54 protein-coding genes (1 of these 54 running past the window's edge) are annotated in these 54,630 nt (G+C 71.0%); 30 read left to right on the top strand and 24 right to left on the bottom strand.

Annotated features, from left to right (window positions below):
* Positions 1 to 612 carry the 3' portion of a pyridoxamine 5'-phosphate oxidase gene (gene pdxH, locus ACFVV1_RS27360; RefSeq protein WP_389994260.1) on the top strand. Its footprint begins 15 nt before the window's first position, so 612 of the gene's 627 nt are visible here — the last part of the coding sequence; its start codon lies beyond the left edge, outside the window; the stop codon is at positions 610 to 612.
* 509 nt (positions 613 to 1,121) lie between these two features.
* Here the strand turns inward: pdxH and ACFVV1_RS27355 are convergent.
* Genes ACFVV1_RS27355 through ACFVV1_RS27340 form a run of 4 tightly spaced genes read right to left on the bottom strand, consistent with a single transcriptional unit; the run spans position 1,122 to position 4,739 of the window.
* Positions 1,122 to 2,357, bottom strand: a complete 1,236-nt coding sequence (locus ACFVV1_RS27355; RefSeq protein ID WP_389994200.1) for an ABC transporter permease — start codon at positions 2,355 to 2,357, stop codon at positions 1,122 to 1,124.
* Entirely contained in the window at positions 2,354 to 3,136 is a 783-nt protein-coding gene (locus tag ACFVV1_RS27350; RefSeq protein WP_389994198.1) for an ABC transporter ATP-binding protein, read from the bottom strand. The genes ACFVV1_RS27355 and ACFVV1_RS27350 overlap by 4 nt, the downstream gene beginning before the upstream one ends.
* Positions 3,133 to 4,173, bottom strand: coding sequence for a peptidoglycan-binding protein (locus ACFVV1_RS27345; protein WP_389994195.1), 1,041 nt, complete (start codon positions 4,171 to 4,173; stop codon positions 3,133 to 3,135). Before ACFVV1_RS27345 ends, ACFVV1_RS27350 begins: the two co-directional genes overlap by 4 nt.
* Positions 4,174 to 4,187: 14 nt before the next feature.
* Positions 4,188 to 4,739, bottom strand: coding sequence for a hypothetical protein (locus ACFVV1_RS27340; protein WP_389994192.1), 552 nt, complete (start codon positions 4,737 to 4,739; stop codon positions 4,188 to 4,190).
* A 127-nt stretch (positions 4,740 to 4,866) separates the two neighbouring features.
* Here ACFVV1_RS27340 and ACFVV1_RS27335 point away from each other — a divergent pair, with 127 nt between their 5' ends.
* Both ACFVV1_RS27335 and ACFVV1_RS27330 read left to right on the top strand, forming a co-directional pair.
* Positions 4,867 to 5,655, top strand: a complete 789-nt coding sequence (locus tag ACFVV1_RS27335; RefSeq protein WP_389994190.1) for a response regulator transcription factor — start codon at positions 4,867 to 4,869, stop codon at positions 5,653 to 5,655.
* Positions 5,652 to 6,836 carry a sensor histidine kinase gene (locus tag ACFVV1_RS27330; protein WP_389994187.1) on the top strand — a complete coding sequence of 395 codons (1,185 nt, stop codon included), beginning with the start codon at positions 5,652 to 5,654 and terminating at the stop codon, positions 6,834 to 6,836. Before ACFVV1_RS27335 ends, ACFVV1_RS27330 begins: the two co-directional genes overlap by 4 nt.
* A gap of 25 nt (positions 6,837 to 6,861) precedes the next feature.
* Here ACFVV1_RS27330 and ACFVV1_RS27325 read toward each other — a convergent pair whose 3' ends face one another.
* A complete protein-coding gene (locus ACFVV1_RS27325; RefSeq protein WP_389994184.1) occupies positions 6,862 to 7,617 on the bottom strand; it encodes an SIS domain-containing protein in 756 nt (251 codons plus the stop codon).
* A gap of 210 nt (positions 7,618 to 7,827) precedes the next feature.
* On the opposite strand from ACFVV1_RS27325, the gene ACFVV1_RS27320 reads away from it, so the two are divergent.
* Positions 7,828 to 8,520, top strand: coding sequence for a metal-dependent transcriptional regulator (locus ACFVV1_RS27320; protein WP_266747775.1), 693 nt, complete (start codon positions 7,828 to 7,830; stop codon positions 8,518 to 8,520).
* Positions 8,521 to 9,175: 655 nt separating this feature from the next.
* Positions 9,176 to 10,069, top strand: a complete 894-nt coding sequence (locus ACFVV1_RS27315) for an alpha/beta fold hydrolase (RefSeq protein WP_389994257.1) — start codon at positions 9,176 to 9,178, stop codon at positions 10,067 to 10,069.
* A 53-nt stretch (positions 10,070 to 10,122) separates the two neighbouring features.
* On the opposite strand, the gene ACFVV1_RS27310 is transcribed toward ACFVV1_RS27315, so the two are convergent.
* The 3 genes from ACFVV1_RS27310 to ACFVV1_RS27300 all read right to left on the bottom strand — a co-directional run bounded on the left by ACFVV1_RS27310 (position 10,123) and on the right by ACFVV1_RS27300 (position 13,375).
* Positions 10,123 to 11,775, bottom strand: coding sequence for a transporter (locus ACFVV1_RS27310; protein WP_389994181.1), 1,653 nt, complete (start codon positions 11,773 to 11,775; stop codon positions 10,123 to 10,125).
* On the bottom strand, positions 11,772 to 12,611 hold the full coding sequence (locus tag ACFVV1_RS27305; protein ID WP_389994178.1) for an ABC transporter ATP-binding protein: 840 nt from the start codon (positions 12,609 to 12,611) through the stop codon (positions 11,772 to 11,774). The genes ACFVV1_RS27310 and ACFVV1_RS27305 overlap by 4 nt, the downstream gene beginning before the upstream one ends.
* Positions 12,612 to 12,712: 101 nt before the next feature.
* Positions 12,713 to 13,375, bottom strand: a complete 663-nt coding sequence (locus ACFVV1_RS27300; RefSeq protein ID WP_389994175.1) for a bifunctional DNA primase/polymerase — start codon at positions 13,373 to 13,375, stop codon at positions 12,713 to 12,715.
* 359 nt (positions 13,376 to 13,734) lie between these two features.
* Between ACFVV1_RS27300 and ACFVV1_RS27295 the strand changes: the two genes are divergently transcribed.
* Positions 13,735 to 15,117 carry a transcriptional regulator gene (locus tag ACFVV1_RS27295; RefSeq protein ID WP_389994173.1) on the top strand — a complete coding sequence of 461 codons (1,383 nt, stop codon included), beginning with the start codon at positions 13,735 to 13,737 and terminating at the stop codon, positions 15,115 to 15,117.
* Positions 15,118 to 15,292: 175 nt separating this feature from the next.
* Positions 15,293 to 16,777: a hypothetical protein gene (locus ACFVV1_RS27290; protein ID WP_389994170.1), complete on the top strand. Its 1,485-nt coding sequence runs from the start codon at positions 15,293 to 15,295 to the stop codon at positions 16,775 to 16,777.
* Positions 16,778 to 16,834: 57 nt separating this feature from the next.
* On the opposite strand, the gene ACFVV1_RS27285 is transcribed toward ACFVV1_RS27290, so the two are convergent.
* Positions 16,835 to 18,124: an ABC transporter substrate-binding protein gene (locus tag ACFVV1_RS27285; protein WP_389994167.1), complete on the bottom strand. Its 1,290-nt coding sequence runs from the start codon at positions 18,122 to 18,124 to the stop codon at positions 16,835 to 16,837.
* A gap of 174 nt (positions 18,125 to 18,298) precedes the next feature.
* On the opposite strand from ACFVV1_RS27285, the gene ACFVV1_RS27280 reads away from it, so the two are divergent.
* From ACFVV1_RS27280 to ACFVV1_RS27265, 4 genes are all read left to right on the top strand, one after another.
* Positions 18,299 to 18,745, top strand: a complete 447-nt coding sequence (locus tag ACFVV1_RS27280) for a hypothetical protein (RefSeq protein ID WP_389994254.1) — start codon at positions 18,299 to 18,301, stop codon at positions 18,743 to 18,745.
* 28 nt (positions 18,746 to 18,773) lie between these two features.
* Positions 18,774 to 19,652 carry a formyltetrahydrofolate deformylase gene (gene purU / locus ACFVV1_RS27275; RefSeq protein ID WP_389994164.1) on the top strand — a complete coding sequence of 293 codons (879 nt, stop codon included), beginning with the start codon at positions 18,774 to 18,776 and terminating at the stop codon, positions 19,650 to 19,652.
* Between the two features lie 335 nt (positions 19,653 to 19,987).
* Positions 19,988 to 20,446, top strand: coding sequence for a RidA family protein (locus ACFVV1_RS27270; protein ID WP_389994162.1), 459 nt, complete (start codon positions 19,988 to 19,990; stop codon positions 20,444 to 20,446).
* A gap of 74 nt (positions 20,447 to 20,520) precedes the next feature.
* A complete protein-coding gene (locus ACFVV1_RS27265) occupies positions 20,521 to 21,885 on the top strand; it encodes an aminotransferase class V-fold PLP-dependent enzyme (RefSeq protein WP_389994160.1) in 1,365 nt (454 codons plus the stop codon).
* Positions 21,886 to 21,978: 93 nt separating this feature from the next.
* Here the strand turns inward: ACFVV1_RS27265 and ACFVV1_RS27260 are convergent, their stop codons facing one another.
* Genes ACFVV1_RS27260 through ACFVV1_RS27250 form a run of 3 tightly spaced genes read right to left on the bottom strand, consistent with a single transcriptional unit; the run spans position 21,979 to position 24,457 of the window.
* Complete coding sequence (locus ACFVV1_RS27260; RefSeq protein ID WP_389994157.1) at positions 21,979 to 22,239, bottom strand: hypothetical protein; 261 nt, start codon at positions 22,237 to 22,239, stop codon at positions 21,979 to 21,981.
* Positions 22,239 to 22,907 (bottom strand): RNA polymerase sigma factor, encoded by a 669-nt coding sequence (locus ACFVV1_RS27255; RefSeq protein ID WP_389994154.1) that lies wholly within the window; start codon positions 22,905 to 22,907, stop codon positions 22,239 to 22,241. Before ACFVV1_RS27255 ends, ACFVV1_RS27260 begins: the two co-directional genes overlap by 1 nt.
* Entirely contained in the window at positions 22,904 to 24,457 is a 1,554-nt protein-coding gene (locus tag ACFVV1_RS27250) for a sodium:solute symporter (protein ID WP_389994151.1), read from the bottom strand. The genes ACFVV1_RS27255 and ACFVV1_RS27250 overlap by 4 nt, the downstream gene beginning before the upstream one ends.
* A 367-nt stretch (positions 24,458 to 24,824) precedes the next feature.
* On the opposite strand from ACFVV1_RS27250, the gene ACFVV1_RS27245 reads away from it, so the two are divergent.
* The 3 genes from ACFVV1_RS27245 to ACFVV1_RS27235 all read left to right on the top strand — a co-directional run bounded on the left by ACFVV1_RS27245 (position 24,825) and on the right by ACFVV1_RS27235 (position 27,568).
* The gene (locus ACFVV1_RS27245) at positions 24,825 to 25,049 is read left to right on the top strand and encodes a DUF3311 domain-containing protein (RefSeq protein ID WP_389994149.1); all 225 of its coding nucleotides are present in this window, start codon (positions 24,825 to 24,827) and stop codon (positions 25,047 to 25,049) included.
* Between the two features lie 105 nt (positions 25,050 to 25,154).
* Positions 25,155 to 27,362: a carbon starvation CstA family protein gene (locus ACFVV1_RS27240; protein WP_389994146.1), complete on the top strand. Its 2,208-nt coding sequence runs from the start codon at positions 25,155 to 25,157 to the stop codon at positions 27,360 to 27,362.
* On the top strand, positions 27,359 to 27,568 hold the full coding sequence (locus tag ACFVV1_RS27235) for a YbdD/YjiX family protein (protein WP_389994143.1): 210 nt from the start codon (positions 27,359 to 27,361) through the stop codon (positions 27,566 to 27,568). Before ACFVV1_RS27240 ends, ACFVV1_RS27235 begins: the two co-directional genes overlap by 4 nt.
* A 314-nt stretch (positions 27,569 to 27,882) precedes the next feature.
* Here ACFVV1_RS27235 and ACFVV1_RS27230 read toward each other — a convergent pair whose 3' ends face one another.
* Positions 27,883 to 29,328, bottom strand: a complete 1,446-nt coding sequence (locus tag ACFVV1_RS27230) for a zf-HC2 domain-containing protein (RefSeq protein ID WP_389994141.1) — start codon at positions 29,326 to 29,328, stop codon at positions 27,883 to 27,885.
* The gene (locus ACFVV1_RS27225) at positions 29,316 to 29,936 is read right to left on the bottom strand and encodes an RNA polymerase sigma factor (protein WP_389994138.1); all 621 of its coding nucleotides are present in this window, start codon (positions 29,934 to 29,936) and stop codon (positions 29,316 to 29,318) included. Before ACFVV1_RS27225 ends, ACFVV1_RS27230 begins: the two co-directional genes overlap by 13 nt.
* Before the next feature lie 385 nt (positions 29,937 to 30,321).
* Between ACFVV1_RS27225 and ACFVV1_RS27220 the strand changes: the two genes are divergently transcribed.
* Positions 30,322 to 30,672, top strand: coding sequence for an STAS domain-containing protein (locus ACFVV1_RS27220; RefSeq protein ID WP_389994136.1), 351 nt, complete (start codon positions 30,322 to 30,324; stop codon positions 30,670 to 30,672).
* Between the two features lie 125 nt (positions 30,673 to 30,797).
* Positions 30,798 to 31,319, top strand: a complete 522-nt coding sequence (locus ACFVV1_RS27215; protein WP_389994134.1) for an EF-hand domain-containing protein — start codon at positions 30,798 to 30,800, stop codon at positions 31,317 to 31,319.
* Positions 31,320 to 31,544: 225 nt separating this feature from the next.
* Here the strand turns inward: ACFVV1_RS27215 and ACFVV1_RS27210 are convergent, their stop codons facing one another.
* Together ACFVV1_RS27210 and ACFVV1_RS27205 are read right to left on the bottom strand one after the other, a co-directional pair.
* On the bottom strand, positions 31,545 to 32,084 hold the full coding sequence (locus tag ACFVV1_RS27210) for a GNAT family N-acetyltransferase (protein WP_389994132.1): 540 nt from the start codon (positions 32,082 to 32,084) through the stop codon (positions 31,545 to 31,547).
* 117 nt (positions 32,085 to 32,201) lie between these two features.
* Positions 32,202 to 33,746: a class I adenylate-forming enzyme family protein gene (locus ACFVV1_RS27205; RefSeq protein WP_389994129.1), complete on the bottom strand. Its 1,545-nt coding sequence runs from the start codon at positions 33,744 to 33,746 to the stop codon at positions 32,202 to 32,204.
* Positions 33,747 to 33,895: 149 nt separating this feature from the next.
* Between ACFVV1_RS27205 and ACFVV1_RS27200 the strand changes: the two genes are divergently transcribed.
* The 4 genes from ACFVV1_RS27200 to ACFVV1_RS27185 all read left to right on the top strand — a co-directional run bounded on the left by ACFVV1_RS27200 (position 33,896) and on the right by ACFVV1_RS27185 (position 38,293).
* A complete protein-coding gene (locus ACFVV1_RS27200; protein ID WP_389994126.1) occupies positions 33,896 to 35,095 on the top strand; it encodes an amidohydrolase family protein in 1,200 nt (399 codons plus the stop codon).
* A 7-nt stretch (positions 35,096 to 35,102) separates the two neighbouring features.
* Positions 35,103 to 36,257 (top strand): acyl-CoA dehydrogenase, encoded by a 1,155-nt coding sequence (locus ACFVV1_RS27195; RefSeq protein WP_389994124.1) that lies wholly within the window; start codon positions 35,103 to 35,105, stop codon positions 36,255 to 36,257.
* A gap of 7 nt (positions 36,258 to 36,264) precedes the next feature.
* The gene (locus ACFVV1_RS27190; protein ID WP_389994121.1) at positions 36,265 to 37,275 is read left to right on the top strand and encodes an acyl-CoA dehydrogenase family protein; all 1,011 of its coding nucleotides are present in this window, start codon (positions 36,265 to 36,267) and stop codon (positions 37,273 to 37,275) included.
* A gap of 517 nt (positions 37,276 to 37,792) precedes the next feature.
* Positions 37,793 to 38,293 carry an ATP-binding protein gene (locus tag ACFVV1_RS27185; RefSeq protein WP_389994118.1) on the top strand — a complete coding sequence of 167 codons (501 nt, stop codon included), beginning with the start codon at positions 37,793 to 37,795 and terminating at the stop codon, positions 38,291 to 38,293.
* A 67-nt stretch (positions 38,294 to 38,360) separates the two neighbouring features.
* Here the strand turns inward: ACFVV1_RS27185 and ACFVV1_RS27180 are convergent, their stop codons facing one another.
* Positions 38,361 to 39,287, bottom strand: coding sequence for a cyclase family protein (locus tag ACFVV1_RS27180; protein WP_389994115.1), 927 nt, complete (start codon positions 39,285 to 39,287; stop codon positions 38,361 to 38,363).
* A gap of 83 nt (positions 39,288 to 39,370) precedes the next feature.
* Between ACFVV1_RS27180 and ACFVV1_RS27175 the strand changes: the two genes are divergently transcribed.
* Together ACFVV1_RS27175 and ACFVV1_RS27170 are read left to right on the top strand one after the other, a co-directional pair.
* A complete protein-coding gene (locus tag ACFVV1_RS27175; RefSeq protein WP_389994112.1) occupies positions 39,371 to 40,303 on the top strand; it encodes an SDR family oxidoreductase in 933 nt (310 codons plus the stop codon).
* 132 nt (positions 40,304 to 40,435) lie between these two features.
* Positions 40,436 to 41,485, top strand: coding sequence for a Zn-dependent alcohol dehydrogenase (locus ACFVV1_RS27170; RefSeq protein ID WP_389994109.1), 1,050 nt, complete (start codon positions 40,436 to 40,438; stop codon positions 41,483 to 41,485).
* Positions 41,486 to 41,497: 12 nt separating this feature from the next.
* On the opposite strand, the gene ACFVV1_RS27165 is transcribed toward ACFVV1_RS27170, so the two are convergent.
* The gene (locus tag ACFVV1_RS27165; RefSeq protein WP_389994106.1) at positions 41,498 to 42,481 is read right to left on the bottom strand and encodes a GlxA family transcriptional regulator; all 984 of its coding nucleotides are present in this window, start codon (positions 42,479 to 42,481) and stop codon (positions 41,498 to 41,500) included.
* A 142-nt stretch (positions 42,482 to 42,623) separates the two neighbouring features.
* Here ACFVV1_RS27165 and ACFVV1_RS27160 point away from each other — a divergent pair, with 142 nt between their 5' ends.
* Together ACFVV1_RS27160 and ACFVV1_RS27155 are read left to right on the top strand one after the other, a co-directional pair.
* A complete protein-coding gene (locus tag ACFVV1_RS27160) occupies positions 42,624 to 43,865 on the top strand; it encodes an MFS transporter (protein ID WP_389994102.1) in 1,242 nt (413 codons plus the stop codon).
* Entirely contained in the window at positions 43,862 to 44,308 is a 447-nt protein-coding gene (locus tag ACFVV1_RS27155; RefSeq protein ID WP_389994099.1) for a DUF2809 domain-containing protein, read from the top strand. Before ACFVV1_RS27160 ends, ACFVV1_RS27155 begins: the two co-directional genes overlap by 4 nt.
* Here the strand turns inward: ACFVV1_RS27155 and ACFVV1_RS27150 are convergent.
* Positions 44,265 to 44,594 carry a hypothetical protein gene (locus ACFVV1_RS27150; RefSeq protein WP_389994096.1) on the bottom strand — a complete coding sequence of 110 codons (330 nt, stop codon included), beginning with the start codon at positions 44,592 to 44,594 and terminating at the stop codon, positions 44,265 to 44,267. The two genes, ACFVV1_RS27155 and ACFVV1_RS27150, sit on opposite strands and share 44 nt — an antisense overlap.
* A 186-nt stretch (positions 44,595 to 44,780) precedes the next feature.
* On the opposite strand from ACFVV1_RS27150, the gene ACFVV1_RS27145 reads away from it, so the two are divergent.
* Complete coding sequence (locus ACFVV1_RS27145) at positions 44,781 to 46,112, top strand: MFS transporter (RefSeq protein WP_389994093.1); 1,332 nt, start codon at positions 44,781 to 44,783, stop codon at positions 46,110 to 46,112.
* Positions 46,113 to 46,151: 39 nt separating this feature from the next.
* Here the strand turns inward: ACFVV1_RS27145 and ACFVV1_RS27140 are convergent, their stop codons facing one another.
* Positions 46,152 to 46,880, bottom strand: a complete 729-nt coding sequence (locus ACFVV1_RS27140; RefSeq protein ID WP_389994091.1) for a DUF6585 family protein — start codon at positions 46,878 to 46,880, stop codon at positions 46,152 to 46,154.
* 44 nt (positions 46,881 to 46,924) lie between these two features.
* Positions 46,925 to 48,019, bottom strand: coding sequence for a M20 family metallopeptidase (locus ACFVV1_RS27135; RefSeq protein ID WP_389994251.1), 1,095 nt, complete (start codon positions 48,017 to 48,019; stop codon positions 46,925 to 46,927).
* A gap of 205 nt (positions 48,020 to 48,224) precedes the next feature.
* Between ACFVV1_RS27135 and ACFVV1_RS27130 the strand changes: the two genes are divergently transcribed.
* Positions 48,225 to 49,124, top strand: coding sequence for a LysR family transcriptional regulator (locus tag ACFVV1_RS27130; protein WP_389994088.1), 900 nt, complete (start codon positions 48,225 to 48,227; stop codon positions 49,122 to 49,124).
* Positions 49,125 to 49,199: 75 nt separating this feature from the next.
* Here the strand turns inward: ACFVV1_RS27130 and ACFVV1_RS27125 are convergent, their stop codons facing one another.
* The gene (locus tag ACFVV1_RS27125; protein WP_389994249.1) at positions 49,200 to 49,814 is read right to left on the bottom strand and encodes a flavin reductase family protein; all 615 of its coding nucleotides are present in this window, start codon (positions 49,812 to 49,814) and stop codon (positions 49,200 to 49,202) included.
* A 153-nt stretch (positions 49,815 to 49,967) separates the two neighbouring features.
* On the opposite strand from ACFVV1_RS27125, the gene ACFVV1_RS27120 reads away from it, so the two are divergent.
* Entirely contained in the window at positions 49,968 to 50,921 is a 954-nt protein-coding gene (locus ACFVV1_RS27120) for a hypothetical protein (protein WP_389994086.1), read from the top strand.
* Between the two features lie 53 nt (positions 50,922 to 50,974).
* Here the strand turns inward: ACFVV1_RS27120 and ACFVV1_RS27115 are convergent, their stop codons facing one another.
* Positions 50,975 to 51,184, bottom strand: a complete 210-nt coding sequence (locus ACFVV1_RS27115) for a DUF397 domain-containing protein (protein WP_389994083.1) — start codon at positions 51,182 to 51,184, stop codon at positions 50,975 to 50,977.
* On the bottom strand, positions 51,181 to 52,059 hold the full coding sequence (locus ACFVV1_RS27110) for a helix-turn-helix domain-containing protein (protein WP_389994080.1): 879 nt from the start codon (positions 52,057 to 52,059) through the stop codon (positions 51,181 to 51,183). The genes ACFVV1_RS27115 and ACFVV1_RS27110 overlap by 4 nt, the downstream gene beginning before the upstream one ends.
* 155 nt (positions 52,060 to 52,214) lie before the next feature.
* Between ACFVV1_RS27110 and ACFVV1_RS27105 the strand changes: the two genes are divergently transcribed.
* The 3 genes from ACFVV1_RS27105 to ACFVV1_RS27095 all read left to right on the top strand — a co-directional run.
* Entirely contained in the window at positions 52,215 to 52,655 is a 441-nt protein-coding gene (locus ACFVV1_RS27105) for an ATP-binding protein (protein ID WP_389994078.1), read from the top strand.
* A 275-nt stretch (positions 52,656 to 52,930) separates the two neighbouring features.
* Positions 52,931 to 53,836 (top strand): helix-turn-helix domain-containing protein, encoded by a 906-nt coding sequence (locus ACFVV1_RS27100; protein WP_389994075.1) that lies wholly within the window; start codon positions 52,931 to 52,933, stop codon positions 53,834 to 53,836.
* A 15-nt stretch (positions 53,837 to 53,851) separates the two neighbouring features.
* The coding region (locus tag ACFVV1_RS27095) for a hypothetical protein (RefSeq protein WP_389994072.1) at positions 53,852 to 54,630 on the top strand (779 nt) is incomplete at its 3' end.

The following is a 54,630-nucleotide window of genomic DNA, read 5'->3' as shown; positions in this document are numbered from 1 at the left end:
CGTTCCGAGGGCTTCACCGAGGACACGCTGGCCGCCGACCCGATCCAGCAGTTCGCCCACTGGTTCCGGCAGGTCGCCGCGGGCGGGGTGCTGTACGAGCCCAACGCCATGGTGGTCTCCACCGCCACCCCCGAGGGCCGCCCGTCCTCACGCACGGTGCTGCTGAAGAAGTACGACGAACGCGGCTTCGTCTTCTTCACCAACTACGAATCCCGTAAGGGCCGCGAACTTGCCGCCAACCCCTACGTCTCGCTGCTCTTCCCCTGGCACCCGATGGCCCGCCAGGTCGTCATCACCGGCAAGGCGTCCCGCGTCGGCCGCGAGGAAACGGTCGCCTACTTCCGCACCCGCCCGCACGGCTCCCAGCTCGGCGCCTGGGCGAGCGCCCAGTCGACGGTGATCGGCTCCCGCGACGAGCTGGTCCGGCGCTACGAGGAACTGGCCGCCCGCTACCCCGAGGGCGAACACATCCCCGCGCCCCCGCACTGGGGCGGCTTCCGTGTCGTCCCCGACACGATCGAGTTCTGGCAGGGCCACGAGAACCGGCTGCACGACCGCCTGAGGTACGTACGCGAGGGCGAGAGCTGGCGCGTCGAGCGCCTGTGCCCGTAGCGAACCGGTGCGGACACGCAGAAACCCGCAGGCTCTGGTCCCTCCTTGCGGAGGAGCCGGCCGGACTTACCGGCGAGCCTGCGGGTCGGTGACTGCTTGGGATTGGCCGATGACCGGCCTGCACTGCAAAGAGCGCGACAACGGGCGTCAGCCCGCAGTCACCTCACGAGTCCGAGAAGAAATCACTTCCGGAACACCTCCTTTCTTCGCTGGCAGCAGCCTAGGAACGGGCGCGGGATGCCACAACCCATTTATTCGGTGACTTTCCGAGCGGGTGACCGTACGCGTATCCGTCGGGGGCGCACGCTGGGCGTGGTGACGTTCTGCGCCCTGCCCGTCGCATGGCTTTCGAACGCCCCGACGCGGCGTACGCGGAGACGGTGGCGGCCGGGTCGCGGGGGCGGTCGACCTGGCGCAGGTGAGGAAGCGGCCGTGGGCGACGCGGTCCGGCCCGGGGTGCGCCGGGCCCCGTCGCGGAGCCCGCCACCACCCCCGGCCGGGGCCCGTCCTCACGCCGCGTGCAGCGCCAGCGTCGGTGAGAGTCGGGACGCCCGCACCGCCGGGTAGAGGCCCGCGATCGTGCCGATCACCAGCGTCGCGCCGAAGCCGCCGCCGACCGCCCACGGCGGCACCACCCAGGGCAGCCCGCCGGAGTACGCGTACACCCCGGTCGCCGCCGCGCCGAGCGCCACGCCCGCCAGGCCGCCGAGGCCGGAGAGCATCAGCGACTCCGTGACGAACTGGATGCGGATCTGGCCCCGGGTCGCGCCGAGCGAGCGGCGCAGCCCGATCTCGTACCGCCGCTCCAACACCGAGATGATCATGGTGTTGGCGACCCCGACGCCGCCGACGAGCAGCGCGATGCCGCCCAGGCCCAGCAGCATGCTGCTGAACGCCCCTTCGGTCGCCGCCTTGGCCTGGAGCGCCGACGACGGGTCGGTGACCTTCACGTTCTGCGGGTTCTGCGGGTCGACCGTCGCCGCCATGACCTTGCGCACGTCCTGCACCGCCGCGTCGGCCGAGCGCTCGTACACCGATGTCGGGTGGCCCTCGAAGCCCAGCAGGCGCTTCGCACCCTCCCAGCCGACCAGTGCGGAGCGTTCGATCTCCGGGGCGAGCGGCAGCGGGGCGAGGATGCCGACCACGGTGAAGTACCGGTCGCCGATCCACACCTGCCGGCCCGGAGCGGTGATGCCGAGACGTTCCGCGGAGACATGGCCGAGCACGACGGAGGGGTAGCGTCCGGTCGCGTCGTTGAGCCAGCCGCCGCTGCGGACCTCGCCGCGCAGCACCCGCAGCAGGTCGCCGGTGGTCGCCTTGACGGTGATCCCGCCCGTATCGTCCTTGTCGATCTTCTCGTTGCGGCGTGCGGTCGCGTCGAGGTCGGCGGTCGCTCCCACCCCCTGGACGCCCTTGATCCGGCCCACCATCCCGACCGCGTCCTCGGGCAGCTCGACGTCCTGTCCGGCGAACATCGAATCGCCGGGGGAGGCCACGAGCAGGTTGGTGCCCAGCTTGTCGAGCTCCCGGAGCAGCTGGGCCTGGCTGGAGGCGGAAATACCCACCACCGAGATCATCGTCGCGATACCGATGGCGATGCCCAGGGCCGAGAGCACGACCCGCATCGGCCGGCTGCGCAGCCCCGCCGAGCCGACGTGCAGCACGTCCCGGGGGCCGAGCCGGGCCGCTTTCAGCCGCCCCCCGCCCCGGCCGTCGGCGTCGCGGTCCGCGCGCCGCGCCCTCACCGGCCCGCTCCCGTCGCGGCGGAGGAGCGGCCGTTTCCGGAGCCGTCGCGCACATCCGCGGAGGGATCGCGTATGCCCGTGGACGGATCGTGTACGTCCGCGGACGGATGGCGTACGTCCGCGACCACCTGGCCGTCCCGGATGCGCACCTCGCGCGGCAGGTCCCGGGCGATCTCGGTGTCGTGCGTGATGACCGCGATGGTGGCGCCCTCCCGGTTGAGCTCGCGCAGCAGCTTCATCACCGCTTCCCCGGACGCCGAGTCGAGCGCCCCGGTCGGTTCGTCGGCCAGCAGCAGCGCGGGTTCCCCCACGACGGCCCGCGCGATGGCGACCCGCTGTTTCTGTCCGCCGGAGAGCTGGTGCGGCTTGTGGTCGAGGCGGTCGGCGAGCCCGACCCGCTCCAGCGCGTCGGCGGCCCTGCGGCGGCGTACGGCCCGGGAGAGGCCCGAGTACAGCAGGCCCTCCGCGACGTTGTCGCGGGCGCTGACGCCCGGCACCAGGTGGAACGCCTGGAAGACGAAGCCGACGTGCTGGGCACGCAGCGCGGAGAGCCTGCGGTCGGAGAGCGCCGCCACGTCGTGCCCCGCGATGTGGACGGATCCGGCGGTGGGGCGGTCCAGGGTGCCGATGATGTGCAGCAGCGTGGACTTGCCGGAGCCGGACGGGCCGACGATGCCGAGGAGTTCGCCCTCCTCGACGGTGAGGTCCACCCCGCGCAGGGCGGCGACCGGGCCCGGGTACTCCTTGGTGATGCCCCTGAGGCCGACGACCGTGTTCATATCTTCGGCACCCCGACCTTCATGCCCTCGCGCAGCCCGCCGCCGGACACCTCGACCCGGCCCTCGGCGAACGTGCCGAGCTCGACCTTCACGTCGCGGACCGTGCCGCCCCGGACGACCTGGAGGCCGAAGCCGCCGCCGGGCAGCGCGAGCAGCGCGTTCACCGGGACGCTGAGGACGTCCTTGTGCAGCTCGCCGGTCAGGTTCACCGTGACCGGCGCCTGGTCGAAGCCGCCGACCTTGTCCGGCTTGTCGAAGGAGACGGTCAGGGTGACCTTGGGGCTGTTGTCCTGCGGGTCCTTGCCGGGCTTCGCCGTCCGGCCGACCGAGGAGACCGACCCGGCCGCGCTGCTGCCGTCCGGCAGCTCGACGGTGACCTTGGTGCCCGCCTTGGCGAGCTGGCTCTCGGCGACGTCGAGCTCGAACGTCACGATGCGCTCGGAGCCGGTCGTGATGAGGACCGGAGCGCCGGGCCGGGCCAGTTCGCCGACGGCCGCCTCGACGCTCTTGATCCGGACCTCCCCCGGGGCGAAGGCGATGTCCTGTGGCCCCACCGTTCCGGTCCGCTTGCTGTCGTGGGACTTCTGCCAGCGCTTGACGGCGGCCGCGGTCAGCTCGGTGTACTCGTCGTCCGGGGTGAAGCCGGTGTAGCCGAGCTCTACGAGATTGCGCTCCAGCTGCTCCACGTCCCGGCCCCGGTCGCCCGGCTTCAGCGTCCGGTACATCGGTCCCGAGCCGTACATCAGCCACACCGCCCGGCCGTCGACCTCGTACAGCCGCTCGTTCCGCTCGACGGTCGAGCCGGTGGACGGGGTCCAGGTCATGGTGCCCGCCGCGCCCGCGTTGACCTTGCGCTGCTTGTCGTAGCCGAGCGTCCCGTCCGCCTGGGCGCTGTCGCGTAGGTCGCCGCGCTCGACCGCGGCGGTGGCCGGGGGCAGCCCGGTGTTCTTCGGGCCGCCCGTCTCCCCGGCGGAGCCGAACTGGGTGAGAGCCAGTGACCCGGCCGCCACGGCGAGCACCGCCGCGGCGGCCACCATGACCCGTCCGCGCCTCACCGCCCGGCGCTTTCGCACGCCGCGTTGGCCTTCTCGAACTTCTTCATGTCCTTCTGCGGCATCGCGGGCGCCTGCGCCATCCCGCCGTCGAACTTCGGGTCGGGCATGTCGATGCCGTTCTTGCGCATGCACCGGGCGAAGGCGAGCATCTTGTCCTTGTCGGCCTGGGTGATCTCCTTGGCCCCGCCGCCGACCGCTTTGTCCTGGCAGGCCTTGAACGCCTTCTCCATCTCCTGCTTGCTCTTGCCGCCGCCATCGATGGTCATTCCGCGGACGTCGTCGCCCGGCTTCGGCTCCGCGACGTTCAGGCCATGCTCCCGCAGGCACTTGCGGTGCTCCAGGGCCTGGTCCTCGTCCGTCTTCTTGGTGTCCGAAGCGGATCCGCCGCTCTTGGTTCCGCTTCCGCTTCCGCTTCCGTTTCCGCTTCCGCCGCCGTCGCCCGAGCAGGCGGTGGCCGACAGGACGACGGCGGCGGCGATCAGGCAGGCGGCGGCGACGCCGCGACTTTGTGCGCGGGAGGTGGTCCGGTGGGAAATGGTCGGGTTCATGAGGGCTCCTCGTCCGTTGCTGACAGGCCGGGTACGAACGGCTTGAGCGTGCGCGAGGACGCGGTTTCGTTTCTCTCAGCCCGGATGTTTACACCGACGAAACATCGCTTTGGGTTACACAGGACCCATGCGTGTGCTGGTGGTGGAGGACGAGGAATTCCTGGCCGGGATGATCGCCGAGGGGCTGCGCCGCGACGCCGTCGCGGTGGACATTGCCACGGACGGCCGGGCAGCGCTGGACCGGCTTCGGTTCGGCGCGTACGACGTGATGATCCTCGACCGCGATCTGCCGGGGCTGCACGGCGACGAGGTGTGCCGTCGCGTCGTCGGTATGCGCCTGCTGACCCGGATCCTGATGCTCACCGCGTCCGGGACGGTACGGGACCGGGTGGCCGGCCTCGGGCTCGGCGCCGACGACTACCTGACCAAGCCGTTCGCGTACGACGAACTCCTCGCCCGGGTCCTGGCGCTCGGCCGCCGTGCCCGCCCCGCTCTCCCGCCGGTCCTGGAACGGGCCGGGCTGACGCTGGACACTGCCCGCCGCCAGGTCTGCCGCGACGGCCGCTACCTCTCGCTCTCCCGCAAGGAGTTCGCCGTGCTGGAGACCCTGCTGCGGGCCGAGGGCGCGGTCGTCAGCGGCGACGACCTGATCGAGGAGGTGTGGGAGGAGGACACCAGCTACCGCACCAACGCGGTCCGGGTCACGTTGTCCAAGCTCCGCGCCAAACTGGGCGCGCCCCCGGTGATCGAGACGGTCCCGGGGGCCGGCTACCGCATCGGGGACGGCCTCGCCGACGGGTCGGGGGACCACGGCCCTGCGACCGGACCGGTGGGCGGCCCCGCGACCGGACCGGTGAACGGGTCGGCGGACCAGCCGGACGACGGCTCCGCGAACCGGCCGGGGGAGGGCCGGTGAGCAGCGAGCGCGCCCGGCTCACCGCGCTGTACGGCGGACTGCTGGTGCTGGCCGGCGCCCTGCTGGTGGGGCTGGTCTACCTGCTGGTCAGCGAGGGCCTCTACGCCAGTGTGCTGACCGCGGTGGCCCCGGCGGTCCCCGCCGGGGCCACCGCCTCCGCCGTCCGGTCGGGCATGGCCACCGCGCCCGCGCTGCCGTCGTCGGACTGGGCGCAGACCGTGGTCATGCAACCCGGGCAGTACGCGGTGGCGCAGAGGGTCAGTACCGCCGCCGGGGACGCCGCGCTCAACCAGCTGCTGACGGTCTCCGGGGTCTCCCTCGCCGTCTACTCGGCGCTCTCCGTCGCGCTCGCCTGGTGGATGGCGGGCCGGGTGCTGCGGCCGGTCGGCGTCATCACCGCCCGCGCCCGCCGGCTCTCCGGCAGCAACCTGCACGAACGCCTCGCGCTGAAGGCCCCGCCCGGCGAGCTCAAGGAACTGGCCGACACCTTCGACGGGATGCTCGACCGGATCGAGGAGCTGGTCGCCGCCCGGCAGCGGTTCGCCGCCAACGCCGCCCACGAGCTGCGCACCCCGCTCGCCGTGCAGCGGGCCGCAGCCGAGATCGGCCTCGCCGACGACCCGCCGCCCGAGAAGGTCGCCTGGATCCGGGACAAGCTCATCGACACCGCCGCCGACAGCGAGCAGCTCATCGAGGGACTGCTGCTCCTCGCGGTCTCCGACGAGGGCCTGCGACGGCGCGAACGGGTCGGCCTGGACGCGACCGCGGCCACGGTGACCGAGGCGCTGGAGGCGGAGGCGAAGGAACGGTCCATCACCGTCGAGGCGGAGGCCCGGCCGCTGTCGGTCGAGGGCGACCCGGTCCTGCTGGACCACCTCGTGCACAACCTGGTCGCCAACGCGCTGCGCCACAACCACCCCGGCGGGACGGTACGGGTCCGGGTGGGGCCGGGCGGTCTGGAGGTCGCCAACACCGGGCCGGTGGTGGATCCGGCGACCGTGCCGCTGCTGTTCGAGCCGTTCCGCCGGGCGCAGGCCCGCCGCCACGCTCCCGGTGAGGGGGCCGGTCTGGGGCTCTCCATCGTGGCGTCGATCGCGAGGGCGCACGGCGGCGAGGCGAGTGCGACGGCGAACCCGGGCGGCGGACTGACGGTCCGGGTCGTGCTGCCGACGTGCCCGTAGCGGGGCGGCCGGCGGCCCGGCGCGATCAGCGCCGGTAGAAGATCCGGTCCCGGTACTCCGTCATGACGCGACCGTTCCACTCGTGGCCGCCGTCGACGTTCCCCGACCGCAGCAGCGGCGGCTCGATCCCGCGCGCCACGAGCTGCTCCACCGCGGCGGCCGTCATCGCCTGCATCACCGCGCTGGTGACCACCGTCGACGCGGGTCCGAACGGTGCCTCGATCCCCTCGGTGGTCAGCTCCGCGTCGCCGATGGAGATCTTGCTGTCGAGCACGATGTCGCAGTGGTCCCGCAGGAAGCCGCCCGAGGTGTGCCGGGACCGGGTGCCGTCCGCGTACGCGACCGAGGTGACGCCGATGACTGTCAGGCCGAGCGCGCGCGCGTTCATCGCCATCTCCACCGGCAGCGCGTTGCGCCCGGAGAGCGAGATGATCACGAGGATGTCGCCCGCCTCGGCGGGGCTGGAGTCGAGGACCGCGCCCGCCAGTCCGTCGACCCGCTCCAGCGCCGAGCCGAGGGTCGCGGGCATGACATCGACGCCGACCGCCCCCGGGACGGCCAGCAGGTTCATCAGGGCGAGTCCGCCCGCCCGGTAGACGACGTCCTGCGCGGCGAGCGAGGAGTGCCCGGCGCCGAAGGCGAAGAGCCGGCCGCCCGCGGCGACCGTGTCGGCGATCGCGGCACCGGCGGCCGCGATGTTGCCGGACTCCTCGTCGCGCACGCGCTCCAGCAGGCCGATCGCTGCATCGAAGAACTGACCGGCCAGCTTGCTGTCGCTCATCGAGGAGGCCCTTTCCGGCGGTGAGAATGGTCCATGGGGTGTCCGTGCCGCCGATCACGTTGCGGTCTGGACCAGTGGCCTGTCAATACCGCCCACGCCGCTCCGCTGCACGGTGTTCGGTCGGCGCGGCACGGTTGTCAGCGGTATGCGTCAGAATTGGGGCAGGGCCAGCGCACGACGTTTTTCCTGTCACAGCATCGAGGGGCACGAATGTCCGGACTGATCGACACCACGGAGATGTATCTCCGCACCATCCTCGAACTCGAAGAGGAAGGCGTGGTCCCCATGCGCGCCCGGATCGCGGAACGGCTGGACCAGAGCGGTCCGACGGTCAGCCAGACGGTGGCGCGCATGGAGCGCGACGGCCTGGTGCAGGTCGCGGGCGACCGCCACCTGGAGCTGACCGGCGAGGGGCGCCGCCTCGCGACCCGCGTCATGCGCAAGCACCGGCTCGCCGAGTGCCTGCTCGTCGACGTGATCGGCCTGGAGTGGGAGCAGGTGCACGCCGAGGCATGCCGCTGGGAGCATGTGATGAGCGAGGCCGTGGAGCGGCGGGTGCTGGAGCTGCTGCGCCACCCGACGGAGTCGCCGTACGGGAACCCGATCCCGGGCCTGGAGGAGCTGGGCGAGAAGGCCGAGGCCGACCCGTTCCTCGACGAGGGCATGGTGAGCCTGTCGGAGCTCGACCCGGGCGCCGAGGGCAAGACCGTGGTCGTGCGCCGGATCGGTGAGCCGATCCAGACGGACGCCCAGCTGATGTACACGCTGCGGCGGGCGGGTGTGCAGCCCGGTTCCGTGGTCAGCGTGACCCAGTCGCCCGGCGGGGTGCTGGTCGGCAGCAGTGGCGAGGCGGCGGAGCTGGACGCCGAGGTCGCCTCGCACGTGTTCGTGGCCAAGCGCTGACGGATTCGTGGCCGAGCGCGACGGACGCTGAAGAGTGGCGTCCGCTTCCCCTTTTTTTCCGTCCGGAACCGCAGCTTTTTCCGTCCGGAACCGCAGCGCTCGGACGGATCGCGTGCCAGGCTGTGGCTGAGGCATACCTGAGAGTGTCGGCCACCTGACCGTGCGGGTCGGGGAGGGAGCAGGCGGATGCGCCCGTGGTACTTGCTCGTTCGGCATGTTCGGTTCGTTCCGTACGTCACGCACGTCCGGGTCACGCACGTCCGGGTCACGCACGTCCGGCGCGCGCACCGGAAGGCGGCTGCCACGCTCCCGGCCGCCCGCGAAGGCGCTTCGGCCCCGGCCGCTCCCCGAACGGCAACAGCAGAGGGCCCCGGCGCCTTGCGGCGCCGGGGCCTGTCCTCCCCTGTTCCGACCCGGAGCCCCGAGCTCTCGAGGTCGGTCCCCACGGGCCCTCATCCCCGAGTGGCCCGCCTCCCGGTGAAGATCTCCCCTCTGTGGCCGGGGTCAATCCTTGGCGCCGGTCACTCGAACGAGGGGTGTTGGATGCCGGAACCCGGTTTTCGAATGAAGGTTCGATAGTCTGCCGTGGCGCGACCACGCGGTGATCGAGTGGGATCAAGCGGTGATCGAGGACCAGAAGGGGGTGCCAGGACATATGGTGCGGCGCATCGATGTGACCGGGACCGGCGGCGTACGCCTCGCGGCCTGGGAGTTCGCCGACCCGCCCAAGGGGCGCACGGAGGGCGAGAGCGCGCCCGGGGTCTTATTGCTCCACGGTTTGATGGGCCGGGCCGCGCACTGGGCCTCGACCACCCGCTGGCTCGCCGAGCGGTACCGCGCCGTCGGCCTCGACCAGCGCGGGCACGGCCGCAGCGAGAAGCCGGCCGAAGGCCCGTACACCCGTGAGGCGTACGTCTCCGACGTCGAGGCGGCGATCGAACAGCTCGGCCTCGCCCCCGTCACCCTCGTCGCACATTCCATGGGAGCGCTCACCGCCTGGCAGCTCGCCGCGAAGCGCCCCGATCTCGTCCGGGCGCTGGTCATCTGCGACATGCGGGCCTCCGCGCTCGGCGCGGCCTCGCAGCGGGAGTGGGAGGACTGGTTCACGTCCTGGCCGGTGCCGTTCGCGACGCTCTCCGACGTACGGAAGTGGTTCGGCGAGGACGACCCCTGGGTGGAGCGGCCCAACCCGGCCCGCGGCGAGTTCTTCGCCGAGGTGATGGCCGAGCGGGCCGATGGCTGGCGCCCCGTCTTCTCCCGCCGCCAGATGCTCCAGTCCCGCGCGACCTGGGTGTTCGACGCGCACTGGGAGGAGCTGGCACAGGTCCGGTGCCCGACCCTGGTGCTCCGCGGCCTCGACGGCGAACTGGGCCGGGCGGAGGCCCAGGAGATGGTCCGCGTACTGCCGCGCGGGCAGTACGCGGAGGTGGCCGACGCCGGTCACCTCGTCCACTACGACCAGCCGGAGGGCTGGCGCGCGGCGGTCGAACCCTTCCTGGAACAGTTCACCGAGGACCCGCAGGAGGACCGCGAGCCCGTATCCCCATAAGCGACCGCGAGCCCGTATCCCCGTACGAGGGGCACGGGTCCTACCCGCCTCCCTCAGCCCTTGCTGACCGCCATCAGGATCTCCGGGAGCCGGTTCGCCGTGCGGGGAGCGGCGAGCCGTAGCCCCGCCCAGGCGATCAGCGCCCCATACCCGGCCCCCGCGGGCAGCAGCAGCCACAGCCACTGATCCGGACCGGCGACGCGCAGCCAGATCGTCACCGCGATCACCGGCGCGCAGAGCACCGCCGCCGAGACCATGCCGCCGAAGATCGAGATCCAGGCGAGCCCGGCCTGCCCCGGTGCCACGTTCTTGAACGCCCCGTCCTGCGGGATCGAGTACGGGAAGGCCGCCGACGCCACCGCCCCCGTCGCCAGCATCGCGCCCAGCAGGGCGAGCGACAGGCCCATGACCCCCGGCAGTGCGCCCCAGTCGCCGAGCACCGCGGCCGTCGCCACCGTCACCAGGACCGTGTACGGCAGTGTGATCAGCAGCAACGCCAGTGCCCGCGCGCGCAGTTCGAGGTACGCGTCCCGGGTGGAGGAGATCGTCAGCGTCACCATCCAGAACGCGGAGGTGTCCTGCCCGAACTGGTTGTACATCTGCATGCCGAGCATCCCGGCGGCGAAGCAGGCGAAGTAGAGCGAACCGGTGCCCTGCAACGCGTTGAGCATCGGCATGATCAGCCCGATCGCCAGCGCCGTGACCCAGGAGGCCTTGGTCTTCGGGTCGCGTGCGATGTACCGCAGGCTGCGCTCCAGCACCGGCCCCGTACGCCCCGCGGGCAGCAGCGCGGCGAGCCCGGAGCCGCTCCTGCCGGACTTCTCACGGCCCGGTCCGGCGGCGGCGAGGGTCGAGCCGTCCGGGGCCGTCATCAGCTTCACCAGGCTCCGCTGCCACAGCCACAACAGCGCGAACAGCGCCGCCACGGACAGCAGCAGCTGTACGGCGGCCTGCCCGTACGAGCCCCGCGACGCCGAGTCCACCGCCCCGATCGCCGAGGCGGGCGGCAGCCAGCGCACCACGTCCGCGGCCGGTTCGAGCGCGGAGAGGCCGCCCGCCTGTCCCAGCCGCTGCGCACCGAAGTTGACGACCTGGAAGCCCACCGCGATCACGAGCCCGCTGAGCACCGCGAGATCGCGGCCCTTGCGTGAGGTCAGCAGCCGGGTGTTGGCCGTGGCCACGGCCCGCGTCAGCGCCACGCACAGCAGAAGTGTGAGCGGCGCGGCCACCACGGCGAACACCGCACCCGCCGCCCCGTGCGCCACCGCGAACACCGAACCGGCCGCCAGGCAGAGCGTGAACAGCGGACCGATCCCGACGAGCGACGCCGCCAGCAGCGCCGCGATCAGCGGGCGCGGCCGCAACGGCAGCATCACCAGACGGCTCGGGTCGAGGGTCTCGTCACCGCTGGGGAAGAACAGCGGCATCACGGTCCAGCCGACCGCCAGCACCCCGGCCAGCAGGACGACGAGGGAACCGGCATGGGCGTGCCCGTGCAGCGCGATCAGCCCGATCAGCTGGCCCGCCGCGATCAGCAGGGTGAAGACGACGGAGGTGATGTACGCGGCCCGGCGGCCCGTCGACTGCCGCAGCCCGTTGCGCAGCAGGGTCAGTTTGAGCCGTACGAAGACGGGGACGAGCCCCTCGCCGCCGCGCGTGGTGTCCCGGCCGGGAGCGGCGCCCGCGGGGGTGTCGAGCACGCTCATCGGTCGCCGCCCAGCCAGTCCAGGGATTCGCCGGTGGTCCGGGAGCCCGCGCCGACGAGTTCGAGGAAGGCGTTCTGCAGCGAGGACGCCTCGCCGCGCACCTGGGCCAGGGTGCCCTGGGCCCGGATCGTGCCGGCGGCCATGACGGCCACCCAGTCGCAGAGGGACTCCACGAGCTCCATCACATGGCTGGAGAAGACGACGGTCGCCCCGGAGCGGGTGTACCGCTCAAGAACCTCGCGGATGGTCTGCGCCGACACCGGGTCGACGCCCTCGAACGGCTCGTCCAGGAAGAGCACTTCGGGGTTGTGCAGCAGCGCCGCCGCGAGCCCGATCTTCTTCCGCATGCCGGTCGAGTAGTCGACGACCAGCTTGTGCTGGGCGCCCGCCAGGTCGAGCACGTCGAGCAGCTGGGTGGCGCGCTTGTCGACTTCGGCACCCGGCAGCCCGCGCAATCGGCCGGTGTACGCGAGGAGTTCGCGTCCCGAGAGCCGTTCGAAGAGCCGCAGCCCCTCCGGGAGCACACCGATCCTGGACTTCACCTCGACCGGGTCGCGCCACACATCATGGCCGCCGACCTCGATCAGCCCCTGGTCGGGGCGGAGCAGTCCGGTGACCATCGACAGCGTGGTGGTCTTGCCCGCGCCGTTGGGCCCCACCAGACCGATGAACTTGCCCGCGGGCAGCTCCAGATCGATCCCGGCGACCGCGGTCTGCTCCCCGAACCGCTTCCACAACCCCTGCACGCGAACGGCGGGCGGCGCCGTCCGCGCGTCGCCCGCCTCTTCCGCTGCCCCCGTCTGTGCCGCCTTGTCCGTCTCTGTCCCGTCTTGCATGATGTGTGCTGCCTTTCGGTGTCCCCGTGTATGGGGGCCACCCTACGAAAGGGCACCTCATGAGGGGCGCCTCCCGAAAGGGCGCTCTACGAAAGGGCGCTCTACGAAAGGCGCGCTCGCGCCTCGGCCGCTTCCCGCGCGCAGGCGTAGGCGAGCGGGCTGATGAGCTCCTTGGCGTCCGGCAGCCACCGGTTGGCGTGGGTGGGCCGGCGGGCCCACTGCACCGCCCCGCGCCCGCCGACCCGGGTCGGCGGCCCCGTCAGGTAGTGGCCGTCACCGCGGCCGACGAGGTCGATCGAGGCGGCCCGCCAGCCCAGCTCCCGTACGAGGTCGTCCACCTTGGCCGCCGCGCCCGGCAGGACGAAGAAGTACATCCGCCGGTCGGGGGTGCGGGTGACGGGCCCGAGTGGCAGTTCCATCCGCTCCATCCGGGCCAGCGCCAGGAACCCGGCGGACTCCGGTACGTCGATCGCGTCGAAGGTGCGGCCGGTGGGCAACAGGATCGACGCCCCCGGGTGCCTGGACCACATCCGGCGGGCCGCGGCGCCGCTGCCGGTCGCCTGGCCCGCCCAGTCGGGTCCGGCCGGATGGGCGCCGGGGGAGGCGCAGCCGGCGTCGCCGCAGGAGCATCGCTCGGCCCCCTCCGCGGCCTCCAGCCAGGTGCCGGGGCACACGTCCCAGTGCCGTTCCTCCGCGTACCGCACGGCGGCGTCGAGCAGTTGCTCGCCCCGCTGCCGGGGGACCTGCGCGGTTTCAGTGATCATGATGGGTTCTTCGACTCCGATGGGCTCTTCCACGCACAACACAACTACCGCCACCACCCGGGGTTACGGGCGTGGCGAGTGCGGTCACGGCGTACCGATCCGGCATACGGGGCGCACGGATGCATGGGCGGGGGCGCGCGTGAGGCGGTGCCGGGCCGGGCGGGTAGCCACTTACGGGCACCTCCGGAACGGTCGGCCTCTGTCATATGCCGACACGTATGACGCACGTATGCCGAACGTATGCCGACACGAATGACAAGGAACACGACGGACGTGACGATCACGATGAATGTGCGCATTTTCCGTGCAATTGCCGGGCATTGATCCGCTCATCGATCACTGCGGCCTCAGGGGGAAACATGGCAGCCAGGCCTCTCGTCGCCCGCCAGCCGAACGAACGGCTCCAGGCGCTCATTCAGGAAGCCGGATGCTCCAACGCCGGCCTCGCCCGCCGCGTCAACATGGTCGGCGCGGAACGCGGACTCGACCTGCGGTACGACAAGACCTCCGTGGCCCGTTGGCTGCGTGGACAGCAACCGCGCGGCAGGGCACCGGGAATCATCGCCGAGGCGCTCGGCCGCAAGCTCGGCCGCACGGTCACGATCGACGAGATCGGCATGGCCAACGGCAAGAATCTGGCGTCCGGCGTCGGCCTGCAGTTCGCCCCGACCGTGATCGGCGCGATCGAGCAGGTCTGTGAGCTGTGGCGCAGCGATGTCGGCCGCCGCGACTTCCTGTCCGGTTCGACGGTCGCCTCCTCGGCGCTGGTAGAACCCAGCCGCGACTGGCTGATCACCGGCGCCGACCCGCAGGTGGCACGGTCCGCCGGGGCCCGCGTCGGGATGTCGGACGTGGCGGCGGTACGGGCGATGACGGCCGCGCTCGTCGACCTCGACCACCGGTTCGGCAGCGGACATGTGCGGCCGGTCCTGGTGCACTACCTGAACAGCGTGGTCTCCGGGCTGGTCTCGGGGGCGTACCGCGAATCGGTCGGCCGGCAGCTGTTCGCGGCGGTCGCCCGGCTCACCGAACTCGGCGGGTACATGGCGGTCGACACGGGTCAGCCGGGTCTCGCGCAGCGCTACTACATCCAGGCGCTGCGCCTGGCGCAGGCGGCGGGCGACCGGGCGTACGGCGGTTACGTCCTGGCCGCGTCGATGAGCCATCTCGCCGCGCAGCTCGGCAATCCGCGCGAGATCGCCCAGCTGGCGCGCGCCGCGCAGGAGGGCGCGCGCGGGCGGGTCACCCCGAGGGCGGAGGCGATGTTCTACGCGGCGGAGGCGCGCGGACACGCGCTGCTCGGCGACGCCCGCACCTGCCAGGCGGTGACGGGCCGGGCGCTGACGGCCATGGAGCACGCCGAACCGGACACCGGGGACGACCCCGGCTGGATCGCCCACTTCGACCACGCCTACCTCGCCGACGAGCTGGCACACTGCCACCGCGACCTCGGCCAGGCGGAGGCGGCCGCACGCCGGGCGAAGGAGTCCCTGGACGGCCACCCGGAGTCCCGGACCCGCCGCCGCGGCATCGGCCTGGTGCTCCTCGCCACGGCCCAGGTCCAGCTGCGCGAGGTGGAGCAGGCCTGCCACACGGGTACGCGGGCGATGGAGCTGCTGGGGTCGGTGCGCTCCAGCCGGGGAGCGGAGTATCTGGACGATCTGCAGCAGCGGCTGTTGCCCTACGGGGACGAGCCGGCGGTGCGGGAGTTCGGCTCGCGGCTGGAGCTCCAGGCGGCGTGACGGGGAGGCCGGACCGGAGGATCGCGTCCGGGTGCCCCCTTAACTGCGTCTTGAGGGCGCTGGGTGTTACAGCTCGTGTGAAGGGGTCGTGAGTGACCACACGCACTTGGCGAACGGCGGCAGCCACCCGATAGCGTGGGCCGACGATTCCGTAGGTTGACACGTAGGAGTCCCGGTGACGCAGAGCGGACAGGGTGACGAGCAGCAGCTCCCTGCTGTACGGCCCGCGCACGAAGGTGTCGTGCTGCCCGCGGGTGGCGGTGAGCCCTGGATACCAGGGGGGCCTGCGGATCAGGCCGCCCCGGCGGGCGGCCAGCCGTGGGGGCAGCCCTGGGGGCCGCAGGCGGCGCACCAGAACGCCGTGCCGCAGCCACAGGGGCCGTACGGGCAGGGCGGCGATCAGTACGGGCAGCCGGCGCAGGCGTACGGACAGCCGCCGCAGGCGTACGGGCAGCCGGCGCAGGCGTACGGACAGCCTCAGGCCGCCCAGCCGTTGCCCCCCGCACAGCCTCAGCAGCACCAACAGCCCCACCAGCCCCAGCAGCCGTACGCGCAGCCGTTGCCGCCCGAGGCCGTGCCCGGAATGAGTATGGGCAGGGACGCGGATGCCACGCAGTACATCGCGCCGGTGCCCCCCGGACCTGCGCCGGGCGGGCTGCCGCCGGAGAGCCCCGCCGAGGCCACCCAGTTCCTCCCCCACGGAGCCCCGCAGGCACAGGCGTATCAGCAGCAGCCGCCCGCGCACGGGGGCGACGCCGAAGCGACCCAGTACATCCCGCCCGTCCCCGGCGGCGCCCCGTACGGCATCAGGCCCGGAGGCCCCGGCGACCGGCAGCCGCCCGCCGAGTTCGACAACCTCTTCCGCAACGAGGAGTCCGCGGGCGCCACCCAGCAGATGCCCCAGTTCGACCCCGGACAGCAGCGCCAGGGGGCCTACCAGCCCCCGCAGGCGCCCCACGCGCCGCAGGCCCCGCAGCCGCAGTACCAGCCCGTGGACGACGGGCCGCAGGGGCGGGCCGGGCAGCGCAAGAGACCGGCGCACGTCACGCTCATCGCGGCGGTCGTCGTCGGCTGCGCGGTCGTCGGCCTCGGCGCGGGTGCGCTGATGAGCGGCGGCGACGACAAGGGCAAGGACAACAAGCAGCCGGTGGCGGCCGCGAGTTCGCCCGCCGGCGAGCCCTCCACGCAGGCCGCGGCCGATCCGGCGAAGCCGCAGGCCGAGGCGCTCGACAAGCTCCTGGCGGACAGCAACAACAGCCGGGCCGCGGTCATCGGGGCCGTCGAGAAGACCAAGAACTGCACGGACCTGGACCAGGCCGCGACCGATCTGAAGGGCGCCGCCCAGCAGCGCCGTGATCTGGTGACCCGGCTCCAGGGGCTGAGCGTCGACAAGCTGCCGGACCACGACCGGCTCACCGTCTCCCTCACCAAGGCCTGGCAGGCGTCCGCCGCCGCCGACGAGCACTACGCCGCGTGGGCCGGCCAGGCCAAGGACGGCAAGAAGGTCTGCAAGCACGGCAAGGCCCGGACGACCAGCGAGTTCCAGCAGGCCACCGTGCAGAGCGGTGAGGCGAGCAAGGCGAAGCGGGAGGCGTCGGGGTTGTGGAACTCGATCGCGTCGAAGTACGGGCTGACCCGGCGAGCGGCGACCGAGCTCTGAGGATCAGGCCCCCGGGCGGTCCGGAAGCGGGGTGCCGGGGGCGCGACCCCCGCCACCTCACCCCTTCGCGCTCGCGTCCGACAGCGTCCTCGTGACGTCCACGAAGCCCTTCTTGTCCGCGACGAGCCGCCCGTCCCGTACCGCCTGAAACGTCACCTTGGTGTTCACGACGCGCGGGTACGCGGACGAGCCGAGCATGTCCTCGAAGCGCCAGCGCAGCTCCGGCGTGAGGCCGCCGGTGTCGACCGGGGTGCCGTGGTTGAGCGCGGAGGCGAGTTTCCGGGCGGTGATCCGCGGGGCGTCGATCGCCTTCACGAGCTCGTTCAGCGCGGTGTACGCGATCCATGTGGTCTGGACGCCCGTGTCGGCCGGGTCGATCCGGTTGTCGCCGAAGGCGTGCTTACGGATCACCTCCCGCATCCGGTCCCAGCGGGCGTCGCCCGAGTCCGGGTACCAGCCGGTGACGTACGCCCCCTCGAACGGGCTGTTGCGGCCGCCGGTGCTGTCGATCAGCGGCTGCCCGACGCTGCCGAGGACGGACGAGACCCGTACGTTCCCGTACGACGGTTCGAGCCGCCGGAAGGAGTCGAAGAACGTCTCCGTACGGTCCCCGAGCACGGCCGTCACACAGCCGCCCTGCGCCCCCGCGGCTCGGAGCGCCCGCCCGGCGGCCTGGTCGTACGAGGTCGCCGACTCCGCCGCCCGGATGTCGACGGGCTCGGGCCGGCCGGCGTCGGTGAGACCGGTGCTGAGGAGCCAGGCCTGGCCGTCGCCGCCCAGGGTGTCGGGCCGCACCACGGACACCCGCTCGCAACCGCGGGCGAGCTGCCGGGCGTTGCCCGCGAGGAGCGCCGCCTGGCCGCCGTTGACGGGGTAGGAGGCGTAGCTGCTGAACTCCTCCTCGGAGGCCCCGTAACCGCCGATGTAGGGGATTCCGGCGGTCTCCAGCGGTGGCATGAACGACGACCCGTGCCGGCTGTACGAGCCGACGACCGCCACCGCCTTCTCCTTGACGGCCAGCCGGGCGCAGTTCCCCGCGCCGGTCGAGGTGTCCGACTCGTCACAGGTGACGACGCGCAGCCGGTGACCGGCGAGCCCGCCGTTGCTGTTGACCCAGCGGGCGTACGTACGCGCCATGGCGGTCATGCCCGACATGTTCACCGTGTTGACCGTGTCCGGCTTCGCCGCGCCGCCGGGGGCCCATGTCACCACGGTGAGGGGCTCCCTGGAGTCCCCCGAGGCCCCAGGGAGCACACCGCAGCCGGTGACCAGCAAGGCCCCGACCGCCGCCGCACTCGTGAGGAACGTGTAGGGGCGGTGTGAGGTGGGGCGTCGCCGTCCGGTCATGGGAATGAACACTTCCGCCCGCGGGGTAACGCCGCAGTGTGCTCCGTGCAACGCTCGGTGACATCCGGGTGAATTGCGGGGGCCTGTGCGGGGAGCCGGAAAGGGAACGTACGATCGACAACCGTGCAGCAAGGTTCGGAGAACACTTCCCGTCGCGGCCGTCGCTCCTCCACCATGGGCGGCATGCCGTTGAATGACATGCCCTGGTGGCGCTGGCGCAGCAACGTGCGCTCGGCGCTGCACATGCTCTCCGACCCCGTCTTCCACCACGAGTGCTGGCTGGCCGGCCGGGAAGGGTACGGCGACGTCACCGACGCCGTGTACCGCCTGGTCGAGGACACCTGGCTGGACAACTGGTCCGCCGAGAAGTACATCGGGACGATCTTCCGCGATACCGACGAGTCCGCCCTCGTCGACGTCGCCGTGCTCCGGGTGCTGCGCATCATGCACCAGGTCGGCGCGGACGCCCCCGTCTCGGGGTATCTGGAGCACCACGGCTGGCCGGAGGCCGTACGGGCCGCCCGCGAGGCCCATGTGCTGCTCGCCACCAACGACGGAGAGGACCCGGACACCCCGCCGCGCTCCCTGGACGTGCTCCGCATCCTGACCAGGTCGGCCTGATACCGGCCCGATATGGCACGCTACGGGCATGACCGCGCCGAAGCCTGCTGAAACCACACCGGAGCAGTACGTCCTCACCCTCTCCTGCCCGGACAAAAAGGGCATCGTGCACGCCGTGTCGAGCTATCTCTTCATGACCGGCTGCAACATCGAGGACAGTCAGCAGTTCGGCGACCACGACACGGGCCTGTTCTTCATGCGGGTCCACTTCTCGGCGGACAGCCCGGTGACCGTGGAGAAGCTGCGGGCCAGCTTCGCCGCGATCGGCGACTCCTTCCGGATGGACTGGCAGATCCACCGTTCCTCGGAGCGGATGCGGGTCGTGCTGATGGTCAGCAGGTTCGGCCACTGCCTCAACGACCTGCTGTTCCGCTCGCGGATCGGGGCGCTGCCGATCGAGATCGCCGCCGTCGTCTCGAACCACACGGACTTCGCCGAGCTCGTCGGCTCCTACGACGTCCCCTTCCGGCACATCCCGGTGACCAAGGAGACCAAGGCCGCCGCGGAGGCGGAGCTGCTGGAGCTGGTCCGCGAGGAGAACGTCGAGCTGGTCGTCCTCGCCCGCTACATGCAGGTCCTCTCCGACGATCTGTGCAAGCAGCTGAGCGGCCGGATCATCAACATCCACCACTCCTTCCTGCCGAGCTTCAAGGGCGCGAAGCCGTACCACCAGGCGCACGCCCGCGGGGTGAAGCTGATCGGTGCGACGGCGCACTATGTGACGGCCGACCTCGACGAGGGGCCGATCATCGAGCAGGAGGTCGCGCGGGTGGGCCACGGCGTCACCCCGGACCAGCTGGTCGCCATCGGCCGCGATGTGGAGTGCCAGGCACTCGCGCGGGCGGTGAAGTGGCACGCGGAACACCGCATTCTGCTCAACGGCCGCCGTACGGTGATCTTCGCGTAGTGCCGTGACGGGGCGGCCTGACCAAGAGGGCTGCTGAAGCTCTCTCCGCGCGCTTACGCGCGTTCGAGGTTCCGACCCCGCCGAAATCGTTCGGCGTGCACGCAGGTCGGGCCCGTGGCCGTCACGCATCGCCACGGCAGTGGTCCCGAGTCGCACTCGTTCCGCACCACCTGTGACCCAGGTCACTTTGTCGATCCGGTAAACCCTCGCGCCCCGTCCTGCAACCAATGGGGCGACACGCTTCGAAGGCAGATGTGTTGACGAGCGGGAGGACACGGATGAAGACGTCGTACCAGCCCCATCCACGCGGCAGTCGCCGCATGTTCCGAAGGTCGGTGCCTGCGCTTGCCGCCGCGGCGGCCCTGGTCATAGGCCTGGGGGGTTCATCGGCAGTGGCCGAGCCCGGGCCTCGGCACCGGGTGGTTTCCACCCCGGACGCGCCCGCGGCGATCGGGCCCTACTCGCAGGGAATCTCCGCCGGGAACCTCATGTTCGTCTCGGGTCAGCTCCCGATCGACCCGAAGACCGGCTCACTTTCCGCCGACGCATCCATCGAGGAGCAGACGCGCCAGGTGCTGCGCAATGTCGAGGCGGTACTGAAGGCGAGTGGCATGTCGCTGACGAACGTGGTCAGCACCACCGTCTACGTCGCCGATCTCGACGACTTCGCCCGCTTCAACTCCGCATACGCCGAATACTTCGGCTCCACCGCGCCGCCCGCCCGGGCAACCGTCGAGGTTGCGCGCGTGCCGCGCGACGCAAAGGTCGAGATCTCTGCCATCGCCGTCCGATGAGACACAGCTGAAGGGACATGGCAATGCCGAAACTGCACACAGGCACAGCATCCGGGGTCTCCCGGCGGGGATTCGTGGGGTTCTTGGGAGCGGGAGCGGCGACGGTCGGCATCGGCGGGGTGGCTGCCGCGCCGCTCGCGCACGCAGCCGCGCCGCCCGCGGGCTCCGCTGCGCTTCCGCCGACGTCGTCTCCGAACTACTGGAGCGCGGTGGAGCGCCTGTTCATGCTGGACAAGAAGGTGCTCTTCATGAACGTGGGCACCGTCGGCTCACCCCCGCGCGAGGTTGTCGACACCGTCGATCGTGTCCACCGCGAGGTGGCAGTCGGCGCCGTCTCGGCCTACAGCAACTTCGCCGACGTGCGTGCCGTGGCGGCCCGTGGGTACGGGTGTGATCCCGACGAACTCGTGATCTCCCACAACACCAGTGACGGAATGTCGAAGATCCTGGCGGGCCTCGCCCTCAAGGAGGGCGACGAGATCCTCACCACGAATCACGAGCACTCCGGTGGGAACGTGCCGATGGCTATGGCACGCGACCGTCACGGCGTGGTGATCAAGCGGGTGGCACTTCCGGTCGGCAACGAGCAACGAGCCGAAGACTACGTGGAGTTGTTCCGCCGGGCGATCACCTCGCGCACCAAGGTGCTGGCCTTCTCCGCCCCCACCTACAAGACCGGCACCATGCTGCCGATCCACATGCTGGCCAAGCTCGCGCAGGACCACGGTCTGATCAGCGTGGTGGACGGTGCGCACATACCCGGCATGATGGCGTACAACTTCCATGAGCTCGGTGTGGACTTCCTCGCCGGGTCGGCCGCGAAGTGGCAGTGCGGGCCCGGTGGCACAGGCATCCTCTACATCCGCAACAAGCTGCTGCCGCGCTACAACCCCAACCCGCTGCCGGAGTTCTGGCCGGTGGTGTCGAGTGGCTATCCGACCGAGGGCGGTCTGCCGCCCCGTTCGAACGGCCCCACGGAGAGCTACGACATCGCGTCGGGCCTGCAGACCGTCGGCAACAGCAGCCTGGCGATCATGGCCGGCGTGCGCAACGTCTGCGAGGTGTGGGACCGCATCGGCCGGAACAGGATTCAGGACCACGTCCTGGGCCTGTCGGGCTATCTCAAGGAGCTCATCGTCGAGCGATGGGGAGCGAAGTCCCTGTACTCACCGAAGGACGACCCCCGGCTGGTCTGCGCTCTCACCTCCTTCGCGCCGTTCCGTGCCGCCGGTGATGTCCATGACGTGAAGAAGACGGCGACTCTGGTGGCGAGGCTCAAGGATGAGTACGGGATCGTGATTCGCACCAGCGACTTCCCGGTGGTCGGCTCTGCCAAGCCACATCAGGCGGTGCGCGTGTCCACGCACCTGTTCCACCAGAAGGAGGATGTGGAACGCGTCGTCGACGCGCTGTGGGCGCTGTCGGGCGACATGTCCTGAGGTGGTTCGGCGACGAGTGCCTGAGTCGTGAACCGGCACGGGGCCGCGGAGGCAACTCCGCGGCCCCGTGCTCTGTGTTCAGGCGCCCGCCCCTCAGGGCTGGACGATCACGTCGATCCGTTCGTGGCGCGGCGGCCGGTCGGGTTCGGCGAAGGAATGCAGGGCCCAGAGACCGACCACGTCGGCGACGGCCACGATCACCAGCGCGAGCACCAGCATGATGAGCCGCCGTCGCCGGTCCCGCCGCTGCCATTCCGAACGGGCGTTGGCATAGGCGTCGGGCGACGGCACCACCGTCGAAGCCAGCGAGTCGAGGGTGTTGCGCAGCCGGGTCTCGGGGTCGTCCACACTCATCAGTGGTTCTCCATGGCCCGCGACAGTGCGTGCATCCCGCGGGAGATGTGCGATTTCACCGCGCCCTTACTGATGCCCATCGCCTCGGCGATCTCCCGTTCCTTGAGGTCCATCCAGTAACGGAGCACCAATGCTTCACGCTGCCGGGCGGGCAGGTTCTTCAGCGCGTCGACGACCTGCCGCTGGTCTTCATGCATCAGCGCGGTGGACTCGGCGGAGGCGATGTCGGACACCTCCACGTCGGCATGGCGCCGAGATACCTGCAGGCGCCGTATCCGCATCCGTACGAGGTTGCACACCACAGAACGAAGGTACGCGGGTGCGGCCTCCGGCGCACGGAGTCGATACCAGCGGTGGTGCAACGCGCAGAAGGCCTCGGCGACCACGTCCTCGGCCTCCTGCTCGGCGCCCAGCAGGACGGCCAGGCGCACCAGTTGAGCATGACGACTGTCGAACAGCCTGATCAGCGCGGCCTCCCGCTCGACGTCCCGCAGATCGACGCCGGGTTCGGTATCGGCGGGCATCGGCAGTGCCGCGCTCGTCGGGACAGAGGCGCGCACGCTGCTCGTAGCACTCGCGATGCCGGCCGCGGACCCGGCGCGGCTCGCATCGCTCTCGGTATCCGTGGCGAGATGGGTGCGGCGCCAGGGCTTGTCGGTGTGTCTCATGACGTCACCCCGCTCTTGCGCGCGGAGGAGGCCGGTTTGAGCACTCCGGTCAGGCCGCGCGGCACGCCCAGCCGGTCCAGCAGCGGGCTGGCCAGTGCGACGACGGCGAGGTTGGCCGTGAGCCCGACCACGCCTGCATAGACCTGCACCTGTACCGGGCCGAAAGCGATCTGTACCAGCGACGAGTAGCCGCCCGCGTTCACCAGGACGGTGCCGAGGACCATGCCCAACAGCCACCCGGCGAGCAGGGAGAGCCGATGCGGTGTCCGGTGCAGCAACCCCAGTGCGATCGTCGGCAGGATCTGCAACACCCATACCGCTCCGAGCAGGTGAAGATTGATGGCGGCCTGATTACGCAGCCCGAGCGCGAAGACGAGCGCGCCCACCTTGACGACCAGCGACATCAGGCGGGCCATCCGGGTCACTTGGGCCGCTGTTGCCGTGGGGTTGACGAATTCCAGATAGACGTTCCGTGCGAACAGGGTGGCCGCGCCGATGGACATCACGGCGGCGGGCACGAGTGCCGCCACGACGAGGGCGCCCAGCAGCAGCCCGGCCGCCCACCCCGGCGCGAGGTCGAGCACGAGCCGGGGTATCACCAGTTCGGAGCGGCCGGGCGGTGGCTCGACGCCGGAGGCGAGTGCCGCGATGCCGAAAAGGGCGAACAGACCGAGCATCGTTGTCCAGCCGAGGAGAGTGGCCGACGACCTCCGAAGGACGTTGGTCGTGCGGGCGGAGAATGCCACCAGCAGGACATGGGGAAAAGCGAACAGCGCGAGCGCCGACCCGAGGGCCAAGGAGACGTAGGTCGGTGCCAGGGCAGGATCGGGCACGAGGGTGGAGACGCCGTCGCGCTCCACAAGCACCGCGTCGGCGCGGGCGAACAGGGATGCCGGCGTCCCGAGTTCGGAGAGGACGAGAAGGCCGATGGCGATCGTGGAGCCCACGACGAGAACGGCCTTCAGGACCGCGACCAGGGTCGGTGCACGCAGCCCGTACCGGTAGGTGGAGACGGCCAGTACCGCAAAGACGGCCGTCAGCGCGGCATCGCCCAGGACTCCGTCAGAACTCAGCCCCAGGACGGTGAGCACAGCCCGTAGACCGAGCAGTTGCAGCGCGATGTACGGCATCGTGGCGAAGATTCCGGTGAGTGACACGGCAAGAGCGAGCAGCGGTGATCCGTACCGCTCACGTACGAAGTCGGCGACCGTGATGTGGCCGTGTGCTCGGGCCGCCGACGCCAGCCGCGGCAGCAGCACGAACGCGATCGCGCAGATGATCACCGTGTAGGGCAGCGCGTAGAATCCGATGCCGCCCGAGGTGAAGACGGCGCCCGGCACGGCGGTGAACGTGTACGCGGTGTAGATGGTGCCACCGAGCAGGCACCAGATGAGGCCTCCGCCCTGTCGGCGGTCGGCCAATGCCCAGTCCTCGAGGTCCGCCCTGACAGCGGTGCCGCCGCCCGGGCCGAAGCGGGAACCCTTCAGTGCGATCGCCGAGGCCACCAGTACGACGACCGCACAGGTGATCACAGGGGCGAGGTTGCTCATGAATCCTCCAAGCTCGTTCGTGGCCTGAAGTCCGGCTCGCGGCCCATCGATCTCCACCAACGAAGTGACAGCGGAACGCCGTCGGTGGTGGAAACCAGCCACGTTGCGGTAAACCCTCGCGGGGCCACACGCAACTACACGGACGCAGAACCCATGCCGGGAGGCCGTCGTGAGGCCGAACAAGTCACCAACAAGGGGAAGGAAAGCCCTGGTAGTCGAGGAGTGAACCATTCAATTCAGCCAAGGGATAGCCCCCTGAAACCGGGCCGGACCGCGTGCGGCGTGACGACCTCGCATGTCCGGATCACGCGAGCGCCGGCCGAGAGAGAGGTGCCACCGGATGCGTAGACGCCGGTTGCCGAGCAACATGACAGTCGCTGGAGCGGCCACCTGGATCTGCCTGCCGGCCGTGTTCGTCGGGCCACTCCTGGCGCCCGTGTACATGGCGGGACAGCCGCGTCTCTTCGGCTGGCCGTTCTTCTACTGGTACCAGTTCCTGTGGGTTCCGCTCGGCGCGGTCCTGCTGACCGTTGCCTGCTTCCTCAGCCGGCGCAGGAAGGAGCTGAACCGTCGGCCGAAAAGGCGTGCTTGAAGGCGCGCCGGGCCGGCTCGGGCGCAGGGCCGGGGTGCGAGAGCCGACGGTGAAAACTTCAGGAAACCTCCTGTCAACCGAGGCGCGGGCGAGGGCAACCCCTCCATGAACCTGTTCCGCGAATCCGATCCGCTTCGCGTGTTCTCCGTACAGGAGACCCCAAGAACTGGAGTAACCGTGCCAAGTATCGGCGCCCGCAGCACGAGACCCACTCCGAAAACGATCCTGCTCTGGACTGGCGTTGCCCTGGTCGGCGCAGTCTGTTGGGGCATGGTCGCGCTGGCCCGGGGGGAGGATATCTCGGCCATCTGGCTGGTCGTGGCCGCGCTCGGCTCGTACGCGATCGCCTACCGCTTCTACTCACGCTTCATAGCCCGCCGCGTCCTCGAACTCGACGACCGACGCGCCACGCCTGCCGAGCGGCTGGACGACGGCGTCGACTACCAACCCACTGACCGGCGGGTTCTGTTCGGCCACCACTTCGCCGCCATCGCGGGCGCCGGACCCCTGGTGGGCCCCGTCATGGCGGCTCAGATGGGCTACCTTCCGGGCACCATTTGGATCGTCGTCGGCGTGATCTTCGGCGGGGCGGTCCAGGACATGGTGGTCCTCTTCATCTCCATGCGCCGGGACGGCAAGAGCCTTGGGCAGATGGCGCGCGACGAGATAGGCAGGGTTGGCGGCGCAGCGGCCCTGATCGCCGTCCTCGCCATCATGATCATCCTGTTGGCGGTGCTCGCCCTCGTTGTCGTCAACGCGTTGGCGGACTCGCCCTGGGGTACCTTCTCGGTCGCGATGACGATCCCCATCGCCCTGTTCATGGGGTTCTATCTGCGCTATCTGCGCCCCGGGCGCGTGATGGAGACCAGCGTCATCGGTGTGGTGCTGTTGCTGCTCGCGATCGTCGGCGGCGGATGGGTCGAGAACTCCTCCCTGGCCCAGCACTTCACCTGGGCGCCCACGACCCTGGTCTTCTGCCTGGCCGGATACGGCTTCGTCGCCTCGGTACTGCCGGTGTGGATGCTGCTGGCGCCCCGGGACTACCTCTCCACCTTCATGAAGATCGGTACGATCGTGCTGCTGGCGGTGGGCGTGGTGGTCACCGCCCCGCTGCTCAAGAACGACGCGGTGAGTCCCTTTGCCGCCTCGGGCACCGGACCGGTCTTCGCCGGGGCGCTGTTCCCGTTCCTGTTCATCACCATCGCCTGCGGTGCCCTGTCCGGTTTCCACGCCCTCGTGGCCTCCGGCACCACCCCCAAGCTGATCCAGAAGGAGTCGCAGGTCCGGCTCATCGGCTATGGCGCGATGCTCATGGAGTCCTTCGTCGCCATCATGGCGCTGGTCGCGGCATCCGTGCTCGACCCGGGCATGTACTACGCCATGAACGCCCCGGCCGGTCTGCTCGGCACCACCGTGGACAGCGCATCCCAAGCGGTGGCGAACCTCGGCTTCACCATCAGCCCGGACGCCCTGGCAGCGGCTGCGAAGTCCGTCGAGGAACAGACCCTGATCGCACGCACCGGAGGGGCGCCCACACTCGCCTTCGGCATGGCGGAGATCTTCTCGGGGGTGTTCGGCGGACACGGGATGAAGGCGTTCTGGTACCACTTCGCGATCATGTTCGAGGCGCTGTTCATCCTCACCACGGTGGACGCGGGCACACGGGTCGGCCGCTTCATGCTGCAGGACATGCTCGGCAATGTCTGGAAGCCGATCGGCCGGGTCACCTGGAAGCCGGGCATCTGGATCACCAGCGCCGTCATCGTCGGCCTGTGGGGCTACTTCCTCTACGTCGGCGCCACTGATCCGCTCGGCGGCGTCAATCAGCTCTTCCCGCTCTTCGGCATCGCCAACCAACTGCTCGCCGCGATCGCCCTGACCGTCGCCACGACCCTGCTCATCAAGGCCGGAAAACTACGCTGGGCATGGGTCCCCGGGATCCCACTGGTCTGGGACGTGGCCGTCACTTACACCGCGGGCTGGCAGAAGATCTTCGACAGCAACCCGAAGATCGGATTCTTCGCCCAGCGCGAGCTGTACGCGGACGCCCTCGACGCCGGAAAGATCCTGCCCCCGGCCAAGTCGCTCGACGACATGCACACGGTGGTGCTGAACTCCACCGTCGACGGCGTCATCATGGCCGTCTTCCTCGTACTGGTGACGCTCGTGATCGGCCACGCGGCTGTGACCTGCGTACGTGCCATCCGGTCCCCGGAACCGCTGCCGACGACCGAAGCGCCCTTTGTGGAGTCCGCGATCGACATTCCGTCAGCCCGGTCCGAGGCGCTGGTCGGGGCGCGGGAGCGCGGATGAGGGCTGAGGGACTGCTTGAACCGGCGGCGCGGCTGCTCCGAGGCATCCGGTGGTACCTGCGGGAGATATCGGGCGCGGCGGACTACGACCGCTTCTGCCGCCAGCATGAGCACCATTACCCGGGGGAGACCGTACCGACCCGGCGGGCGTACGAGCGGCTGCGTGCCCGGCACCGTGAGGAGAATCCGCAGAGTCGCTGCTGCTGACCACCGGTGGTTCATGTACCTGGACCAGACATGAACCACCATGCGCCGAAGCTGACGACGAGCCGTGTGACCGACGGGGTGGGGACATCTGCTGGGCGTCCCGCCATCCCGTCGGGCCGGTCGTTCTCGCCGACTCGCCGGAGCTCACGCCAGGCGGCAGAAACCCGGAGGCTCTCGGCACCTCGCCATTCCCGGCCGACTTCCCGGCAACAGCCCGGTGTTCACGCCCCGAGCCGGCCTGGAGGGCGATGCCGGAGCCGGGCCGTTGCCCACCGTTGCTGTTACCGGCGCCGGAGCCGGGCGCATCACGGGTACTACAGCCTGCTCAGGGACGCCGCCGCGAACAGTACGTCGCGGATCGCCTCGCGGTCGCCCTCCTGACCGGCCGCCGCCTCCACCGGAGGCACGTGCCCCGCCACCAGCCGGCAGAACTCGACGCCGTCCAGCGCGACCTGCGCCACCGCGTGCGCGGCCGAGCCGACCGCGGCGGGGGAGTCCAGCGGGATGTACCAGTCGCCGCCGCCCGTGCCCTCGATCTCCAGATGCAGCGAACGGCCCGGTGAACCTGCCGTCACCAGCCGGCGGGCCGGGCCGGCCAGCCCCGACCTGCGGCGCTGGGCGAGGGCGGCCGGGATGAGCCGGGCCGCCAGGTCGACCATCCGGTGGAGATGGGCGGCGGACGGTGCCTCGTACGGATAGTCCACCGCACCCGCGATGTCACCGCCGTGCACCCAGCATTCGAAGGCCCGGTCCAGCAGCGCGTCGTGCATCGGAAGGGCGAAGTCGCCGTACGAGACGGAGAGTTCGGCGACTCCGCGGCCGGCGAAGGACACCGTACGGATGAGGGTGTGACTCTGCCCGCGCCACGGTTCGTGGATCGTGCGGGTGGGCGGCCGACGGGCCGTCGACCAGTACTTCTCGGTGCGCGCGGCGGGCGGGAGCGGCCAGCCGTCGCCCCGGCCCGTGGTGCCGTCGCCGAGCGGTACGTCGAGGCCGAGGGCGGTGGCGATCAGCCCGTCGACGGTCATGAGATGGCCGATGACACCCGCGACCGTCGTCTTGCGGCTGACCTCCGTCTCGCCCTCGAACCATCTCAGCCGCAACGGGGCGTGCCACTCCGAGCTCCCGATGTCACGCAGCAGCGCGTCGAGCCGCGCGGTCTCCGCGTCGTACGGAGCGGCCCAGTCCGGTACCGGGATCTTGGCCGGACGACGGCTCAGACAGGTGTCGATCACCCGGGAACGCAGCGTCGGATCGAGGTCCAGACTGTGGTCGGTCTGGAGCAGGCCGACCGCGTCGCGCAGCCGGAGGGCCTCGTCGGCACAGGCGGCGCACTCGGTCAGATGCGCCTCGACGGCCTCGGTCTCCTCCGTCGAGCAGGCGGCCAGCGCCCAGGCGCCGAGGAGGGCCTTGAGGACGCGGTGGGGGAGCACCAGGGCCGGTGCGGCGGGCGGGTCCGATGGGGCGGGTGAGCCCGGTGGGTCCGGTGGTGCCACGGCAGATTCCGGTTCCGGTGTCGTCGGCCGCGGGGTCGGCCGCGGGTTCTCGGGCCGAGGCCCGGTCGGGGGAACGGGCGGCGGCAGGGGTACGGCGTCGAGGTCGAAGTCGTCCACGGCGGCCCGCGGCCCCGGTATGCGCCGTGCGCCCCGCACTTCGTCCTCGCGTCCGCCGTCGCCACGTTGGGCGTCCTCGCGTCCGCCGTCCTCGGGCCGGCCGTCCTCGCGTCCGTCCGCGTCGTCGTCACCGGTCACAGCGGCCATCCGTATCCGGGCGGCGAGGACCCCTCCAGCGGGCGGGTGTGCGCGGTGGAGAGCAGCTGGAGCCCGAGCCGCAGCCGGCGGCGGGCCTCGTCCTCGGTGACCCCGAGGTCGGCCGCGGTCTGCCGGTAGTCCCGGCGCTGGACGTACGCGAGCTCCAGCGCGGCCCGCAGCGGGGCGGGCATGGACGCGACGATGTAGTCGGCACGGGCGGCGGCGGTGGCCCGGCGCACCCGCTCCTCCAGATCGGCGAGGGAGGCGGCCCCGGAATTCTCATCCGCACCGTCCGCACTGTCCGCACCGTCCGTACCGCCCTGGAGGCTGTCCGCCTCCTCGCGCAGCCGCCGCACGGACTGGCGGTGCGTGAGCCGGGCCACCCAGGACCGCATCGAGCCCTGCTTCGGGTCGTACGCGTCCGGGTTCTCCCACACGTGACCGAAGACCTCGCGGGTCACCACGTCGGCGGCGGTCTCGTCGTCGAGCATCCGGTGGGCCTGGCTGTGCACGAGCGAGGCGAACCGGTCGTAGAGCTCGCCAAGCGCAGCCGCCTCACCGCGTGCCAGCCGCTGCTGCATCGTGCGGTCCCAGCGGGGTGGTGCGTTTCTCGCCATGCGACCCCCCGGCCCTGTTCCCCTCGTCACATCGAATGTAGTCGGCGGCACCGGCCATGTACGTCCCTTTACCGCAAGTACGCCCCTGAAGAGGTCGGAGACGATAGGGAATGCGCCATCCACGGAGGTCGGGAGCGGACCCGAATCGATCATTTCGGTCCGAACCCGACTGTGTCTGTCGGGCGGTCCGGTGTTTCACGGGTCTGCGGCGGGGGCAGCCGCGAGGAGGAACGGAAACTTCCGGATCGTCGGAATCCCCGGAACGAGAGGCACCAGTCGCGTGAGGAAACCTTGCCCTCCTGGAAACCACCCTCCGGCTGCAGCCACCCACGCCCCCCGGCTCACCCAGGAACGTTCCCGGAAGCCACTGAAGGTGGCCGAGACCATGCAGGACGACTGGACGGTGCTGCGCATACGCGGCGAACTGGATCTGGTGTCGTCGCCCGTCGTGCGCCAGTCCGTCCATGAGGCGGTCGCCACCGGCCGCCACGACGTGGTGCTCGACCTCTCCGAGGTCCTGTTCTGTGATTCCAGCGGCGTCGGCGTGCTGATCGCGTCCCGCCGTCTGATGCGCTCCTGCGGGGGCCGGCTGCGGCTGGTCCTCCCGGCCCGCGGCGCGGAAGAGGGCTCCCACGTCAACCGGGTGCTCGCCGCCCTCGGCGTACGCCGGCTCTTCGACGTCTACCCCGACCGGTACGCGGCCGTCGACGACGAGGCCCAACCACTCTCGGCGTGAGCGCGGGTGCGAGCGACGCGCGCGCCTGTGACGTAAGTGACGTAAGGGACGGCGAGGACCACGCTGTCACACCGGCGGTGCGCGTAAGTGACACGTGGCGCCGGTCGGCGTCGTACGCTCCCCGCATGGACAGCGCAGAGTATGAGCGCAAGATCGCCTTCCGCTTCGCCGCCTTCGACCAGGACGGCAACGGATACATCGATCGCGCGGATTTCAGTGCCGCCGCGGCCCGTCTGCTCACCGAATTCGGTACGACGGCCCGCTGCGACAAGGGCCAGGCGCTCTACACCGGGGCCGAAGCCCTCTGGCAGGGCATGGCGGGCATCGCGGACGTCGACGGGGACCAGCGCGTCACCCGTGAGGAGTTCGTGGGCGGAGCCGTGAAACGGCTGCGCGACAACCCCGAGCGCTTCGCGGAGATCGCCCGCCCGTTCCTGCGCGCCGCGCTCGCCGTGGCGGACCGGGACAACGAGGGCGCGGCCTCCGTGCCCGCCGTGGAGCGGGCGCTCCGGGTGCTGGGCGCGCCCCCGGAGACGGCGGCGGTCGCGGCGCGGAGCCTGGACGCGGATCACGAGGGCAAGGTCGCCGAGGACGTGGCGGTGGCGGCGTTCGCCGACTACTTCACGGTGATCGCACCGGACGCGTAGCCGGGGCCGGGACGGCCGGAGCGGGGCCGGTCCCGCCCGGCCGTCGTGGTGCCGCGGTCCGTTCGGTGGTTGTGGTGTCGCGGTCCGTTCGGCCGTCGTGGTGTCGCGGTCCGTTCGGTGGTTGTGGTGTCGCGGTCCGTTCGGCCGTCGTGGTGCCGCGGTCCGTTCGGCGGTCGTCGTGCGGCGGACCGCCCCGGCGGTCGCCGCGTCCCGGTCCGGTTCGGCTCATGCCGTGCGCAGGTGCTTCTCCAGCAGGGTGACGCCGTACGTCCGGCCGCCGTCACCGTCCTTGGCGGGGCGGGTTCCCGTCACCGTGTAGCCCGCGTCCTCGTAGTACCCGCGCAGGCGTGGATTGTCCGCCAGGCAGTCCAGGCGGCAGATGTCCCGGCCGAAGGACGCGATACGCCGTTCGGCCTCGGCCAGCATGACGCGTCCGGTGCCGGCCGGTGCGGCCGTCCGGTCGGTCACCAGCCGGTGGACGTATCCGGCGACCGGCGGCTGCTCCCCCCAGGCCGCCGGATCCTCCCACCACACCTCCCAGGCGCCGACGACCGGCCCGTTCACGCCCGAGGCGGCCAGCCACGTCTCGCAGTCACCGAGGCGGGCCAGGAAGTGCGCCGGCCCGAGCTCGCCCGGCCGCCACTGGTCGATGCCCCGGCCGGCCTGCCAGCGGGCGGCCTCGTCCCGCAGGCGTACGAGCTCGCCCACGTCGCTCTCCACGGCGCGCCGGAAGCGGAGGAGCGGACGGGTCGCCGTGTCGGTCATGACGGGGGATTCTGCCAGGCGCCCCGCGGCGTTCGCGGCCCTGTCCCCGTCTCGTCCCGTCCACCGTCCCGTCCACCGTCCCGTCCCGTCCCGTCCACCGTCCCGTCCCGGCGTGTCTCAGGAGAACTGTTCGCGCAGTCGGTACTTGAGCACCTTCCGCAGTGCCTCGTTGCGCGGCAGCGCCGCCACCACCTCCAGCTGCTCCGGCAGCTTGTGCACGGAGAGCCCCGCCGCGCGCAGGTACCCCGTGATGTCCGGCAGCGTCAGCGGAGCCGCCCCCGCCGGCTGTTCCACGACCGCGCAGACGCGCTCGCCGCGCTCCGGGTCGGGGAGCCCGATCACCGCCGCGTCGCCGACGCCCGGGTGCCGGTGCAGCAGGTCCTCTATCTCCTTGGCGGAGATGTTCTCGCCCTTGCGGATGATGATGTCCTTCAGCCGGCCGGTGAGCACCAGGTGCCCGCTCGCCTCGACATGGCCGACATCGCCGGTGATCAGGAACCCGTCCGCGTCGAAGGCCGCCGCCGTCGCCTCCGGGTCCAGATAGCCCGAGCAGACGGCCTCGCCGCGCAGCCGTACCTCGCCGTCGGTGCCGTAGGGCAGTGGTTTGCCCTCCTCGTCGGTGATCCGTATCTCCATCCCCACCGGCGGGCACCCCTCCGTCCCGGCGAGGTGCTCCACCGTGTCGTCGGGGGCGCCCATCGTGATCATGGGGACCTCGGTCATGCCGTACCCGTGGGTGAGCTGGACGCCCATCTCCCGCACCACCGCGTGGTAGATCTCCGGCGGTTTCGGCGCCCCGCCGCCCGCCAGCAGCCGCAGGGTGGGGATCAGCTTCCGGTCCGGCGCCTTGCGCTGTTCGGTCAGGAACATCGAGTAGAACGCCGTGGACCCGCCCGCGACCGTCACCCCGTGACGCCGGTAGCCCGCCAGCGCGTCCGGCATCGCGAAGTGCTCGAAGAGGACCGCCGGGAAGCCGTACAGCAGCAGCATCACCGTGTAGTCGGGCCCGGCGATATGGGCGAACGGGAACGCCATCGAGCCGATGTCGTCGGCCGACAGGCGCAGCGCGTGGGCCAGGCAGGAGCCGCCCGCGATCAGGCTGCGGTCGGTGTGCAGGACCCCCTTCGGGTCGGAGGTGGTGCCCGAGGTCCAGTAGATCCAGCGCACCGCCGTCCCGTCGGCGGGCGGCGGCGGCAGTACGGACGGGTCGCCGTCCGGCAGTGACTCGTACGCCTCGAAGACCAGCGGCGGGTGCTCCGCCCCGGCGGCCAGCCGGTGCGCCATCGCCGTGTGGTCGAAGCCGCGCCAGGTGCCCGGCACGGCGAAGAAACCGGCCTTCGACTCGCGCAGCGCGAACCCCGACTCGCGGTCCCGGTAGAACGGGATGACCGGCGACTGCACGGCCCCGATCCGGGTCAGCGCGAACGACAGCAGCACCGTCTCGATCCGGGTCGGCAGTTGCCAGGCGACGGCACCGCCGGGGCGCACGCCCATCCCCCACAGCCCGGCCGCGACCCGCTCGCCGCGGGCGCGCAGCTCGCCGAAGGTCAGCGTGCGGTCGTCCTGGATCAGGAACGGGCGGTCCGGTGTCAGGGCGGCCCGGCCCTCGACGAGCTCCCAGAAGGTGCCCGATGCGCCCAGCGCGTGTGTGGTCTCGTTCACGGCGAACCCCTCACAGCTGACGGTTAGTCAGATAGTGCGGAGAGCGTAGAGCGCTGCGCCTTGTCGGTCCAGGGGTGCGGGGCTAACCTGTGCCGAAACTGAATCTGACGAACCATCAGAAACTTTCAGTGTGCGCCGAAGGGGACACCATGACGTCAGCGGAACTGCCTCGGATCGTCAGCGTCGACGACCATGTGATCGAGCCGCCGCACCTCTTCTCGACCTGGCTGCCCGCCAAGTACCGCGAGCGCGGCCCGCAGCCGCTCACCGCGGGCATCGGGGAGCTGGCGTACACGGGGGGCAAGTACGTCATCACCATGGACCCGGACGGGCCGCCCACCGACTGGTGGATCTACGAGGACCTGAAATTCCCGTACAAGCGGAACATCGCCGCCGTCGGCTTCGACCGCGACGACATGACGCTGGAGGGGATCACCCGGGCCGAGATGCGGCCCGGCTGCTGGGACCCGGCCGAGCGGCTCAAGGACATGGACCTCAACCACGTCGAGGCGAGCCTCTGCTTCCCCACCTTCCCGCGCTTCTGCGGCCAGACCTTCGCGGAGGCGCACGACAAGGACGTCGCACTCGCCTGCGTCCGCGCCTACAACGACTGGATGGTGGAGGAGTGGTGCGGCGACAGCGGCGGCCGGCTCATTCCGCTCTGCATCATCCCGCTCTGGGACATCGGCCTGGCGGTCGCGGAGATCCAGCGGAACGCGGCGCGCGGCGTGCACGCGGTGACCTTCTCCGAGATCCCCACGCACCTCGGCCTGCCGTCGATCCACACCGGCTACTGGGACCCGTTCTTCGCGGCCTGCCAGGAGACCGGCACGGTCGTCAACATGCACATCGGGTCCAGCTCGCAGATGCCCGCCGCCTCACCGGACGCCCCGCCCGCCGTGCAGGCCAGCCTCTCCTTCAACAACGCCATGGCCTCGATGATGGACTTCCTGTTCAGCGGTGTCCTGGTGAAGTTCCCCCGGCTGAAACTCGCCTACAGCGAGGGCCAGATGGGCTGGATCCCGTACGCCCTGGAGCGCGCCGACGACGTCTGGGAGGAGCACCGGGCCTGGGGCGGGGTGCGCGACCTGATCCCCGAGCCGCCGTCCACGTACTACTACCGGCAGATGTTCTGCTGCTTCTTCCGCGACAAGCACGGGGTCGCCTCGCTCGACGTCGTCGGACGGGACAACGCCACCTTCGAGACCGACTACCCGCACGTCGACTCGACCTTCCCGCACACCAAGGAGGTCGCCCTCGACCACGTCAAGGGACTGGACGACGAGACCGTCTACAAACTGATGCGCGGAAACGCGATCCGGATGCTCGATCTGGACCTCGACAAGTAGGCGCGCGGTGGATCTCGCGTACACGGAGGAGGAAGAGGCGTTCCGGGCGCGGCTGCGCGAGTGGCTGGCCGCCGTGCTTCCCGCACTGCCCGCGAAGCCCCGACCCGACGACTGGCCGGGCCGCCGCGCGTACGACACCGCCTGGCAGCGGATGCTGTACGACGCGGGCTACGCGGGCCTGCACTGGCCCGTCGACGCGGGCGGGCAGGGCGCCACCCCGACCCAGCATCTGATCTTCCTGGAGGAGACGGAGAAGGCCGGCGCCCCGTACGTCGGCGCGAACTTCGTCGGGCTGCTGCATGCCGGGCCGACGATCGCGGCCGAGGGCACCGCCGCACAGCGCGCGCGCTGGCTGCCGCCGGTGCTGCGCGGCGACGAGATCTGGTGCCAGGGGTTCAGCGAGCCCGACGCCGGTTCGGACCTCGCCTCGCTGCGGACCCGGGCGGTGCGCGACGGCGACGACTACGTGGTGAGCGGGCAGAAGATCTGGACCTCGCACGCGGAGGTATCCGACTGGTGCGAACTCCTGGTGCGCACGGACCCGGCGGCACCCAAGCACCGTGGGATCAGCTGGCTCGCGATGGAGATGGACGCACCCGGCGTCACCGTCCGCCCGCTGCGCACCCTCGCCGGGTCCACCGAATTCGCCGAGATGTTCCTCGACGAGGTGCGGATACCGGTCTCCCACCGCGTCGGCGCGGAGAACGACGGCTGGCGGGTCACCATGGTCACCCTCTCCTTCGAGCGAGGCACGGCCTTCGTCGGCGAGGTCGTCGCCTGCCGCCGCACGCTGGCCGCCCTGGCCGGCCAGGCGCGGGCGAACGGCCGCTGGGACGACCCGGTCCTGCGCCGCCGGCTGGGCAGGCTGAACGCCGAATTCCGGGCGCTGTGGCGGCTCACCCAGTGGAACGTCAGCGAGGCGCAGCGCAGTGGGGGAGTGCCGGGGACGGGCGGCTCGGTGTTCAAACTGCGCTACTCGCAGGCCCGCCAGGAGCTGTACGAGGCGGCCGCCGAGGTGCTCGGCGCGGACAGCGCCGATCTGGACCGGGAATGGGTCCTGGACCGGCTCTCCTCGCTCTCGTACACCATCGCCGCGGGCACCTCGCAGATCCAGCGGAACATCGTGGCCGAGCGGATCCTCGGCCTGCCGAAGGGGCGGTGAGCGGACAGTGGACTTCCAGCTCTCGGACGACCAGCGGGCCCTGAAGACGGGGATACGGGAACTTCTCGCCGGACGCTTCGGCAGGGACCGGATGCGGGCGGCGCTCGACGGCGGTACCGGCATCGACCGGGCCCTGTGGCGGGAGCTCGGCGGGGCCGGGTTCTTCGCGCTGCGGCTGCCGGAGGCGGAGGGCGGTGTCGGGCTCGGCCTGCCCGAGTCGGTCCTCCTCTTCGAGGAGGTGGGGCGGTCGCTGCTGCCGGGACCGCTGATCGCCACCCACCTCGCCGCCGGTGCGGTGAAGGGGGCGGCGGAGGGCGAGGCGGTGATCGCCGTGCTGGACGCGGGGCAGCCGGTGGGTCACCTGGGCGACGCGGACGGGCTGCTCGTGCTCGGGGCGGGGGAGGAAGACGCCCCGGGCCCGGCCGACGGGATCCTGCGGGATGTCGTACGGATACGGGAGGCCGCCGAGCCCGTACGGTCGCTCGACCCGTTCACGCCCCTGTGGCGGGTCGCGGGCCGCGTCGGCCCCGTCGAGCGGCTGCCCGGCGGGGCGCACCTGCCCGGCGGGGCGCACCTGCCCGGCGGGGCGCACCTGCCCGGCGGGGCGCTGCGCGCCGAGGGTGCCCTGCTCGGCGCCGCCGAACAGCTCGGCAGCGCCGCCCGTACGACCGAGATGGCCGTCCAACACGCCGGTGAACGTGAACAGTTCGGTTCGCCGATCGGATCCTTCCAGGCGGTCAAACACCTGTGCGCCGGGATGCTGGTCCGCGCCGAACTGGCCCGCGGCGCCGTCTACGCGGCGGCCGTGACCGCGGACTGGGCCGAGATCGCGGGCGCCAAACTGCTCGCCGACGACGCGGCGGTCCGCAACGCGCGCGACTGCCTCCAGGTGCACGGCGGGATGGGCTTCACCTGGGAGGCAGACGTCCATCTGCACCTCAAGCGGGCCTGGCTGCGCTCGGGCCAGTGGCTGACGGCGGCGGCGGCCGAGGAGGCACTTGCGGCCGACCTGTGCTGATCCCGGGCGGGTTCCGTGCAGGATTCGTCCGCACGGCGGCGGACGGCTGCGCGGGGCCCGAGAGTGACAAGCAGGCCGCTGAGCCTCACACAGCGGAGTTACGCAGTGCAGTCGGCCGACTCCGGAGCCGGGTTGTGTCCTTTGCGTAATTCGTCACGGGGTGGAGTCGGCGCCGGGCTCGGGTACGCTCCGTTGGATGCGACAGGATCTGGAACCGGGCAATCCGGGTGTTGCCCGTGCGGCGACTCCGGTCCGGAAGAGATGCCCTGATCGCCTTCCACGCAGAAGCGCCGAGCCTGCCCGGAGGGCGACTCCCACGGCCTCGATGCGCCTCTGTTCGACTTCCCGCAGCGCGCGTCGCACAGTATGCACCACGCGTACTCCTTCGCGCTGGAATATGCCCGAAGCGCTTGTTGCGGTGACTGTACGTCAACCATGCTGTCTCGTAAGGGAATCACGTTCCGTGACCCTGAGGAGGCGCGAGGCGATGTGTCCGCCGGTTCGGATGGTGTGAGCGGTGCAGGTGCTTCAGGTTCAGCTGGAGGTCGGGCCGGATCCCGCGGAGGTCGGGCGGGCCCGCAGATGGGCGCGGTCGAGACTGGTCGGGTCCGGGATCAGAGACGACGAGCCGCTGGCCGAGACGCTCATCCTGCTGATCTCGGAGCTGGTCACCAATGCGGTGGTCCACACCGGATGCCCGGCCGTGCTGCACATGCTGTTCGGCTCGACGGGCACGGCGGGGGCGGCCGGGACCGTACGGGTCGAGGTGGCCGACGCCAGCTGCCGCCCGCCGCAGCAGCGCCACGCGGAGGGCGAGGACACCGGCGGCCGGGGCCTGGAGCTCGTCGACGGCCTCGCCGACCGCTGGGGCTGGCAGCCGGAGGGCGCGGGCAAGCGCATCTGGTGCGAGGTCGACCGGGACGCTCCGCTGATCCAGGTCGTGCAGGGCGTTCATGGCGCGGGCGATGCGGACCTCGGGGCGCGCAAGGCTTCGCATGTTGTGACGAATCCCGCATAAAGGTTAAAGCAGTCGGTCCGGGTTGCGGCCGGCGCGGGTCTGAGCGGTCCGGCCGGTCCGAGCGTCCTCAGAGGATGGCCACCGGGGCGACCGGGGTGCCGGTGGCGCCGACGAACGGCTCCGGCATCGCGGAGAGCAGAAAGCTGTAGCGACCCTCGTCCGCACAGGCTGTGGACAACTTTTCCAGGTTCCAGTTCTGGCCCTGCAGCATGCCCATCTCGACCAGGTCCAGCGCGTGCACCCCCAGCCACAGATCCTCGATCTCGGGCGGGAAGATCTCGAAGGTCAGGGTGTCATTGGCGACCGCCGCCACATCGCGCGCCCGGAACCACTCGGGCGTCCGGATCGAGAGGCCGGGCGACGGATAGCCGTACGCCTGCCTGTCGCCCGCCAGGTAGACCTGCACCTGCCCCGTCCGTACGAGCACGATGTCACCGGCCCGGACCCGGACCCCCGCCAGATCCTCGGCCGCGTCCAGGTCCTCGGGGGTGACGGCGTGGTCGCCGGGCAGCCTCTCCACACCGTGGGCGCGGGCCACATCGAGCAGCACCCCGCGCGAGACGATGTGCGGCGCCTTGTCGATCCCGCTGAACCGGGCTCCGTCGTGGGCGGTGATCGTGGCGGCCGGGCGGCCGTTGTAGATCTTCCCCGAGTGCGAGGCGTGGGTGAGGGCGTCCCAGTGGGTGGCCGTCTGGAGGCTCAGGACCGCCGTGTCGTCGCTGGTGGCGACGGTGCCGGGGCCGAAGAGCTCCTGATTGATCTGGATCATGGTGTGCAGCGGATTGATCCGCCCGGGGATCAGCCCGCTCTGGACGCCGTCCTGCTGGAGAGGCAGCGCGAGCGGCACGCGCAGCCCGGTGCGGACGGCGCCGGCCGCCTCCCGTACGACCGCGTCGGTGATCAGATTGAGCGTGCCGATCTCGTCGTCGGCGCCCCAACGGCCCCAGTTGTTCACCCGCTTGGCGATGTCGTGGAACTCGGCCGGCAGTGACATGGAGCCTCCCGGGGCTTGTGTTCGTGGACCTGATGGCCCATAAAATCTAACGGTCCGTCAGAAACCGCGGGAAGGGGCCGGGCATGGGGAACTTCTTGGCAGGCAAAGTGGTGGCCGTGACCGGAGCCGGACGCGGCATCGGGAGGGCGGTCGCGCTCGCGGCGGCGGCCGAGGGCGCGAGAGTCGTCGTCAACGACTACGGCGTGTCCATCGAGGGCGGCGAGCCGAGCAGCGAGATAGCCGAGTCCGTCGTCAAGGAGATCGAGGCGGCGGGCGGTACGGCGGTGGCCGTCGCCGACGACATCTCCACGATGGCGGGCGGGCAGCGGATCGTGGACACGGCGCTCGCCCAGTACGGGCGGATCGACGGGGTCGTGTGCGTGGCGGGGATCCTGCGGGAACGGATGCTGTTCAACATGTCCGAGGAGGAGTGGGACCCGGTGGTCGCCACGCACCTCAAGGGCACGTTCACCGTTTTCCGGGCCGCCTCGGCGGTGATGCGGAAGCAGGAGGACGGCGGCACACTGATCGGCTTCACCAGCGGCAACCATCAGGGCAGCGTCGCCCAGGCCAACTACAGCGCCGCGAAGGGCGGGATCATCTCGCTGGTACGGAGCGCGGCGCTCGGCCTGCACAAGTACGGCGTCACGGCGAACGCCGTCGCACCCGTCGCCCGTACCCGGATGTCCGCCAATGTGCCCATGGAACTCAAGGAGATCGGCGAGCCGGAGGATGTGGCGGCGCTCGTCGTCTACCTGCTCAGCGAGCGGGCCCGCAAGGAGAGGATCACCGGCCAGGTGTACACGATCGCCGGCCCGAAGATCGCGGTCTGGGCCCAGCCGAGGGAGCTGCGGGCCGGGTACGCGGAGGGGGCCTGGACCCCGGAACGGATCGCGGACTTCCTGCCGGGGACGGTGGGCTCGGACCCGATGCCGATTCTGGCGCAGCTGGAGGAGATGGCCGCGGCCGCCGCGGCGAAGGCACGGCCGAACAAGGCCGGCTCCTCCGGCCTGTGAGGAGCGGGGGTTGAGGGGGCGGAGCCCCCGGCCATGGCGGTTCACCCGGTCCGACACCATCCACGGCGGCTCGGACGAGATCCAGCGCAACATCATCGCCGAGCGAGCGCTCGGCCTACCGAGGGAGCCGAGATGAGAGGCGTCGTCTTCGACGGCAAGCGGACCGAGGTCGTCGACGATCTGGAGATACGCGATCCGGGCCCCGGCGAAGTGCTGGTGGCGGTGGCCGCGGCCGGACTGTGCCACAGCGATCTGTCGGTGATCGACGGGACGATTCCGTTCCCGTCGCCGGTGGTGCTCGGGCACGAGGGCGCGGGCGTGGTGGAGGCGGTCGGCGCGGGCGTCGGCCATGTGGCGCCCGGCGACCATGTGTCGCTGTCGACGCTGGCCAGCTGCGGGGCGTGCGCGCAGTGCGACCGGGGCCGGCCGACGATGTGCCGCAAGGCGATCGGGATGCCGCAACGGCCGTTCTCGCGGCGGGGCGAGCCGTTGTACCAGTTCGCGTCCAACTCGGCCTTCGCCGAACGGACCCTGGTCAAGGCCGTGCAGGCGGTGAAGATCCCCACGGACCTGCCGTTCACCTCGGCGGCCCTGATCGGCTGCGGGGTGGTGACGGGAGTCGGAGCCGTACTCAACCGGGCGAAGGTCGACCGGGGCGACTCCGTCGTGGTGATCGGCACCGGCGGCATCGGTCTCAACGTCATCCAGGGGGCCCGGATCGCGGGCGCCCTGACGATCGTCGCCGTCGACGCCAACCCGGCGAAGGAGGCGGTGGCACGGCAGTTCGGCGCGACGCACTTCCTGACGTCGGCCGACGGCGTACGGGAGATCCTGCCGAGCGGCGCCGACCACGCCTTCGAGTGCGTGGGCCGTACGGAACTGATCCGTACCGCGATCGACCTGCTGGACCGGCACGGCCAGGCGGTCCTGCTGGGCGTCCCCGCGGCGACCGCGGAGGCCTCGTTCCTCGTCTCGTCGCTGTTCCTGGACAAGTCGATCCTGGGCTGCCGGTACGGCTCCTCTCGCCCGCAGCGGGACATCGCGCTCTACGCGGAGCTGTACCGGGAGGGCAGGCTGCTGCTGGACGAACTCGTCACCGAGACCTACCCGGTGGAGGACTTCGCCAAGGCGGCGGACGACGCGCACCACGGCCGGGTGGCGCGGGGGGTCCTGGTCTTCTGAGGCGGAAGGGCATCAGGCCTGTCCGGCCCGGAACGTGCGCCGGTACGCCGTCGGGGACACCCCCAGCGCCGCCTGGAGATGCTGCCGCAGCGACGTCGCCGTCCCGAACCCCGCGTCCCTCGCCACCTGGTCGATCGACAGGTCCGTCGACTCCAGCAGCTGCCGGGCCCGTTCGACCCGCTGCCGGGTCAGCCACTGGACGGGGCTCACCCCGACCTCCTCCCGGAACCGGCGGGTGAACGTCCGTACGCTCATCGACTCCTGCTGCGCCATGTCGCGCAGCAGGATCGGGCGATCCAGCCGGCCGAGCGCCCAGGTGCGCGCGGAGGTGGTGGTCGCGAACTGCGTCTCGGGTACGGGGCGCTGGATGTACTGCGCCTGCCCGCCGTCCCGGTGCGGGGGCACCACCGTGCGGCGGGCGACGTCATTGGCGACGGCGGTGCCGTGGTCGCGGCGCACGATGTGCAGGCAGAGGTCGATTCCGGCGGCGACCCCGGCGGAGGTCAGGACGTCCCCGTCGTCGATGAACAGGACGTCCGGGTCGACGCGGACCTTGGGGAAGAGCTGCTGGAAATGGTCGGCGGAGGACCAGTGCGTGGTGGCGGGCCGCCCGTCGAGATATCCGGCTGCGGCCAGCACGTAACTGCCCGTGCAGATGGAGACCATCCGGGTGCCCGGCCTGATGTGCGCGAACGCGGCGGCGAGCTCGTCGGTGAGCCTGCCCTCCGCGTAGACGGGGCCGAGTTCGTAACTGGCGGGGATCACGACCGTGTCGGCGGTGGCCAGCGTCTCGGGGCCGCGTTCGACGGTGATCGTGAAGTCCGCGTCGGTGCGGACGGGGCCTGGCGTACGTACGGAGCAGGTCACGACTTCATAGAGTTTGCGGCCCTCGTCGCGCGGCTCGCAACCGCGCGAAAGGCCGAAGATCCTTTGAGGGATGCCCAGTTCGAAGGGGAGCAGCCCGTCGAGGGCCAGGACGGCGATGCGGTGCGGCATTGGCGGACTCCCTTCACCCCTAGCTGGTATAGACCTTAAGCTGATACATGTCACTGCTGTGAAGGAAAAGTCAGCAGAGCGCGTCTGCATTCCCGGCGCGGACCGCGAGGGCGCACCGCCCCTTTTGCCTCGTTCGTCGAGCATGGGGCCGATGGGCGACGGACTGGGTCACAGCCTGGACGGTGGCCGGCCGGCCGAGCTCTGGAACCGTAACTTCCGGCTCTTCTTCGTCGCCCGTACCGCCGCGCTCTTCGGCGACGGAATGATCCCGGTGGCGCTCACCGCGGGCCTGCTGGGGGCGGGCCGGCCGCACTCGTCGGTGGGGTTCGCGCTCGCGGCCTGGATGGGGCCGCTGGCGCTCTTCGTGCTCTTCGGCGGCGTACTGGCGGACCGGTTCACCCCGCGCCGGATGATGATCATCGCTGATGCGCTGCGGCTGGTCGGGGCCTCGGTGCTGGCGGTCTCCTTCGCCACCGGCAACCCGCCGCTGTGGGCGGTGTACGCGCTCAGCGCGGTCGCCGGTGTGGGCGCCGCGCTCTTCCAGCCGGGCGTCGCGTCGACCGTGCCCCGGCTGGCCTCGGACGTGCAGCGCGCCAACGCGGTGCTCCGGGTCTCCGAGGCGCTGATGACCATGGCGGGCCCGGCCTTCGCGGGCCTGCTCGTCGGACTGACCAGCGCCGGGGCGGTCTACGCGGCGAACGCGTCGACGTTCCTGGTCTCCGGCCTCTGCCTCTTCCTGATGCGGCTCGCCCCGGCCCCGTCGGACGCCGCGCAGCGCGGCACCTTCGTCGCCGAACTGGTCGACGGATGGCGCGAGTTCCGGGCCCGCAGCTGGCTGTGTGGGGTGATCGCGATCTGGACGGTGTACGGCTTCACGGTGCTCGGCCCGATGCTGCCGCTCACCGCGGTCGAGGTCACCGAGGCACACGGCTCGGGGACGTACGGCGTGATGATGGCGGTGAACGGTGCGGGCAGCGTCGTCGGCGGGCTGCTCGCCCTGCGCCTGAGACCGCGCCGCCCGCTCGCGGCGGGGGCCGCGGCGCTGAGCGCGGTCTGTGTGAACCTGGTGGTGCTGGGCCTCGGGCTGCCGGTGGCCGCGCTCGGGGTGGGGCAGTTCGTGGCGGGCGCGGCGTTCGCTTTCTGGCTGGTGATGTGGTCGACGACGGTGCAGACCCATGTGCCGCCGCAGGCGCTGAACCGGCTGCACGCGTACGACGTGGCGGGCTCGCTGCTGATGCTGGCGGCGGGCCGGGCACTGGCCGGACCCGTCGCGGACCGGGTGGGCGCACCGGAGGTGCTGCTGGCCGGAGCGGTGATCAACACGGTGGTGGTGGCGGTACTGCTGGCGGCCCGGCCGATCAGACGGCTGGAGCGGATCGGATGACCGCGGGAGGGTCGGACACCGTCGTGCCCCGGGCGGCGCGGACGGCTCTGCGGGCCCGCGCGGTCGCGGCCGGGGCCGCGGCGCTGACCGTCGCCGCGGGGCTCGGGGTCAGGGCGTTCGGGGACGGTGCCGTCGCCAAGTACGCCGGGGACGCGCTCTACACCGTGCTGATCTGCGCCCTGGCCACCGTGATCGCCCCGCGTGCGCGGCCGGCCGTCACGGCCGGGACGGCGCTCGCGTTCAGCTGGGCGGTCGAGCTGCTGCAACTGACCGGGGTGCCCGCGGAACTCTCCCGGCACAGCACGGTGGCGCGGCTGGTGCTCGGCTCGGCCTTCAACGCACCCGACCTGTTCTGGTACGCGGCGGGGGCGGGGTGCGCCTGGGCCGTGGCAGCCCTGGCTACTTGCTTCGGGAGCGCTCCTCGGACCGCTGCATCTCGATGACCTGGAAGACATGGGCGCTGGTCTGCCTGCGCACACTGCCACCGACGAGCAGCGCCGCACCGCACACGGACAAGGGGGCGGAGATCGCCAGAATGGCCAGCTGCTTCGGCCACTCGGTGATCATCTCGCAGTCGTTCGTGACCCGGTAGCAGTACGCGTCCTGCTGTTCCACCAGCAGGAAGCCCAGCCAGATCCACAGGGCGCAGGCGACGATGAGAAGCACGGCGCCCCAGGCCTGCATCAGCGCGGAGCGGTGGTGGAACTGCTGGCGTGCTGCCCACTGCATGAGATCCCCCGGTTCGGTACGTGGCGAAGGCTTCGGTGCGCGACGACGGCGCGGCGTACGACCGCCGGCCGACAGGTGATCGTACGCACAGTGCCGGGACCGCTCGCGGCGCGTGGCCCGATCCCTGCGAAGGGTGGCCCTCCGGCCACTCGTGAACAGATATGTCGCGACCCGATGCTGAGTGACGTGACCCAGACAACCGAAAGCGCCGCCCGGGACGACGACCGGCAGGCCACCCCCGTAGTCCCCGACGGGCGCTCCCGCCGGCGCATTCACCGCGCCTGGGTCGTCGCCGTCGTCACCTTCGTGACGATCATCGGCGGCGCCGCCTTCAACTCCCTGCCCGGCCTCCTCATCGACCCGCTCCACACGGAGTTCGGCTGGTCGCGCGGGGAGATCGGACTCGCCGTCTCCATCGACATGGCGCTGTACGGGCTCACCGCACCGTTCGCGGCCGCGCTGATGGACCGCTTCGGTATCCGCCGGGTCGTCGTCGTGGCCCTTTCCACGGTGGCGGCCGGGGCGCTGGCCAGCGTCTGGATGACGGCCTCCTGGCAGCTGATGATCTATTGGGGGCTGCTCGTCGGCCTCGGCACCGGGTCGATGGCGTTGGCCTTCTCGGCAACGGTCACCAACCGCTGGTTCGTCGCCCGGCGCGGTCTGGTCACCGGCATCCTCACCGCGGCGGGCGCCTCCGGCCAGCTGGTCTTCCTGCCGCTGTGCGCCTGGATCGTCGAGGAGCACGGCTGGCGTCCGGCCTCGGTGACCGTGGCCCTCGCCGCCCTGGTCGTCGTTCCGTTCGTCTGGCTCCTGATGCGCGACCACCCGGCGGATGTGGGCCTCGCCCCGTACGGCGGCACCTACGTGGCGAAGCCCGCACCCGCACGCGGGGCGGCGAGGCGCACCGTACGCGTCCTGTTCGATGCCGCCCGCACCGGGCCGTTCTGGCTGCTGGCCGGTACGTTCGCGATCTGCGGGGCCTCGACCAACGGCCTGATCCGTACGCACTTCGTGCCGTCGGCCCACGACCACGGCATGCCCATCACCGCCGCGGCCTCGCTGCTCGCCGTCATCGGGGTCTTCGACATCATCGGCACGGTCTTCTCCGGCTGGCTCACCGACCGCTTCGACGCCCGCCGGCTCCTCGCCGTCTACTACGCGCTGCGCGGCGTCTCGCTGCTCTTCCTGCCGATGCTGATGGCGCCGACGGTGCATCCGCCGATGGTGTTCTTCATCGTCTTCTACGGTCTGGACTGGGTCGCCACCGTCCCTCCGACGCTGGCCCTGTGCCGCGAGCAGTACGGCGAGGACAGCGCCATCGTCTTCGGCTGGGTCCTCGCCTCCCACCAGGTGGGCGCGGCGCTGGTGGCGTTCCTGGGCGGTGTGGCGCGCGATGTGTTCGGCTCGTACGACATGGTCTGGTACGCGTCGGGGGCGCTGTGCGCGATGGCGGCCCTGATGGCGCTGGTGATCCGGCGGGTCCGGGAGCCGTCGGGCGCCACCGCGGGACTCGGCTGACGGTTCCGGAGGCGGACGGGCGCCCGGCGCCGGCCGGTCTCAGGCGGAGAGGTTCTCGGCGACCGTCAGGAAGACAGGGAAGTTCGCGATGTCGCTGACTGCGACGCTGCACCAGCGGCCGGATTCACCGGCCCTCATGATGTGAACCCTGCCCGCCCCGACCTGTATCTCCTGGACGTCGGACCAAGGGAGGTGGCCATTCCTGGTGGTGGCCATGCCGGTGCGGGAGAGCGAGATGTCACCGAAGTTGACGGTCTGGCCTTCCAGGATCGATTCCAGGACCTCCGGGCCCTGGGCCCGGAGGATGGCCCCCTGCATATGAGGTCCCCAGGTTTGGGGGCCTTCGTAGAATTCCGTGATCGTTGCGTTGACGCGGCCCGGGCCGACCGCGGAGTAGACGTGGTTGATGGGGCCGGGGACTTCGTTGATGATCTTCTGGCTGATGTTCTGGTAGAGCCGCACGGAGTCCCAGCGGATGGCGACCATGCCGTCGCCGGACTGCGGGTGCACGATCATTCCGTGCTCGAACAGGTGGAGACGCTTGGCAGCCTGCTTTCTGCTGAAGTCCGGATACCGGCGCAGCCACCAGAAGAACATCAGGCCGGGTATCACGAAGATCGCCAAGAGGTGGACGATCGTGAAGATGTAGAGGGCGAAGATCGGTTTGCCCAGGCGCTTGGGGATGAACGTGCCCTCCAACGCGCCGAGTTGATGACGGGCTGCCAGTGCGGCGGCTTCGGGTGACAGGGCGGTCGGTGCTGCTGCCATGAATCTCTCCTTCGCGTTCACGCCGGAACGACCGGTGTGCCGCTTCATCGCCGCGTCCGCGCGATCAGCTGGGCGAGGAGGCGGGTGCGGGGGATCACCTGCCCGACCGCGACGTGCTCGGCATCCGCGTGGGCTCCGCTGCCGACCGCGCCCAGGCCGTCCAGCGTCGGGCAGCCCGTGCCCGCGATGTAGTTGCCGTCGGAGGCGCCGCCCACAGCGACTCCCCGCAGCGGTTCCTGTCCCAGTTCCGAGGCGATCGCGGAGGCGAGGGCGAACAGTTCGGCGGAGGACTCCGGTTCCATCGGGGGCCGTCTCCTGCCGCCCCGTACGCTCAGCCGCGCTCCGGGCGTCCGGGCGGTCAGCCCTTGCATGAGGGCGTCGATCCGGTCCTGCGCCGCCAGGGTCGGCACGCGCACGTCCACCGACACTTTCGCCAGCGCGGGCACCGTGTTGAGCGTGCTGCCGGCCGACAGCAGGGTGGGCGTGACGGTCGGGTCTCCCAGTCCGGAACCGGTGGTGCCCATCGAAGCTGCGAGGCCGGCGACGGCCAGGACCTGGTGGGCGGCCTCGATCGCGGCGTTGACCCCCTTCTCCGGTTCCAGACCGGCATGGGCGGCCCTGCCGTGCACCACGACCTCGTACCGTGAGGTGCCCTTGCGGGCGGTCTTGAGGGCGCCCTCCGCATCGGCGGACGCCTCCAGCACGAAGGCGGCCGCGCAACCGCGTGCGGATTCCTCGATCAGTGCCCGGGAGGTCGGGGAGCCGATTTCCTCGTCCCCGTTGACCAGCACGCACACGCCGTCGGGGGATGGCAGGGAGGCCAGCGCGTGGAACATCTGCACCAGCCCGGCCTTCATGTCCAGGACACCGGGGCCCCGGGCGACCCCGTCGGCCACCGACCAGGGATGTGTCTCCAGCGAACCCATGGGCCACACCGTGTCGTGGTGTCCCACAAGCAGCACACGCGGTCTTCCGAAGGTCCACCGCAGATGGGGCACCCCGTCGATCACGATCGTCTCCGGTGCCGGGCCCAACAGCCTCTCGCCCAGGGCGCCGACGACCTCGGCGCTGCGGGCCAGCGCCGCGTGGTCGGCCGAGAAGGACTCGCAGACCACGAGCTCCTCCAGATCGGCCAGCATCGCCGGCAACGCGAGCCCGGCTCGCGCGGTCACCGGCCCCGCCCCGGACAGGCCTTTATCAGTAACGACACTTTTCCTCCTCGGAGTTGATGCCGGAGAAGCCGCGGGGCGGCGGTGCCGTCCGACCCCTCCCGCAAGCGCGACCACGTGATCGACGCTACGGCGGGACAAGGCATTCCACCAGCGACTAGATTGCATGCGATCCATGCTTGGGGGGAATGTGTTCGAGATCGACGCACTGCGTCTGCTGGTGACCGTGGCCGAGACCGGATCGTTCACGAAGGCCGCGGTCCGGCTCGACTACACGCAGTCCGCGGTGTCCCGGCGCATCGCCTCGTTGGAGAAGCGGGCGGGCGGGCCGCTGTTCGAACGGCTCGCCCGGGGCGTACGGCTGAACCCCGCCGGACATGCGCTGCACCGTCATGCCGTGGAGGTGCTCGACCGTCTGTCGAGGGCGGAGCACGAGCTGACCGTGATCCATGCGGGGCACGGCGGGACGCTGCGCGTGGGGGCGTTCGCCACCGCCAACATCTCGTTGGTGCCCGCTGCTCTGCGGGCGTTTGTCCAGTCCAGACCAGATGTCGAGGTCATCGCGGCCGAGGGCCGGAGCGGTGCGCTGATGCAGCGTCTCGTGGAGGGAGCGCTCGACCTCGCCGTGGTCAGCGACTACCCGTCCGGTCTGCCGTCGGCCGACGGCGTCACCACGGAGGTTCTGCTGGCGGACGAACTGCTCGTCGTTCTCCCTCGCAGCCATCGCCTGGCCGGATCCGGGACGATCGATCTACGTGAACTCCGCGACGAGGCCTGGCTCCAGGACGCGCCCGCGGACCGGCCCATGCTGCTCGCCGAGATCTGCGAACGGGCCGGATTCAGGCCGAAGAAGATCATCCGAATCGCGGAGTGGACCGGGAAGTTCGGCTATGTGGCCGCCGGGCTGGGGGTCGCCCTGGTCCCCTCGCTGGCCTCCTGGGCGGTCCCGGCCGAACTCTCCCTCTGCCGGCTCGGCGACCTGGCCCCGCGCCGGACCGTACATGTCGCGCTGCCCGCCGCCCCGCTTCCGGCGGCACTGAAACTGCGGGATCTGCTGCGCGACGCCGTCGGCTGAACCGCCATCGGCCGGGCACGATCGGGGCCGTGGTGCGCGTTCACCCGCCGGTCCGGGCCGGGGCGCGGTGAACGTTCAACCGCCGAGCGGCCCGAACCGCCCGAACACCCCCCGGTGGAACAGCAGCGGACCGTCCTCGTCCGCCGCCCCCAGCGCCTCCACCCTGCCCACCACGATCAGATGGTCGCCCCCGGTGTGGACGGCCTGGATGCGGCAGTCGATCCAGGCCGGTACGGAGTCCAGCAGCGGCGACCCGGTCGCGGGAGCCGCCTCGTACGCCACCCCCGCGAACTTGTCGGCCCCGCTCACCGCGAAGCTCCGGCACAGTGCGCCCTGGTCCGCGCCCAGGATGTTGACGCAGAACGCCCCGGCGCGGGCGATGCGAGGCCAGGTCGTCGACGTACGGGCGACCATGAAGGTGACCAGCGGCGGGTCGAGGGAGAGCGACGCGAACGACTGGCAGGCGAAGCCCGCCGGCCCCTCCGCGTCGTCCGGGTCGTGTGCGGTGACGACGGTGACCCCGCTCGCGAAGTGCCCCAGTACGCGGCGGAATTCGGCCGGATCGACCGGCAGCCGCTCGTCGTCGGCGACGGCCCGCAGATCCGGGCGCGGCAGTGGGTCGACCGGCGCCGTCCCTGCGGTGGTGGCGGCGCCGACGGACCTGAGGTACCGGACGGCGGTGGCGGCCATGCCTGCGTGTCCCATCACGCCTTCCATTGAAACTGACGGAACGTCAGATGGGAAGGGCGGGGGCAAAGGTTCCGCGTGCGAAGAGGGGGTGAGCCCCGCCCCGGTGCGGGCCTTTCCGGTGCGCGAGGATACGCGCGAGGAGAGGGAGAGCACGTGCCGATATCAGCTGCGGGAGACGCGGGGACGATGGCCAGGGGTGCGGAGGCGTCCCCGGCGCTGCCGGACCTGTGGACCGGACGGTCGATCCTGGCGGGCGCGGGCGCGCTGTTGATGGGGGCTGTGCTCGGCGTCGAGGTCGCGGGGTTCGCGGAGCTGGCCGCTCAGGCGCCCGTGCCGCCGGACGGACCCGGAACGACCTTGCTGGTCACGCCGTTCCTCGTCTGCTTCGGCGGCCCGTTCGCCCTGGTGGCGAGTCTGCTCGTCGTGCTGCCCACGGCCTCCGTGGCCCGCTGGGCGAGCACTCGGTTCACCGGCCGGGACGTGTGGGGGTGGGTGCCGGTCGTCGCCGTGGTGCCGGTGACCGCAGGTGTGGCGGCCTTCGGCATCACCCGACATCCCGGCCCCGGCCCGCTGGCCCTGAGCTGGCCGGCGGGCGCGGTACTGCTCACGGGCTCCGCTCTCCTGGCGCGCGGTGCCGCGCTGCACGGAGGCCGGTTCCGGCGCATCCCCGGCTACGGCGCGCTCGCCGCCGTGGCCGTGTTCGGGATAGGCACGGCCGCGTTCGCGACCGGTCTGGTCACCGAGTACCGCCCGCCGAAGGTCGACGCCACTCAGCTGGTCGGGAACTGGACCGACGGAGAGGGCGGCACGCTGCGGCTGGCCGCCGACGGCACGGCGCGCGCCGAAGAGCTGACGGATCACGACTCCGCCGTCGAGCGCGGTGCGGTACTGGAGGCCGGGAAGTATCGCTGCACGGGGCGGGGGACGTGGTCCTACGAACCCGGTGATTCCACTACGTGGCAGCAGAGCGTGCGGCTCGACATCGAGGGCTGCTCCTTCGCCGGCGACTTTGACGGCTGGCTGATCAGCGGCACGTCGGACCGGCCCGAACTCAACCAGGGGTACGGCGATCCGGACTCACCGGACTGGTACACGCTCAGCCGGTGACCGGCCCCCGAACCCGCCCGAGCCGGGGCCGGGACCGGGGCGAGCGTTGACGGTCAGGTCCCGGCGGCATACGGCACGAAGTGCGCCCATGCGTCGGGGGTTACGGCGAACCGGGGGCCCGGCGTGTTCTTCGAGTCGCGGACGTGGATCGAGCTGGGAGTGGTGGCGACCTCGACGCAGTCGTTGGGGTTGCTGCTGTCGCTGTAGCTGCTCTTGAACCACGCCAGCTCGGAGTCGTCCCCAGCAGAGGTCTTCCGGATCATGTTTCTCCCAGCGCTCGCTCGATGAAGGCCAGCGACTCCCGTGCGCTGAGAGCCTCCGCCCGGATGATGCCATAGCGGAGTTCAAGGATCCGTAGCTGCTTCGGGCTGGAGACGGGACGACCACCGAACTCGTCATCAGAACGCCCGACTGCCGTGCCGTCCTCGAACTTCAGCATCTGGATCCGCCCGCCTGTCCCAGGATGATCCCAATAGGCGGTCGGCATCACCTGAATTTCGACGTTGCGCAACTGCCCTACCTCCAGGAGGTGTTCCAGCTGCCTGCGCAACACCATCTTGCCTCCAGTGGGGCGGCTGAGCGTCGCCTCTTCCTGAACAAAGCTCAGCTCGGGGGCCGGCGAGCGGCCGAAGATTGAACGCCTGGCCATGCGGCCTGCCACACCACGCTCCACTTCATCATCCGACAGCGCAGGACGCCTCGTCCTCAGTAGTGCCCGAGCATGCTCTTCCGTCTGCAGGAGACCATGGAGGTTGTGGCTCCCGTACGACAGCAGCTCGACCGCCTTCGCCTCCATCCGCGCCAGATCCCGGATCTTCTTCGGGTACCGGACCTCCGCCACGTCCTTCTTCATCGCGGCGATCAGCCCACCGGCCCCCAGCACCTCGTCCGCCCTGTCCAGATACTCCGGGCGCGGAATCCGCTTCCCGGCCTCGACCTTGTAGACCTGGTCCTCCCCGTACCCGATCGCCACGCCGAACTCGGCGGCCCGCATCCCGGCCGTCTCCCGGCGCAGCCTCAACTGCCGCCCCACCGTGGCGACGACCGCCGCACCCGACTCGTCGTCGGGGTCGACGTCCCAACCGGGCTCGTCCGCCTCGCCCCCGGGCCGTTCCGTACCGTTCGCATCCACCCGCATCCGCGCCACCTCCGACGTGCCGTCACACCTCGACGCCCTCTACCCGCACGGCCCCTCCGGACAGCCCGGACAGCTCCGGACAACCACCGGACAGTCACCGTACGCATCCAGTCGATCACTGGTCAGCGTATGCGTGCCCGGCCACGCTGAGTGACGTGAAACAAGAAATCACCCTCCCTCAACCCCCCGCCCGCAGCCGCACGTTCACCGTGTCGCTCTCGCCCACCCGCCGGGGAGCCAGGCTGGCCCGGCTGCTCGCCGCCGCGTATCTGGGCGAGTGGGGGATCCCTTCGGAGCCGGCCGTGCAGATCGTCGCCGAACTGGCCGCCAATGCCATGGTGCACGGCCGCGTACCGGGCAGGGACTTCCGGCTCGACCTCACGATCCACGACGGCGGTTCGCTCCTGCGGATCGAGGTGAGTGACGCCCGTGGCGAGCGCCTCCCGCCCGGTCCGGGCGGCACGGCCGTCCCGGATGACGACTGCGAGTCCGGGCGCGGCCTGTTGATTGTCGAGGCGCTCGCCGACCGTTGGGGCGTCAGCCCCGGTCCCGTCCCCCGCAAGACCGTCTGGGCCGAGCTCGACCTCGCACCGTGACCGCCGCCACCGGGTCGCGGATATCCACGATCCGGTGGTCCGCGACGCGGCGCCGTGGGACATCAAAAGCCTTGAATACCTTGGGCAATGAACCTTCCCGAACCCACCCCACCTGCCGTCACCCACACGGGTGAGATCGTCCAACGTGACTGGATTTCGGGCGGGTTGGCTGGCATATGCTCGCCGCGACAAACAACCCCAGACATGCGACGGCCCCCGGCCGGGACTGGCATCCCGATCGAGGGCCTGACCAACGAGGAAGAGTGACCTTCCCGATGGATACCCAGCAGATTACCGCGCCCTCGCGCGCCTCGTCCGGTGTCATGCACGACAACTCCCGGCACACCAGCCGTTTCACGGTCGTGGGCAACCACCTCACCCAGCACCGCGAGCTCTCCCTCACCGCGATCGGGCTCGCCGCGCACATCCAGTCGCTGCCTGCCGGGGTCAGGATCGGCATCAAGGACCTCGCCGGCCGTTTCCCGGAGAGCGAGGCCCGGATTGCCGCAGCGTTACGCGAACTCGAAGCCCACGGCTACCTTCGACGTACCCGGACGCGCCTGTTTGACGGCCGGATCGTCACCCGTACGGTCTCCTGCAACCAGCCTTCGGACCAGCGGCGCACGGATGCTTTGCCGGGCCGCGACTGCCCGCAGCGTACGGTCCGTCCGCCCGTCCCCGTCCGGTCCTGTAGCGAGCCCGAGGCCGACGACGCGCATCCGGCCAGGTTTCGGACCCGCGCCAAGCCTGCGCCCCGTCGTGAGCCCGCGCCCCTGCTCGTGCCGCCGCCGGCCTTCCCCGCCGCGTCCCTCCTCCGGACCGCCGCCGACCTGCTTGCCGGGCTGCACCACCGGGACCCGCGCCTGCTGCTCTCCGCGCAGGACGTGGATGTCCTGGCCCCGGGGGTCGCCGCATGGCTGGAGCGCGAGGCCGGCCCCGCCGCCGTACAGCACGCCCTGACCAGCGAACTCCCACCCGAAGGGCTGCGCCGTCCCGCCGGTCTCCTCGCTCACCGGCTCACCGTCCGGCTTCCGCCACCGCCGCCATTCCGGGCCCTGGCCGATACCCCGCCCCGGCCGATCCCGCTGCAGAACTGCGAGGGCTGCGACCGGGCATTCCGGGCGGCGGAGCCAGGAGAGTGCCCCGACTGCCGGACCAACTTCCATCCGACCGTTCAATAGTTCTAGGGAAACCACATGGTCAGCTCGTCCCACGAGGCGATGCACCGCATCTTCCAGGAGTACCCGGGCCTGTTCTCCCGCGTTTCCGAGGTGCTGGGGGTCGAGATCGGCCCACCCGCCTCAGCGACCGTCATGCCCACCGATCTCACCGAGAACCGGCCTCTCGAACGCCGTGTCGACACCCTGCTACGCATCGACATGGAGGACGACCGGTCCTACCTCCTGGCGATCGAGGCCCAGGGCAAGAAGGACCCGGACAAGCCGGCGAGCTGGATGTACTACCTGTCGTACCTCCAGGCGAAGTACAAGTTGCCGCCCATGCTGCTGGTCGTCTGCCAGGACCGAGCCACCGCCGAATGGGCCGCGCGCCCTTTCCCCGTCGGCCACCCGCAATCGCCCGTGCTCACCCTGCAAGCCCTCGTCGCGGGCCCGCACAACATGCCGGTGATCACGGATGTGGCCGAGGCCCGCAAGGACCTGGCATTAGCCACGCTGGCCGCGATCACACACGCAGGCGATCCGGACATCGGTGCCATACTGAAAACGCTGTCGACCGCTCTGCGCGACGTACCGGAAACCATCGCCGACCCCATCGTCGAACTCACCGCACAGGGCCTGGGCAACCGCCCGGCCGCACAACAGTGGAGGAACCTGGTGGCCGTGGACCTTTCTTTCTACAAGTCATCCCTCTCGGAAGAGATCCGGGACGAAGGCCGCGCAGAGGGCCGCGCAGAAGGTCGTACGGAAGGTCTCGCGCGGGGCATCCTGCTGTTCCTTGCTCAGGCCGGTATCGA

The organism is Streptomyces sp. NPDC058092, assembly GCF_042884935.1.
GTDB lineage: Bacteria > Actinomycetota > Actinomycetes > Streptomycetales > Streptomycetaceae > Streptomyces.
The sequence above is the reverse complement of the archived record's forward strand: the minus strand, read 5'-3'. Positions and strand labels throughout refer to the sequence as shown.

What these genes read in the sequence shown, in the direction of transcription:
- ACFVV1_RS27305 (WP_389994178.1), bottom strand. Translation starts at nt 12,611, where the DNA reads ATGCAAGACGGGACAGAGACGGACAAGGCGGCACAGACGGGGGCAGCG.
- ACFVV1_RS27160 (WP_389994102.1), top strand. Translation starts at nt 42,624, where the DNA reads ATGGGGCCGATGGGCGACGGACTGGGTCACAGCCTGGACGGTGGCCGG.
- ACFVV1_RS27235 (WP_389994143.1), top strand. Translation starts at nt 27,359, where the DNA reads ATGAGGGCTGAGGGACTGCTTGAACCGGCGGCGCGGCTGCTCCGAGGC.
- ACFVV1_RS27100 (WP_389994075.1), top strand. Translation starts at nt 52,931, where the DNA reads ATGGATACCCAGCAGATTACCGCGCCCTCGCGCGCCTCGTCCGGTGTC.
- ACFVV1_RS27170 (WP_389994109.1), top strand. Translation starts at nt 40,436, where the DNA reads ATGAGAGGCGTCGTCTTCGACGGCAAGCGGACCGAGGTCGTCGACGAT.
- ACFVV1_RS27140 (WP_389994091.1), bottom strand. Translation starts at nt 46,880, where the DNA reads ATGGCAGCAGCACCGACCGCCCTGTCACCCGAAGCCGCCGCACTGGCA.
- ACFVV1_RS27325 (WP_389994184.1), bottom strand. Translation starts at nt 7,617, where the DNA reads ATGAGCGACAGCAAGCTGGCCGGTCAGTTCTTCGATGCAGCGATCGGC.
- ACFVV1_RS27150 (WP_389994096.1), bottom strand. Translation starts at nt 44,594, where the DNA reads ATGCAGTGGGCAGCACGCCAGCAGTTCCACCACCGCTCCGCGCTGATG.
- ACFVV1_RS27230 (WP_389994141.1), bottom strand. Translation starts at nt 29,328, where the DNA reads ATGGCCGCTGTGACCGGTGACGACGACGCGGACGGACGCGAGGACGGC.
- ACFVV1_RS27210 (WP_389994132.1), bottom strand. Translation starts at nt 32,084, where the DNA reads ATGACCGACACGGCGACCCGTCCGCTCCTCCGCTTCCGGCGCGCCGTG.
- ACFVV1_RS27315 (WP_389994257.1), top strand. Translation starts at nt 9,176, where the DNA reads ATGGTGCGGCGCATCGATGTGACCGGGACCGGCGGCGTACGCCTCGCG.
- ACFVV1_RS27155 (WP_389994099.1), top strand. Translation starts at nt 43,862, where the DNA reads ATGACCGCGGGAGGGTCGGACACCGTCGTGCCCCGGGCGGCGCGGACG.
- ACFVV1_RS27345 (WP_389994195.1), bottom strand. Translation starts at nt 4,173, where the DNA reads ATGGTGGCCGCCGCGGCGGTGCTCGCCGTGGCGGCCGGGTCACTGGCT.
- ACFVV1_RS27280 (WP_389994254.1), top strand. Translation starts at nt 18,299, where the DNA reads ATGGGCGGCATGCCGTTGAATGACATGCCCTGGTGGCGCTGGCGCAGC.
- ACFVV1_RS27295 (WP_389994173.1), top strand. Translation starts at nt 13,735, where the DNA reads ATGGCAGCCAGGCCTCTCGTCGCCCGCCAGCCGAACGAACGGCTCCAG.
- ACFVV1_RS27320 (WP_266747775.1), top strand. Translation starts at nt 7,828, where the DNA reads ATGTCCGGACTGATCGACACCACGGAGATGTATCTCCGCACCATCCTC.
- ACFVV1_RS27240 (WP_389994146.1), top strand. Translation starts at nt 25,155, where the DNA reads ATGAACCTGTTCCGCGAATCCGATCCGCTTCGCGTGTTCTCCGTACAG.
- ACFVV1_RS27200 (WP_389994126.1), top strand. Translation starts at nt 33,896, where the DNA reads ATGACGTCAGCGGAACTGCCTCGGATCGTCAGCGTCGACGACCATGTG.
- ACFVV1_RS27165 (WP_389994106.1), bottom strand. Translation starts at nt 42,481, where the DNA reads ATGCCGCACCGCATCGCCGTCCTGGCCCTCGACGGGCTGCTCCCCTTC.
- ACFVV1_RS27110 (WP_389994080.1), bottom strand. Translation starts at nt 52,059, where the DNA reads ATGCGGGTGGATGCGAACGGTACGGAACGGCCCGGGGGCGAGGCGGAC.
- ACFVV1_RS27135 (WP_389994251.1), bottom strand. Translation starts at nt 48,019, where the DNA reads ATGCTGGCCGATCTGGAGGAGCTCGTGGTCTGCGAGTCCTTCTCGGCC.
- ACFVV1_RS27310 (WP_389994181.1), bottom strand. Translation starts at nt 11,775, where the DNA reads ATGAGCGTGCTCGACACCCCCGCGGGCGCCGCTCCCGGCCGGGACACC.
- ACFVV1_RS27175 (WP_389994112.1), top strand. Translation starts at nt 39,371, where the DNA reads ATGGGGAACTTCTTGGCAGGCAAAGTGGTGGCCGTGACCGGAGCCGGA.
- ACFVV1_RS27245 (WP_389994149.1), top strand. Translation starts at nt 24,825, where the DNA reads ATGACAGTCGCTGGAGCGGCCACCTGGATCTGCCTGCCGGCCGTGTTC.
- ACFVV1_RS27130 (WP_389994088.1), top strand. Translation starts at nt 48,225, where the DNA reads ATGCTTGGGGGGAATGTGTTCGAGATCGACGCACTGCGTCTGCTGGTG.
- ACFVV1_RS27225 (WP_389994138.1), bottom strand. Translation starts at nt 29,936, where the DNA reads ATGGCGAGAAACGCACCACCCCGCTGGGACCGCACGATGCAGCAGCGG.
- ACFVV1_RS27215 (WP_389994134.1), top strand. Translation starts at nt 30,798, where the DNA reads ATGGACAGCGCAGAGTATGAGCGCAAGATCGCCTTCCGCTTCGCCGCC.
- ACFVV1_RS27285 (WP_389994167.1), bottom strand. Translation starts at nt 18,124, where the DNA reads ATGACCGGACGGCGACGCCCCACCTCACACCGCCCCTACACGTTCCTC.
- purU (WP_389994164.1), top strand. Translation starts at nt 18,774, where the DNA reads ATGACCGCGCCGAAGCCTGCTGAAACCACACCGGAGCAGTACGTCCTC.
- ACFVV1_RS27250 (WP_389994151.1), bottom strand. Translation starts at nt 24,457, where the DNA reads ATGAGCAACCTCGCCCCTGTGATCACCTGTGCGGTCGTCGTACTGGTG.
- ACFVV1_RS27180 (WP_389994115.1), bottom strand. Translation starts at nt 39,287, where the DNA reads ATGTCACTGCCGGCCGAGTTCCACGACATCGCCAAGCGGGTGAACAAC.
- ACFVV1_RS27350 (WP_389994198.1), bottom strand. Translation starts at nt 3,136, where the DNA reads ATGAACACGGTCGTCGGCCTCAGGGGCATCACCAAGGAGTACCCGGGC.
- ACFVV1_RS27115 (WP_389994083.1), bottom strand. Translation starts at nt 51,184, where the DNA reads ATGATCCGGAAGACCTCTGCTGGGGACGACTCCGAGCTGGCGTGGTTC.
- ACFVV1_RS27300 (WP_389994175.1), bottom strand. Translation starts at nt 13,375, where the DNA reads ATGATCACTGAAACCGCGCAGGTCCCCCGGCAGCGGGGCGAGCAACTG.
- ACFVV1_RS27220 (WP_389994136.1), top strand. Translation starts at nt 30,322, where the DNA reads ATGCAGGACGACTGGACGGTGCTGCGCATACGCGGCGAACTGGATCTG.
- ACFVV1_RS27260 (WP_389994157.1), bottom strand. Translation starts at nt 22,239, where the DNA reads ATGAGTGTGGACGACCCCGAGACCCGGCTGCGCAACACCCTCGACTCG.
- ACFVV1_RS27255 (WP_389994154.1), bottom strand. Translation starts at nt 22,907, where the DNA reads ATGAGACACACCGACAAGCCCTGGCGCCGCACCCATCTCGCCACGGAT.
- ACFVV1_RS27125 (WP_389994249.1), bottom strand. Translation starts at nt 49,814, where the DNA reads ATGGCCGCCACCGCCGTCCGGTACCTCAGGTCCGTCGGCGCCGCCACC.
- ACFVV1_RS27335 (WP_389994190.1), top strand. Translation starts at nt 4,867, where the DNA reads ATGCGTGTGCTGGTGGTGGAGGACGAGGAATTCCTGGCCGGGATGATC.
- ACFVV1_RS27340 (WP_389994192.1), bottom strand. Translation starts at nt 4,739, where the DNA reads ATGAACCCGACCATTTCCCACCGGACCACCTCCCGCGCACAAAGTCGC.